The organism is Candidatus Symbiopectobacterium sp. NZEC135 (assembly GCF_025962695.1).
Window position 1 is genome coordinate 1 of the sequence record NZ_JAGFPF010000033.1, and the last position, 47,436, is coordinate 47,436.

The following is a 47,436-nucleotide window of genomic DNA, read 5'->3' on the forward strand; positions in this document are numbered from 1 at the left end:
GCCGGGGCAGAAACCAATAAGTGAGCGCTCGCTTACTAAATCAAAGGTGGGGAGTACGGCGTCGATTTCTGCCTGTGCGACCTGTAGTTGCGGCCATAATAGCGGCTGCGGGAGATCTTCAGCCCGGTGCATCTGGTCGCGCGGATAGGCCAGGGCGACATAGCGCTGCACCATCAGAGGAAACGCGGCTTTGTCCAATATCCGCACATCGTTAAGCAAGCCATAACGCATTTCGCCGCGCCAACCGGTACGCGTTGGCACCTTGGCAAAGAAAGGCACCAGCGCGGATTTAAACGAGTTCGGTAGCACATAGGCACGATCGTAGCCTTGCTCGCGCAGCGACACCCCTAAACGCCGACGTTCGCCCAACGCCAGCGCCCCGTGCCCGAGTGGCATCGCCAGCGCCTGACGCACTTCCGGCATGCGGTCCAACAGTGGGCGGCACCAGGCCGGTGCCATGACATCAATCTGTGCATCCGGGTATTGTGCTTTGAGCGAACGATACAGGCTGTGGGACATCATCATGTCACCCACCCACGATGGACCAATCACCAGGATTTTCATAGCGTTTATCTTTTATGTTCTGTTGCTTGGCGGCCAGAAAAATGCCATTGAAGGAGGCCATCCGGTGCCTGCTGCTTACCGGGAACGTGCGGCCATACCTGTGTGCGGCCGCACATTGTCGTGGCATTTACGCGGAGCGGTTTAGCCAGGTCAGGTAGTCGCTGACACCTTCAGCCACCGTTTTGAACGGCTTGTCATAGCCCGCCGCGCGCAGTTTGGTCAAATCGGCCTGCGTGAAAGCCTGGTAACGGCCTTTCAGTTTTTCAGGGAAAGGAATGTATTCCACCTGGCCTTTCTGGTGGAAATCCAACACGGCATCGGCCACGGCCTGGAACGACTCGGCACGGCCTGTGCCACAGTTGAAAATACCGGAAACACCGTGCTGCCAGAACCACAGGTTAACCGCAGCCACATCACCAACGTAAATGAAGTCACGTTGGAAATTTTCGCTGCCGGAGAACAGTTTCGGATTTTCGCCCTGATTGATCTGATTATTCAGATGAAACGCGACGCTCGCCATACTGCCTTTGTGCCCTTCGCGCGGGCCGTAGACGTTGAAGTAGCGGAAGCCGCAAATCTGCGAATCTGCCTGCGGCAGAATATCGCGCACGTACTGGTCGAACAGGAATTTGGAATAGCCGTAAACGTTCAGCGGCTGTTCGTATTGACGTTCTTCAATAAAATCGCTGGTGCGCCCGCCGTACGTGGCCGCGGAAGAGGCATACAAGAACGGGATGCTACGTTCCAGACAGTAGTGCAGCACGTCTTTCGAGTACTGATAGTTATTGTCCATCATGTACTTGCCGTCCCACTCCGTGGTGGAAGAGCATGCACCTTCATGGAAGATGGCATCAATATCGCCCAGATCGTCGCCTGCAACGATACTGGCGATGAAGTCTTCCTTGTCCATGTAATCGGTAATGTCCAGATCGACCAGATTGACAAACTTGGTGCCGTCTTTCAGGTTATCCACCACCAAAATGTCTCGATAACCGATGTCATTCAATGATTTAACAATGTTGCTGCCGATAAAACCGGCTCCGCCTGTGACGATGATCATGGGAGTAACCCTTGTAAATCTCGTGGGTGAAGCACCACGCTCCACACTATTTATGACTGCTATCATAACATTTCGTTGCACGACAGACAGTACACCATTTTGCGCTGCCGCAAGGTTTTACCGAGGCGGTGTGGCGGCATGTCGTGACCGCGCCAGCATTTTTTAGATTCTGTGGCGTTATCTTGTCACCGCGCTAAACAGGATTGATTAAGCTGAATACGGGCTTATACCAAGGAGTGACACCATGCCTGCATCGTTTTATCAGCGTCTGTCCGCTCAACTGATGGCGGCGCGAACCGACGGTCTGTTTAAAGAAGAAAGGATTATCACCACGGCGCAACGTGCGGATATCGAGGTGGCCGACAGCGGCCCTTTGCTGAATTTCTGCGCCAACAACTATCTCGGGCTGGCTGATCACCCAACCCTGATTGCGGCAGCGAAAGCGGGGTTGGACAGCCACGGGTTTGGCATGGCGTCCGTGCGTTTTATTTGCGGTACGCAAGACATCCATAAAACGCTGGAGAATAAGCTGGCGGATTTCCTCGGCATGGAAGATGCCATCCTCTATTCCTCTTGTTTCGACGCGAACGGCGGCCTGTTCGAAACCCTGCTGGGCGACGACGATGCCATCATCTCTGATGCGCTGAATCATGCCTCGATCATTGATGGCATCCGGTTGTGTAAAGCGCGTCGCTATCGCTATGACAATAACGATATGCAGCAGTTGGAAGCACAGTTGCAAAAGGCAAAAGCGGAAGGCGCTCGCACGCTGATGGTGGCGACCGACGGCGTCTTTTCAATGGATGGCGTGATTGCCAACCTGAAAGGTATTTGTGATGTAGCAGAGCGTTATGGTGCGCTGGTGATGGTGGATGACTCGCATGCGGTAGGGTTTGTCGGCAAGCAAGGGCGAGGTTCCCATGAATACTGCGATGTCATGGGACGCGTCGATATTCTGACCGGCACGTTGGGCAAAGCGCTGGGCGGCGCGTCTGGTGGCTATGTTGCCGCGCGCAAACCGGTGATTGATTGGCTGCGCCAACGCTCCCGTCCTTACCTGTTTTCCAACTCGCTGGCCCCTGCGATTGTTACGGCCTCCATTGCTGTGTTGGCGTTGCTGGCACAGGGTGATGCACTGCGTGAACAACTGTGGAAAAACGCCGCGCTGTTTCGCAAGCTGATGACAGCCGCTGGATTTACGCTGGCAGGTGCCGATCACGCCATTATCCCGGTGATGCTGGGCGATGCGCGATTGGCGCAAGATTTTGCGTTGGCCATGCAGCGTGAAGGGATATACGTCACCGGTTTCTTCTATCCCGTGGTGCCGCAAGGGCAAGCGCGCATTCGCACACAGATGTCGGCTGCGCACACCACAGAGCAGATAGAGCATGCCGTGGCTGCCTTTATCCGGGTTGGAAAACGCCTTGGGGTCGTCAGCTAATGGAGGGAAACGTATGAAAGCACTCGCCAAACTGAAGTCGGAACCCGGTATCTGGATGATAGATGCACCGTTGCCAGAGGTGGGTCACAACGACATCATGATCAAGATCCGCAAAACCGCGATTTGCGGTACTGATGTGCATATATACAACTGGGATAGCTGGTCGCAGAGGACCATTCCGGTTCCCATGATCGTCGGGCATGAATATGTGGGTGAAATCGTTGCCATTGGTCAGGAGGTCAGTGGCTTTCTGATTGGCGATCGCGTGGCGGGTGAGGGGCATATTACCTGCGGTTTTTGCCGTAATTGCCGCGCGGGGCGGCGTCACCTTTGCCGTAACGCCATCGGCGTTGGCGTGAATCGTCCCGGTGCTTTTGCCGAATATCTGGTGATTCCGGCGTTTAATGCATTTCCTATTCCCGATGGCATCCCTGATGAACTGGCCGCTATTTTCGACCCTTTTGGCAATGCCGTGCACACCGCGCTGTCGTTCGATATGGTCGGTGAGGATGTGCTGATTTCTGGCGCGGGCCCGATAGGCATTATGGCGGCGGCAGTGTGCCGCCACGTTGGGGCACGCCATGTGGTGATCACCGACGTTAATGAATATCGACTGGAACTTGCGCGCAAAATGGGTGTAACGCGTGCGGTGAATGTGGCGCAAGAGACGCTGGCGGATGTCATGTTGTCGCTGGGAATGCGTGAAGGGTTTGATGTAGGACTGGAAATGTCCGGCGCGCCAGCGGCGATGCACGCGTTGTTGCACGCCATGAACCACGGTGGGAGGGTGTCGCTGCTTGGTATCCCGCCAGAGCCGATGATGGTTGATTGGAATGAGGTGATTTTCAAGGGGCTGACGATCAAGGGAATCTACGGGCGGGAGATGTTCGAGACCTGGTACAAAATGGCGTCATTAATCCAATCTGGCCTCGATTTAACGCCGATTATCACGCATCACTTCCCAATAGATGACTTTCAGCAGGGCTTTGATGTGATGCGCTCAGGGCAATCTGGCAAAGTGATTTTGCACTGGGATTAACGGTATCGTAGCGCGCCCGAGGCCAAGGCGCGCTACGCCTTTATTTTTCCCCGGATGTTACCCAAGTGCGCCAGCGCTGCTCAATAAAATGAACGGGCGCACTGTCACGTAAGCTTTCCCCGATCAGCCTAAAGAAGACGTCGTTACCCACCGGCGCTAGTAGCTGCTTGATGGTACACAGTTGCGGTTTGCGGAACGGTTTGCGTGTCGGCTGCACAGGGCGAGGTTCATAAGGCAGCGTCTGGTAGTGCACCGGCTCATTCAGCAACTGACTGGGGCGCACCAGAACGATATCGGCATCCAACGTGGGCAACATCTGTTGCAGCACTTTGATAGTCGTGGGGTGCGGGTGACCGATGGCAATGGCAGAGCCGGTACGGCGCGCCAGTTGCACCGCACGATTGAACTGGGTACGAATATCCGCCTCATTCTGCGTATCGTCTAAAAAGACCTTACGTTTGATCACCTTGACGTGTGTGCCCGCCGCCGCCGGAATGGATTGGCTGCTGCCGATAGTCATGCTGTCGAGAAAGTAGAGCTGGTAAGCATTGAGAGCCTGCATCACCTTTTGCATACCGGATAGGCTGGAGGTCATAGCGCTGCCCATATGGTTATTTAACCCGACCGCGTAAGGGACGTTATTTACCGCCTGACGGATAATGCGTTCGATCTCTTCACTGCTCATCTCCGGGCGCAGTGTGTCTTTCTCGAGAGGCTGTTTTCCCATCGGCGCCATCGGCAGGTGGATCAATATCTCACGCCCTTGCTGGTGGGCCTTTACTGCCATGTCACGGGCATAGGGCGCGTTAGGCAACACGGCAATAGAGATGGCGGTTGGCATCGCCAGTATCTGATTTTCGTTGTGGGGCCGATAGCCGAAATCATCAATCACGATCGACAGCTTTCCCGCCATCGCCCATGAACTACATGCCAATAACAAGGTGAAGAGAAGCGGACGGCGTACTTTCCGTAACATCGGTATCAGCAAAATAGTTTCCCTGTTATTTCCCTAACCAAGGTTGTGGGTTGACGGCCTGACCTTGACGGCGGATTTCAAAATAGAGTGCAGGCTGACTTTGACCACCGCTGGTGCCTACCAGTGCGATCGGTTGTCCGGCTTTCACCTGTGCGCCGACCGACACCAGTGCGCTCTGGTTATAGCCATACAGGCTCATGTCGCCCTTGCCGTGCTGCAACACCACAACCAATCCATAGCCTTGCAGCCAATCCGCCATCAGCACGGTGCCATCGGCAATGGCTTTAACATCGGTGCCTTCTGGTGCCGCGATCACCAATCCCTTCCAGCGCAATTCGCCCTGCAATGGCTCGCCAAAACGGTGTTCAACCCGCCCTCTCACTGGCCAGATAGCCTGACCCGCGGGTTGACCCAACCCACCAGTGCGCGCCATAAGTGAACGCTCACTTTCTGAGGGTTGGTAACGGTTGCCGCTGCGCTTGGCTTGTTCTTCACGTTCACGCACCTTGGCCGCCTCACGCGCTTCGCGTTCGGCTCGCGCTTTGGCTTCGCGCTCAGCGCGGGCAATCTGGTCGCGCAGGCGTACTTCATTCTGTCGTAATTCTGTCAGTTGCTGCTGATCTTTTTCCAGCGAACTTTCCAGCGTGGAGAGGGTTTGTTTACGTTCACCCCGCGCTTGCTCCAACGCCTTTTGCTGCGTTTGCTGCTCGCCGAGCAGCGTTTTTTGCGTGGCTTGTTTCTGCTCTACCTGCCGTTTCTGCGCGGCGAGTTCGGTGCGGGTGTGTTGCAACTCAGCGATGTTTTGCTGGCGGGCTTCATTCAGATAACCAAAGTAGGCCAAAATGCGCTCGCTGCGCTGGCTCTCTTCTCCGCTGAGAATCAGTTGCAAGCCGTTGTGTTGGCCCTGACGAAAGGCGGCGTCTAATTGGCGTGCCAGCAACGCTTCCTGCTGCTTTCTTTGGTTTTCGAGTTTGGTGATGGAGGTTGCCAACGCTTTAAGCTCTTCGCTAAGTGTGGCAAGCGTTCCTGTGGTGTCACGCAGTTGGCGACTGGCCCGGGCGATGGATTGCTCTTGCTGTTGCAACTGGTTGAGCAGCGTGCTGCGTTGTTGTTTCTGCTCTTGAACGCGTTTTTCCTTTTCCGCGATATCCTGTTGCAGTGTCTTGAGCTGTTGCTGATTATCGGCAGCGAGCCCGAGCGTCGGCCACGCAAAAGCCCCAACGCAAACCGCGCTGATACCTATCGCGAGCAGCGCATGCAGCGGCGATTTGCCGAAGCGTGAACCCTGAGCAGGCACACTGCATGGTACTTGTGGCGAGACCACTGACGCTTTCTTATTCATAACGTGGGATTATTTCACGATGGGCAGCCCCTGACCAGTCATCCTACCGCGCTTTTCTCGCTCCGATAATGAAAGAGCATGTTGCAGAGGTGCGCATCTTGGGTAAGGTTTACACAGGATGAACTGCATCAAGCATAGATAAAAAGGGTGCAATACGCATAAAATGGCACAACCGTTAGCGGCGGTCGCTACGATTTTTCTGATTCATGCCACAGATAGAGTTACAGTTTAGCGGCTTACTGGTTGTTACAGGCTGTAATTACTGTACCGCATAGGTATACTCAGAAACCTTGATTTTTGTTGATTAACTGATTCGGGAGCTGTTACCCCCCATGCAAGAAATTATGTCGTTCGTAAGCAGGCATCCGATTATGAGTATCGGCTGGGTTGCACTGTTGGTTGCCGTTATTGTCATGACCGTGAAAAGTAAGCTTTCCAAGGTGAAAGAGATCGCGCGTGGCGAAGCCATTCAACTTATCAATAAAGAAGAAGCGGTTATCGTTGATTTGCGCAACCGTGATGATTTCCGTCGTGGCCACATTGCCAACGCCATCAACCTGCTGCCTAACGACATTAAGAATGGCAGTCTGGGCGAGTTGGAGAAACACAAAGCACGCCCTGTGATTGTCGTTTGCGTGAACGGTATCAGCTCGCGTGAATCCGCTGACAACTTGATGAAAGCCGGTTTTGAACGCGTGTCTGTTCTGAAAGATGGCCTGTCTGGCTGGAGCGGTGAGAATCTTCCGCTGGTGCAGGGCAAGTAAGCGCGATGGCGTAAGCCGAATGTCTTTAAAGCATGCCGTAAAGGTATGCTAGGTTGTAACCAGGCGCAGGTTCCCTGCGCGCATTGTTCGATTTTAAATGCACACATTGGCGTCCGCAGCCACACGATGAATGCGGCGCATTAAAAACGTTAACATTAAAGGTATTAGCCAACATGTCCGAACAAAACTCCGCCGAAATGACTTTTCAGATTCAACGTATTTACACCAAGGATGTCTCCTTTGAAGCGCCGAATGCTCCTCAGGTGTTTCAACAGGATTGGCAACCGGAAGTTAAACTGGATCTGGATACGGCGTCCAGCCAACTGGCGGAAGACGTGTATGAAGTTGTGCTGCGCGTAACGGTAACCTCGACGCTGGGCGAAAATACCGCGTTCCTGTGTGAAGTACAGCAAGCGGGTATTTTCACCGTTGGCGGCCTGGAAGGCACGCAACTGGCACATTGCCTGGGCGCTTACTGCCCGAACATTCTGTTCCCGTATGCGCGTGAATGTGTGACCAGCATGGTGACACGCGGTACATTCCCGCAGTTGAATCTGGCGCCGGTGAACTTCGATGCGCTGTTCATGAACTATCTGCAACAGCAAACGGAAGGGCAGCCCGCAGAAGGTGAAAACGGTGCTCAGCACCTGGATGCCTGATGAGCACTGCTAATGCTTCCATGACAGTGATCGGTGCCGGTTCATACGGCACCGCTCTGGCGATTACGCTGGCCCGCAATGGTCATTCCGTGGTGTTGTGGGGACACGATCCCGCGCACATACAGACGTTGCAGGCAGCCCGGTGTAACCAGGCGTTCCTGCCGGATGTGCCTTTCCCCGATACGCTGCACCTCGAGTCTGATTTAGCGCAGGCGCTGGCGGCGAGCCGCGATATTTTGGTGGTGGTGCCGAGCCATGTGTTTGGCGACGTGCTGCGTCAGCTAAAACCGCTGCTGCGTGCCGATGCACGCTTGGTGTGGGCGACAAAAGGGCTGGAGGCAGAAACCGGACGTTTGCTGCAGGATGTGGCGCGGGAAGCATTAGGTGAAGAGATTCCTCTGGCGGTGATTTCTGGCCCGACGTTCGCAAAAGAACTCGCGGCGGGATTACCCACCGCTATCGCGCTGGCTGCGACAGACAAAACGTTTTCAGACGATCTGCAAACGTTACTGCACTGTGGTAAGAGTTTTCGTGTCTACAGCAACCCCGATCTTATCGGCGTTCAGCTTGGCGGCGCGGTAAAAAATGTGATTGCTATTGGCGCTGGCATGTCCGATGGCATTGGCTTTGGTGCCAATGCGCGCACGGCGCTTATCACGCGTGGGCTGGCGGAAATGACGCGGCTTGGCGTGGCGCTTGGGGCCGATCCCGCTACGTTTATGGGGATGGCAGGGCTGGGCGATCTGGTGCTGACCTGTACCGATAACCAATCCCGTAACCGCCGCTTTGGCATGATGCTGGGCCAGGGGCTGGATGTACAAAGCGCTCAGGACCAGATTGGTCAGGTGGTGGAAGGTTATCGCAACACCAAAGAGGTGCTGGCGTTAGCGCAGCGTCATGGGGTAGAAATGCCCATCAGTGAACAACTGTGGCAGGTTTTATACTGTGGCAAGGCCGCGCGCGAAGCGGCGCTTACCCTGCTTGGTAGAACGCGCAAAGACGAAAGCGAGCGCGAATAATATAACGTTGTCCTTGAGGCCAACGGCGACGCTGGTCTTCTGGCGTTTTTTGGCTTTTATATCGTATGCTGGCGGCTACGCGCGTCTTTGGCGAGCGTGGCGGGCGATAACAATAAATGCAACGTGTCAGCGCATCGCAATGAACGGTGCGGCAGGGGAGTGAAGGCAATGTCGACTGATGAATTGGAATTGGTGTGGGCAAATATCAAAGCAGAAGGCCGGTCGCTGGCTGACTGCGAACCGATGTTGGCCAGCTTTTTTCATGCCACATTGCTGAAACATGAAAACCTGGGCAGCGCATTGAGTTATATGCTGGCAAACAAGTTGGCAAATTCCATCATGCCAGCGATCGCCATTCGCGAAGTGGTGGAAGAGGCTTACCGTGCTGACCCGCAGATGATTCTGTCGGCCGCGTGCGATATTCGCGCAGTGTGTCAGCGTGACCCGGCAGTAGATAAATACTCTACGCCGCTGCTTTATCTAAAAGGCTTTCATGCGCTTCAGGCCTACCGAATTGGTCATTGGCTCTGGTATCAGGGGCGTAAAGCGCTGGCCATTTATTTCCAGAACCAGATTTCGGTGTCGTTTGGCGTCGATATTCACCCGGCTGCGACCATCGGCTGTGGGATCATGCTCGATCATGCTACCGGGATCGTGATCGGCGAGACGGCGGTGGTGGAAAATGACGTGTCTATCCTGCAATCTGTCACCTTGGGCGGGACCGGGAAAACCAGTGGTGATCGCCATCCCAAGATTCGTGAAGGGGTCATGATCGGCGCGGGTGCCAAGATCCTCGGTAATATTGAAGTTGGGCGCGGCGCAAAAATTGGCGCCGGTTCCGTGGTGTTGCAGCCGGTTCCAGCACATACCACAGCGGCGGGTGTGCCAGCACGCATTGTGGGGCGTCCGGAAAGCGACAAACCCGCGATGGACATGGATCAATACTTCAACGGGATCAATCGGGGATTTGAATACGGCGATGGGATTTGAGTTTTTCCTATTGTAAGCCATTTTTTAAACGATTTTCCCGACTTATAGCGCATGCTATCGGAATATTCAGCTGGGCTAGGATATTTTCTTATAAGAAATATCTCAAATGCTGCCGCTTCACCGACAATTACACGCAATATGACGTGTGAATCCGTCATAATACCGCTTTGGACAGGCTTTCCCCATGGCCTGTTTTCCTAAACCAGACTTTCCCTGTCATGTGACAGTTCAGGTCTCGCAGCAACATTGATGGTTTACGAGAAGCAAAGATGTATCTGATGCGTGTGATGTTTATCCTTTTCCCTTTTCTGTTCTCGCTTCCTTCCCTCGCAGCCTCAACGGATTCCGCCGTGGACATGTCGAAGGAGGCTGTGCAGAGCAATGGGCAGGGCAGTTGGTGGCAAAAAGCCAAATTTAATCTGTCAGAAACCTGGTCGAACTCGTCAAGTCAGGAACTCTATATCCCGGCTATCACCTGGCATAACCGCTGGACTTACGACAAAGAGAAAACCGACAAGTACAATGAACGCCCTTGGGGGGCTGGCTATGGCGTGTCGCGTCTGGATGCCGACGGTGATTGGCACGGCCTATACCTGATGGCGTTTAAGGACTCCTTCAACAAATGGGAGCCGATCGGCGGTTACGGTTTTGAGAAACGCTGGACGCCTACCACGAATCCGGATTTCCAATTGGGTGCGGGCTTCACCGCTGGCGTTACTATGCGGGATAACTGGCACTATATCCCGATTCCGGTGCTATTGCCGCTGGTCTCGGTGAACTATCAGCGCCTTTCCTTTCAGGCAACCTACATCCCCGGTACCTACAACAACGGTAACGTCTTTTTTGCCTGGTTGCGCTGGCAAATCTGATTGTTTGTATATAAACCAAATGTAAACCGCATTGGTCGAGGATTATGCAGCCAATGCGGTACAATGGCCCCTTATCGTTTTTTGCTAGGGTGTCAGCGTGTTATTACTGGTCATTACCACCATTCTGTGGGCATTTTCATTTAGCCTGATTGGCGAATATTTGGCGGGACAGGTTGATAGCTGGTTCTCTGCCATGTTTCGTTTAGTGCTGGCCGCCGTGGTTTTTCTGCCATTTCTGCGCTGGCGAGGTTATTCAGCCAAAGTATTGGGTCTGTATCTGCTGATCGGCGTGATCCAACTGGGCGTGATGTACCTGCTGCTGTTCCGTAGTTATCTCTATCTCGATGTGCCGACCCTGCTGCTGTTTTCCGTAATGACGCCGCTGTACGTTACGTTGATTTACGATGTGATCAGCGGGCGGCACTTGCGTTGGGGCTATGCCTGTAGCGCGTTGCTGGCAGTATTAGGGGCCGTCGTCATCCACTATCATGGCGTCAGTGCGCATTTTTGGCATGGTTTTCTGCTGATTCAAGCTGCCAATATTTGCTTCGCTGCAGGGCAAGTGGGCTATAAGCGCCTGATGGAACTGCACCCGATGCCGCAGCACAGTGCGTTTTCCTGGTTTTATCTGGGGGCGGGATTGGTGACGCTGGTAGCGTGGGGACTGTTTGGCAACGTCACCAAGCTACCCACTGCGCCGATACAGTGGGGCGTGTTGGTTTTTCTGGGGGCGATTGTCTCCGGCCTGGGCTACTTCATGTGGAACTATGGTGCGACCAAGGTGGATGCGGGCACGCTGAGTATCATGAACAACTTTCACGTCCCTGCCGGACTACTGGTTAACTTCCTCTTCTGGCAGAAAACGCCCGACTGGGGGCGTTTTGCGCTGGGTTCGCTGATTATCCTTGCGGCCTTGTGGGTACACCAGCGCTGGGTCGTTCAGCATCCCGCACGAACGGCAGATGCGAACACGCGTGCTGGCGGGCAGAACGGATAAAGGCTTCAAGTACCGGCTGGCGCTGCTCTCCATCGCGTACCGCAGCGTACAGTCGGCTCCACAATCCCTCACCCAGCGTTTTGGTCACCACCAAGCCCTGACGTTCAAAGCTTTCAACCACCCAGTGCGGCAGTGCAGCAATACCCATGCGTGCCGCCACCATCTGAATCAGCAATAGGGTGTTATCCACGCTCTTTAGCGTTGGGCTGATGCCTGCCGGTTGCAGGAAATGACGCCAGATGTCCAGGCGCTGGCGCTGAACCGGATAGATCATCAGGATCTCATCGGCGAGATCCTCCGGTGAAATCGTCTCTTTGCTCGCTAATGCATGATCTGGCGCCAGCACTAGTCTCACTTCAAAATCAAACATCGGTGAATAGTGCAATCCACTGCGCGGCAAAATGTCCGATGTCATCACCAAATCCAATTCCCCCTGTTGCAGTGCCGGTTGGGGATCAAAGGTGACACCGGATTTGAAATCCATGTTCACCTGCGGCCACTGGCTGTGGAAATGCTCCAGAGCGGGCGTCAGCCACTGAATACAGCTATGGCACTCAATCGCCAGACGCAGCGTGGTCTGATGCGGCTCGTTGCAGGCCTGCAACGCCTGTTGAATCTGCGGCAACACCTGATCGGCCAATTGCAGCAGGATTTCCCCCTGAGGAGTAAAGCGCAGCGGTTGGCTCTTACGTACAAACAGCCGAAAACCAAGACGCTGCTCCAGCTCACTGAACTGGTGGGAAAGCGCCGATTGCGTCTGGTGAAGCTGCGCGGCGGCGGCGGCTAGCGAACCTGTGCCGCGCAGTGCTTGCAGTGTCCGTAAGTGTTTCAGTTCGATCATGAGAGTCCTTCACAATGACAGTGAATAATTTGCGCTTGTGCATTATACAGTACCTGTTGATTATGGATGTGTAAACATCTGGACGGCTAAATGAGGATCAACGATGGCAATTTTAAATCACACACTGGGTTTTCCGCGCGTCGGACTGCGCCGTGAACTGAAAAAAGCGCAAGAAGGCTATTGGGCAGGCAACCTGACTCAGGCTGAACTGTTGGAAGTGGGCAAATCGCTGCGTGCACGTCACTGGCAACAGCAGAAAGAGGCGGGCGTTGACCTGCTGCCGGTGGGTGATTTTGCTTGGTACGATCACGTTCTGACCACCAGCCTGCTGCTGGGTAACGTGCCTGCGCGCCACCAAAATGCCGATGGCAAGGTTGATATCGACACGCTGTTCCGCATTGGCCGTGGCCGTGCGCCGACGGGCGAACCGGCGGCCGCCGCAGAGATGACCAAATGGTTTAACACCAACTACCACTACATGGTGCCTGAATTCACCCAAGGACAGCATTTTTCCCTGACCTGGACGCAACTGCTGGATGAAGTGGACGAAGCGTTGGCGCTGGGCCACAAGGTCAAACCTGTGCTGCTGGGGCCGGTAACTTACCTGTGGCTGGGCAAAGTGAAGGGTGACGCGTTTGATCGCCTGTCCTTGCTGAAAGACATTCTGCCGGTGTATCAACAGGTGCTGGCAGAGCTGGCAAAACGCGGTATCGAGTGGGTACAGATTGATGAGCCGGCGCTGGTGTTGGAACTGCCTCAAGCGTGGCTGGATGCCTTTAAACCGGCTTACGATGCGTTGCAGGGCTCGGTCAAACTGCTGCTGACCACCTACTTTGACAGCATTGGTCATAACCTGGACACCCTTCGCGCTCTGCCGGTACAAGGGCTGCATGTGGATCTGGTGCACGGCAAAGATGATGCCGCTGCGCTGCTGGCACAACTGCCGCCTGATTGGCTGGTATCACTGGGTGTGATTAACGGTCGTAACGTGTGGCGTGCGGATCTCAGCACCTGGTTTGAACGCCTGCAACCGCTGGTGGGGCAGCGTCAGCTGTGGATCGGCTCTTCCTGTTCTCTGCTGCACAGCCCGATCGATCTGAGCGTGGAAACGCGTCTGGATGACGAAGTGAAAAGCTGGTTCGCCTTCGCATTGCAGAAGTGTGCTGAACTGTCGCTGCTGACGGCGGCACTGAACAGCGGTGAGGGCGCTGCACTGGTGGAATACAGCGCACCGATTCGTGCGCGCAGCACCTCAACGCGCGTTAACAATGCGGCAGTGACACAGCGCTTGGCTGCGATCACCGCACAGGATAGCCAACGTCAACATGCTTATCCGGTACGCGCCGAGGCACAGCGTGCACGTTTCAATCTGCCCGACTGGCCGACCACTACCATTGGTTCCTTCCCGCAAACCACGGAAATTCGTGGCCTGCGTCTGGACTTTAAGCAAGGCCGCCTTGATGGCAACAACTACCGTACCGGCATCGCTGAACACATCAAACAGGCGATTGTTGAACAGGAGCGTCTGGGTCTGGACGTACTGGTGCACGGTGAAGCCGAACGTAACGACATGGTCGAATACTTTGGTGAACACCTGGACGGCTTTATTTTCACTCAAAACGGGTGGGTGCAGAGCTACGGTTCACGTTGCGTGAAGCCGCCCGTGATCATCGGTGATATCAGCCGCCCAGAACCGATCACGGTCGAGTGGGCCAAGTATGCCCAATCCCTGACCGATAAGCCGGTAAAAGGCATGTTGACCGGGCCGGTGACCATCCTGTGCTGGTCGTTCCCACGCGAAGATGTCAGCCGTGAAACCATCGCCAAGCAGATCGCGCTGGCACTGCGTGATGAAGTGGCGGATTTGGAAAGTGCAGGCATCGGTATCATCCAGATTGATGAACCGGCACTGCGTGAAGGGCTGCCGCTGCACCGTTCTGACTGGCAGGCTTATCTGGCATGGGGCGTGGAAGCCTTCCGTCTTAATGCGGCTGTGGTACGGGATGACACCCAGATTCATACCCACATGTGTTACTGCGAGTTTAACGACATCATGGACTCCATTGCAGCACTGGATGCGGATGTGATCACCATCGAAACCTCGCGTTCTGACATGGAGCTGTTGGAGTCGTTCGAAGTGTTCGAATACCCGAATGAAATTGGGCCGGGCGTGTACGATATCCACTCACCGAACGTACCGAGCGTGGAATGGATTGAAGCGCTGTTGCGTAAAGCGGCGCAGCGTATTCCCGCCGAGCGCCTGTGGGTCAACCCAGATTGCGGCCTGAAAACGCGCGGCTGGCCGGAAACGCGCCAATCGCTGGCTAACATGGTTGAAGCGGCGCAGCGCTTACGCACAACCGAAGCTTAACCGCACGAGGTTGGTACCAAACGCAGGGCGTTTCTCCCTGCGTTTTTTTTGCTTATTTCACGCCGTACTGTGCAAACCACGCCAGCATACGCTGCCAGCCATCCTCAGCGGACGCTTGATGGTAGCTGGGGCGATAATCCGCATGGAAAGCGTGTCCCGCCTCGGGATACACCACAATCTCCGCCGTGGCGTTGGCGGCGCGTAGCGCCTGTCGCATCAGCTCTACCTGATCGAGTGGAATACTGCCATCTTCTGCACCGTACAAACCGAGCACCGGCGCACTGAGATCGGCGGCAATATCCACCGGATGTTTCGGCGTGGTCAGCGTTTTGTTGCCGGAAAATTTACCGTACCAGGCAACGGCGGCTTTCAACTGTGGATTGTGCGCCGCATATAGCCAACTTATTCGCCCGCCCCAACAGAAGCCGGTAATGCCTATTTTGTTGGCATCGCCGCCCTGCCGCACGGCCCAGTTGGTCGCGCGATCGAGATCCAGCAGCACCTGTGCATCCGGCACTTTACTGACCAATCCGCTTAACAATGTCGGAATATCATCATACTGATGTGGATCGCCCTGACGGAAATACAGTTCTGGCGCGATGGCGAGATAGCCCTGTTTCGCCAGCCGACGGCAGACATCCTGAATATGCTGATGCACCCCAAAAATTTCCTGCACCACCAGAATGATGGGGTAAGGTCCGTCACCTGATGCTGGTTTGGCGAGGTAGGCGGGAAGTTGCTCACCTTGGGACGGAATGGTGGTCTCACCCGCGATAATCCCTTGGCTATCAGTGAGGATTGTTGACTCGGCATGGGGCGTAACGGCACGGGTCATCGCCCGATCGGTCTGTCGGAGTTCTAGCGGTTCGGCCACTTTCATGGTGATTTTTCTCCTCTTGAGCATAAAAGGGATCATTGGTGTGACAACGCGCAATTTATAAGTGTATACCACTGTATTGGTTTCTTTTGGTAGTGAGATATATCACTGCTGTTAGGGTACCGATGCGCTAGGATAATAAACGGTACTATTTTGCCCACGATGAGGAGACGAGTATGTCTGAATCTGATGTGTTTCACCTAGGGTTAACCAAACAGGATCTGCAAGGGGCGACGTTAGCCATTGTGCCCGGCGATCCGGCGCGGGTCGAAAAAATCGCGCGGGAGATGGATAATCCTGTGTTTCTGGCCGCGCACCGCGAATTTACCACTTGGCGTGCGACGCTTGCCGGGCAACCGGTGATTGTCTGCTCTACGGGTATTGGTGGCCCTTCCACCTCTATTGCGGTGGAGGAGTTGGCGCAATTAGGCGTCAGAACCTTCCTGCGCGTGGGAACCACCGGGGCAATTCAGCCCGGTATGAATGTGGGTGATGTGTTGGTCACTACTGCTGCCGTGCGTTTGGACGGTGCCAGCCTGCACTTTGCGCCGCTGGAGTACCCGGCCGTGGCCGATTTTTCCTGCACCGCCGCGCTGGTGGATGCCGCGAAGGCCTCTGGTTTCCCACTGCATATTGGCGTGACCGCCTCTTCGGATACGTTTTATCCGGGGCAAGAGCGCTACGATACCTACTCTGGGCGCGTGGTACGGCGTTTTCAGGGCTCGATGCAAGAGTGGCAAAGTATGGGCGTGCTGAACTATGAAATGGAGTCCGCCACGTTGCTTACCATGTGTTCCAGCCAAGGGCTGCGGGCGGGCATGGTCGCAGGCGTCATCGTCAACCGCACCCAGCAGGAAACGCCGGATGTTGCGACGATGAAACTGGCGGAAACCGCTGCTGTTACGGTGGTGCTGGATGCCGCTCGCCGCTTATTGAGTGCCTGAGTTTTTCGCCACGAATTGCAAGGAGTTGTATGACATCATCAGCACCACGCCATCCCTCTCTGGTTGCGCTAGAGGGCGGCATCAATTTCCGTGATTTAGGGGGGTTGCATACCGCAGATGGGCAACGTATTCGCCCGCACAAACTGTTCCGTGCCGGCTCGCTGGATCAACTCAGTGCCGCTGATTGCGAGCACCTGGCCGGTGTCCCCGTATCGCATGTCGTTGATTATCGTGATCCTGATGAAGTAACGGCCAAGCCCGATATTCTGTGGGAAGGCGCGCATTATCACACGTGCCCCGCCAACCCGATTCGCCATGAGGTCACCGCCAGTCTAGAGTCGTTAGGTTCAGAGCGGCTCTCTGCATTTGACTCACAGGCCTTCATGCTGGAACTCTATCGGCGTTTACCGTTCAACAATCCCGCCTATCGTCAACTGGTTGCCCTGTTACAGAGGCCTGAAGAGGGTGCACTGGTACAGCACTGTGCTGTCGGCAAAGATCGTACTGGCATCGGCTCCGCTCTGGTGTTGTTTGCGCTTGGGGTGGATGAAAAAACGGTGATGGAAGATTATCTGGTTACGGACATCACCCTTGCGCCTTTTCGCCAACAACTGCTGACATCGCTTGCCGATACGCTGAATGAGAAAGCGCTGTCACAATTTTCCTTTGTGCTCTCGGTTCAGGAAGCGTTTTTGGCCACTGCGCTAAAGAGCATTAAGGAACAGTACGGTTCGATAAACCGCTGGTTGGCAACGGACTACGGGTTGGATGATGCTGCGCGCTACCAGTTGCAGCGTAAGTATCTGGTTGATTAAGCAGGTAAAACGAAGCTGATATCCCGCCTCAGTGTGAGGCGGGAAGAGAGGACCGTTGCGGTTAGCCTGTGTTACGCATACCGGCCGCCACGCCAGCAATGGTCACCATCAGCGCCAGTTCGACTTCCGGGCTGGGGTTCTCATGCTCACGCGAGCGGTGTAACAGCTCGGCTTGCAGCACGTTCAACGGGTCGGTATAAACGTTACGCAGCGCAATAGACTCGGCAATCCACGGCAAATCAGCCATCAGATGGTCATCGTTGGAAATCCGCAGCACCACGTTGATATCTGCCGCCAACTGGTCGCGCAGCTCTTTGCCCAACGGCCATAGCTTTTCGTCGACCAAACGCTGATCGTAGTATTCCGCCAACCACAGATCCGCTTTGGCGAACACCATTTCCAGCATCCCGATACGCGTGGAGAAGAACGGCCAGTCGCGGCACATGGTTTCCAGCGCTTTCTGCTGACCATTTTCCACGATTTTTTGCAACGCAGCGCCTGCACCCAACCAGGCTGGCAGCATCAGGCGGTTTTGCGTCCAGGCAAAAATCCACGGAATGGCGCGCAGGCTTTCTACACCACCGTTGGGGCGGCGCTTGGCCGGGCGTGAACCGAGCGGCAGTTTACCGAGTTCCAGCTCCGGCGTTGCGGCGCGGAAGTAGGGCACAAAGTCCTTATTTTCACGCACATAACCGCGATACATATCGCAGGATACGCGAGAAAGCTCATCCATGATGTCGTGCCATTCCGGTTTCGGTTCTGGCGGCGGCAGCAGGTTGGCCTCAAGGATCGCGCCGGTATAGAGCGACAAACTGCTGATGGTCACTTCCGGTAAGCCGAACTTGAAGCGGATCATTTCGCCCTGTTCGGTGACGCGCAGGCCGCCTTTCAGGCTGCCCGGCGGTTGTGACAGCAGGGCGGCGTGAGCCGGTGCGCCGCCGCGACCGATGGAGCCGCCGCGTCCGTGGAACAGCGTAAGTGCAATGCCTGCTTTCTCGCAGGTTTTGATCAGCGCGTCCTGCGCGCGGTATTGTGCCCAGGAAGCCGCCATCACGCCCGCATCTTTGGCGGAGTCGGAATAGCCGATCATCACCATCTGCTTGCCCTGGATAAAGCCGCGATACCAGTCGATACCCAGCAGTTGCTTCATCACATCGTCTGCATTATTCAGGTCATCCAGCGTTTCAAACAGCGGAGCGACCGGCAAGGCGAAGGGGCAACCCGCTTCTTTTAACAGCAGGTGCACGGCCAGCACGTCGGACGGCGTGCGCGCCATGGAGATCACGTAAGCGGCGATAGAACCCTGCGGTGCTTCGGCGATCACCTGGCAAGTATCCAGCACTTCTTTGGTGTCTGCGCTCGGTTCCCACTGGCGGGGTAACAGCGGACGTTTGGAACTTAATTCTCGAATCAGGAATGCCTGCTTGTCGGATTCAGACCAGCTTTCGTAGTCGCCCAGCCCCAGGTAGCGGGTGATTTCCGCCAGCGCTTCGGTGTGACGGGTGCTTTCCTGACGTGCATCGATACGTACCAACGGCACGCCGAAGCAGCGCACGCGGCGCAGGGTATCGAGCAGTTGGCCGTCGGCGATAATGCCCATGCCACAGGCATGCAGCGATTGGTAACACGCGTACAGCGGTTCCCACAGCTGTTCGTTGTGTTCCAGCAGATCGTGCGGACGCAGCGTGCGCTCGCCTTTCAGGCTGCCCTCAAGGTAAGTCAGGGTCGCGTTGAGCTGCGCACGCAGCGATTTCATAATGACGCGGTAGGGTTCCTGAACCTCTTCCCCTTCTGCGATACCGGCGCGCTCACGCAGCTCCGGTGTGCATTCCGACATGGAAAGCTCGGACACCAGCACCTGAATGTCGCGTAAAAACAGGTCAGCGGCTTTCCAACGGCTCAGCAGCAGGACGTGACGGGTGATTTTGGCGGTCACGTTCGGGTTGCCGTCGCGGTCTCCGCCCATCCAGGAGGTAAAACGTACGGGGACAGAATCTACCGGCAGGCGGAAACCAAAGGATTTTTCCAATTGCTCATCCAGCTCACGCAGGAAGGCTGGCACCCCTTCCCACAGGCTGTTTTCCACCACGGCGAAGCCCCATTTGGCTTCGTCTACGGGGGTTGGTCGGATCTTACGGATCTCATCCGTATGCCATGACTGGGCGATCAACTGACGCAGACGGCGCATGATCTGATTGCGCTCATAGTCGGCCAGATCGTTGTGATCGAGCTGTTTCAGGCAAGTGTTTACCTCAACCAGCTTATGAATCAGCGTGCGACGGGTAATTTCTGTCGGGTGTGCGGTCAGCACCAACTCAATGGAGAGTGTCTCCACGGCGTCACGAATATCACGTTCGCTTAAGTGTGCCTGCGCTTTCAGACGATCGAACGCCTGAGATAAAATTTCCGGGTTGCTGGCCGCTTCACCGTGTGGCGAAATAGAGTGATATTGCTCTGCGGTGTTGGTCAGATTAAGAAACTGGCTGAAGGCGCGTGCGACCGGGAGTAACTCCTCATTGGAGAGATTTTGCAGCGTGTTCAACAGCTCCTGACGATGCTTCTCATTGCCTGCGCGGGACGACTTTGACAGCTTACGGATCGTCTCGACCTTATCAAGAATACTCTCTCCTAATGCATCCTTGATGGTGTCACCAAGAAGTTTACCCAGCATGCTCACATTACTTCGCATCGCGGAATATTGTTCGTTCATATTTACCCTGACCCATCTCTATTTTTTGTAAGTTTGTTTCATAGAAAGACGCAAAACGCTACCTTCATCTAGCCACGCCCGGCGGGATTCGTCAATTGACGATTGGTTGTTTTATCACCCTGCCCGTTTTACCCCCCTGTTGTTGTACCTGCTTTTGTGTGGGATTGGCAATCGGTGAAATTTAATTACATCCGTGCGCAGATTAGGGGCGCTTATTACGCCCCTGGTTTCGCGTTTACCGGCAGAAATGTTGCACCATCTGGGTGATCAATTTATGCGTCGGAGCAATGAAGGCGGTGTCGATGTATTCATCCGGCTGATGGGCCTGTTCAATCGAACCGGGGCCGAGCACCAGCGTCGGGCACAGCGTCTGGATAAACGGTGCTTCGGTGCAGTAGTTCACCACGTCCGTTGGCACGCCCAGCAATTTCTCAATCACACCCACCAACGCGTGATCCACCGGGCACTCATAGCCGGGGATCGGCGGATGCAGCTCGCTGACGCTGACGCGTCCCGGCCAGCGCTCACTGACCGGTGCCAACGCTTCCGTCACCAGACCGTTCAAATCGTTTAACGTCAATCCCGGAAGCGGGCGGATATCCATATGCAACTCACAGCAGGCACAAATGCGGTTGGCCGCATCGCCACCGTGGATATGGCCGAAGTTCATGGTCGGATAGGGGATATGGAACGCGGCGTTGTGATAACGGGTTTGCAGCGTATTGCGCAACACCATCAGGTGGGAGATGGCATCGTGCATCAGTTCGATGGCGTTTACGCCGCGCGACGGATCGCTCGAATGGCCGGATTGTCCCTGAATTCGCACGGCGTTTGACATATGGCCTTTGTGGGCGCGAATCGGTTGCAGTGACGTTGGTTCGCCGATGATGGCGCAGTCCGGGCGTATCTGCGTGGATTCAGAGAAATATTTGGCACCCGCCATGGTGGTCTCTTCATCGGCGGTCGCTAGCACGTAAATCGGTTTGGCTAGCGTTGCCGGGTCGATATCGCGCAGTGCATCCAGAATAAAGGCGAAGAAGCCTTTCATATCCGCAGTGCCCAGCCCGTAAAGCTTGTTATCGTGTTCTGTCAGGGTAAAGGGGTCGCGCGTCCAACGGCCATCATCAAACGGCACCGTATCGGTATGCCCGGCCAACAGCAAGCCACCCTGACCTTGGCCGATGCGTGCCAGCAGATTGAATTTATGCCGCGTACCGGGCACGGGCTGTACCTCAACGTGAAAGCCTAAATCGGCAAACCACCCGGCGAGCAGATTGATTAATGCTTCATTGCTCTGATCGAGCGCCTGATCGGTGGCGCTGATGGAAGGCGTCGCGATCAACGCCCGATACAGCTCAATAAATGGGGGTAAATTCATCTTCACTGTTGACAGCCTTATGTTAGGATAGTATCAATATTCATGCATTTATTTTGAATAAAAATACAATAACGCGTAGCGAAAGGAAACTGTTTCTAACCCTTGAATGAGACATTACCTGATAGTCTACACCTGCAACGGTCGAATACCGTTAGCGGGTTTGGCGTTTTGTAGATACCCTGTTTTAACGACACTGTTTGTTTACATCATTTTAGTGGAAGGTATGCAGATCCCATGCTGAATACGTTGATTGTTGGCGCAAGTGGTTATACTGGCGCTGAACTTGCACTCTATCTGAATCGTCACCCTCAGATGAACCTTACCGCACTTGCGGTATCCGCGCAGAGCGTTGATGCGGGCAAACGCATTTCTGACCTGCACCCTCAACTGAAAGGCATCATCGATTTGCCGGTACAGGCGCTGACGGATGCCGCCGAAGCCGCCAAAGGCATCGATGTGGTGTTTCTGGCGACCGACCACAAAGTGAGCCACGATCTTGCGCCGGTGTTTCTGGCTGCGGGCTGCGTGGTGTTCGATCTCTCCGGCGCGTTTCGCGTGCAGGATGCTGAATTTTATCGCCGTTACTACGGTTTCGAGCATCAACATGCTGACTGGCTGGCGCAGGCAGTTTATGGCTTGGCCGAGTTTCAGGCGGAGCGCGTCAAGCACGCGCAGCTGATTGCCGTCCCCGGTTGTTACCCGACGGCGTCACAGCTGGCACTGAAGCCCTTGGTGGATGCACAATTACTCAACACCGACCAATGGCCGGTTATCAATGCGGTCAGCGGCGTGAGCGGCGCCGGACGTAAAGCGTCACTCACCAGCAGCTTCTGTGAAGTGAGCCTGCAACCCTATGGCGTGTTCAATCACCGTCACCAACCTGAAATTGCGACCCATCTGGGCATCCCCGTGATCTTCACGCCGCATCTGGGAAATTTCGCGCGTGGGATTCTGGCGACCATTACCTGCCGCCTGAAACCGGGTGTCAGCGCGCAGGATGTGGCGGAAGCCTACCACAATGCCTATCACGACAAACCGCTGGTGCGCCTCTACGATAAAGGCGTTCCGGCGTTAAAATCGGTTGTCGGCTTGCCGTTTTGCGATATCGGTTTCTCCGTACAGGATGAGCACCTGATTGTGGTCGCCACGGAAGACAACCTGCTTAAAGGCGCGGCGGCTCAAGCTGTACAGTGCCTGAATATTCGTTTTGGTTTCCCTGAAACCCAATCTTTGCTCTGACATAATCCTGAGGCACGAAAGCGATGAATCCGTTAATTATCAAACTGGGCGGTGTGTTACTGGACAGCGAAGAAGCGCTGGAGCGTCTGTTTACGGCGCTGGTTGCCTATCGTGAGCAATACCAGCGTCCGCTGGTCATTGTGCACGGCGGCGGCTGCCTGGTGGATGACCTGATGAAAAAACTGGCGTTACCCGTGGTGAAGAAAAACGGGCTGCGCGTGACACCGGCCGATCAGATCGACATCATCACCGGTGCGCTGGCGGGTTCAGCCAATAAAACGCTGCTGGCTTGGGCGAAGAAACACGCCATCAACGCGGTGGGGCTGTGCCTGGCCGATGGCGGCATGACCATAGTAACGCAGTTGGATGAATCCCTGGGCTACGTGGGCAAAGCCCAGGCGGGTTCTGCCGATCTGCCCAATGCGCTGCTGAGCGCCGGGTATCTGCCAATCGTCAGTTCTATCGGCATCACCGAACAAGGCGATTTGATGAACGTAAACGCCGATCAGGCTGCAACCGCACTCGCAGAGACGCTGGGTGCTGATTTGATCCTGCTGTCGGACGTGAGCGGTATCCTCGATGGCAAAGGCCAACGTATTGCGGAAATGACCGCGCAGAAAGCAGAGCAACTGATTGCGCAAGGCATTATTACCGACGGCATGATCGTTAAAGTCAACGCAGCGCTGGATGCGGCTCGCGCGTTGGGGCGCCCGGTAGACATCGCGAGCTGGCGTCATGCGGATCAACTGCCCGCGCTGTTTAACGGTACGCCGATTGGCACGCGGATTTTGGCGTAAATCTGTTAATCTGTAAGGCATTTCCGTTGGCCGTAAGGTAACGGACGCGAGCATGCGGGCCCGCCCGCATGGTTACAAGACATTGAAGCACATTGTGGGAGTATCGGTTATGGCGTTGTGGGGCGGTCGTTTCAGTCAGGCGGCAGATCAGCGGTTCAAACAATTTAATGACTCGCTGCGGTTTGATTACCGTCTGGCGGAGCAAGATATCGTCGGCTCTATCGGCTGGTCAAAAGCGCTGGTGACGGTCAATGTACTCAGCGAACAGGAACAGCAGCAGCTAGAGCAGGCGCTGAACGCACTGCTGGCTGAGGTGCAAGCCAACCCAGAACAGATTCTGCAAAGCGATGCCGAAGATATTCATAGCTGGGTAGAGCAGAAGCTGATCGACAAAGTGGGCGATTTGGGTAAAAAGCTCCACACCGGTCGCAGCCGTAACGATCAGGTTGCCACCGATCTTAAGCTCTGGTGTAAAGCACAAATCAGCGAACTGCAACTGGCGGTGCGCCAACTGCGTGTTGCGTTAGTGGCTACCGCTGAGGTGAGCCAGGATGCGGTGATGCCGGGTTACACCCATTTGCAGCGTGCCCAGCCGGTGACCTTTGCCCATTGGTGTCTGGCTTACCATGAAATGCTGGCTCGTGATGAAAGCCGCCTGGAAGATACGTTAAAACGTCTTGATGTCAGCCCATTGGGCTGCGGCGCGTTGGCCGGGACGGCCTATCCTATCGATCGTGAGCAACTGGCAGGCTGGCTGGGTTTTGCATCTGCTACGCGTAACAGTCTGGATACGGTGTCAGACCGCGATCACGTACTGGAACTGCTCTCTAATGCCTCGATCGGCATGGTGCACCTGTCGCGCTTTGCTGAAGATCTGATCTTCTTCAACAGTGGTGAATCCGGGTTTGTTGAGCTGTCCGATCGTGTGACCTCCGGTTCCTCCCTGATGCCGCAAAAGAAAAACCCGGATGCGCTGGAGCTTATTCGTGGTAAATCGGGTCGGGTGCAAGGCGCGCTGACTGGCATGATGATGACGCTCAAAGGCTTGCCGCTGGCGTACAACAAAGACATGCAGGAAGACAAAGAAGGGCTGTTCGACGCACTCGATACCTGGCATGACTGCCTGATGATGGCGGCACTGGTGCTGGAAGGTATTCAGGTCCGTCGTCCACGCTGCCAGGAAGCGGCGCAGCAGGGTTACGCCAATGCGACCGAACTGGCAGACTATCTGGTGGCAAAAGGCGTTCCGTTCCGCGAAGCGCACCACATCGTTGGTGAGGCCGTGGTGGAAGCCATTCGACAAGGTAAACCGCTGGAAGCATTGCCGTTGGCGGATTTGCAGAAATTCAGTGCCACCATTGGCGATGACGTGTATCCCATCCTGTCGCTGCAATCCTGTCTGGAAAAACGCGCGGCGAAAGGTGGCGTGTCACCACAGCAGGTCGCACAGGCGATTGCCGATGCCAAAGGGCGTCTGTAATAGCGATAGCGCTCTGTCACCTGTATCAGGGCCGGATTTCCGGCCCTTTTTTATTCAGCCAATGACCATAAGTTATAACGCAAGACGTCTCGCATTTTAACCATTTCACCGCCGACAACGATGCCGCTTTACGTTGGCCTGCGTTATTCTTTCTGGACATGCATACAGTATCAATTTACCTTGACGGACAGTGGCGATAACGAAAGGAATGCGACGTGGATATCACCCTCTTTTACGGTGTAGGCGGCGGGGCGGTCGGGGTGCTGGTGGGATGGCTGGTTGCCAGCCTGCGTTACCAGCAACGCCGCGCTCGGCAAGAAACGGAACAACGTATACAAGAGCAAGCGTTACAGCAGGCGCAAAGCGCGGTACGTGAACTTCAGCTCGCGCGTGATAAGGACGAACAGCGTCTGCGTCAGGATGATATGGAGCTGCGTCTGATGCACGGTAAACTTACTGCCCATCAGGAAAAGCTGCTGGTTATGGCTCGGTTGCAAGAAGAGTGCAACCAACTCAACCAGGAGCTGCGCGCACTGCGTGAAGCAAACGGTGCGCAGGAAGCAGAACTGCGTGAAGTCACCATCCGTCTGGAAGAGACGCGCCTCGCCGCTGAGGAAAAACAGCGTTTGTTAATCAACAGCGAGCAACGCTTGACGACACAGTTTGAAAATCTGGCTAACCGGATTTTTGAGCACAGCGGTCGCCGGGCGGATGAGCAAAATCAACAGAGCCTCGATAAACTGCTGACGCCGCTGCGGGAACAACTGGACGGTTTTCGTCGTCAGGTTCAGGAGGGGTTCGGCAGCGAAGCGCGTGAACGCCACACGCTGGCGCATGAAATTCGTCAGTTGCAGCAACTTAACGTGCAAATGGCGCGAGAGGCGGTCAACCTGACGAAAGCCCTGAAAGGCGATAATAAAACCCAGGGGAACTGGGGCGAAGTGGTGCTGGGACGCGTACTTGAGGCTTCCGGCTTGCGTGAAGGCCATGAATACCAAACGCAAGTCAGTATCCAGACGGGCGCAAACGGGCGCATGCAGCCCGATGTGATCGTTCGTCTCCCACAGGGCAAAGATGTGGTGATTGATGCCAAGATGTCGTTGGTGGCCTATGAGCGCTACTTTAACAGTGAGGACGACGAGGAACGCGCCAGCGCACTCAGCGAGCATATCGCCTCCGTGCGCGGGCATATCCGCCTGCTGAGTAATAAGGACTACCAACAGTTGCCGGGGTTGCGCTCGTTGGACTATGTGTTGATGTTTATCCCTGTCGAGCCTGCCTTTCTGGTTGCTATCGACCGCCATCCTGAATTGATCAGCGAAGCCCTGCAACACAACATCATGCTGGTGAGCCCTACCACGCTGCTTGTCGCGTTACGTACTATCACCAATCTGTGGCGTTATGAACAACAAAGCCGCAATGCGCAGCAGATCGCCGATCGTGCCTCTCGGCTGTACGATAAACTGCGTCTCTTTGTCGAAGACATGGCATCGTTGGGGCAAAGTCTGGATAAATCACAGGCCAGCTACCGGCAGGCCATGAATAAACTGACTTCCGGGCGTGGCAATCTGATAGCCCAGGTTGAAGGTTTCCGTTCCCTTGGCGTTGAGGTTAAGCGTACCATAAATCCCAACGTGGCAGAGCAAGCGGTGCTTTCTGCTGAAGCTGACGGTCTGGAAACGCTGTCTGAAACGATTCAAACAGATACCTCGCCTATGGGGGAACACGTGCAAGGCACGGATACAGAAATCTCGAATCGTCTGTGATGCGTCGCGTATGTTCACGTTTTACAACTTTATTCAGTGCATCAGAGCGGTGGGTTTTTGGGCCTGGTCTGTTACACTCTCCCCATTAAGGGGTAGTTTCAAAATTCGATGTTCCTCTTCGATTGTTGATGCGAAACGCGCACAGACACGCCAAGCTCGTGTTGCGCTAATGCTCGACAGCGCAATATGAGCGGCGAGTCCAGCCGATAGCGCGCAAAGGGGATTGACCACAATTCTGATTTGGAAAAGTAGGGCGAAGAACATGACTAACGATCCGGAGAAAACCACGCATTTTGGTTTTCGTACTGTCGATAAAAACGATAAAGAGGCCATGGTAGCGGGCGTATTTCACTCAGTAGCGGGAAAATATGACCTGATGAACGATTTGATGTCCTTCGGGATTCATCGTGCCTGGAAACGGTTTACTATTGAGTGCAGCGGTGTCCGTCGCGACCAGCGCGTGCTGGATCTGGCGGGCGGAACGGGGGATTTAACCGCTAAGTTCTCACGTCTGGTCGGTGAATCAGGGGAAGTGGTGCTGGCCGATATCAATGCTTCCATGCTGAAAGTGGGACGCGAAAAGCTCCGCAATTTGGGGATTATTGATAACGTCAGCTATGTTCAGGCCAATGCGGAGGCGCTGCCCTTCCCAGAAAACTATTTCGACTGCATCACGATTTCTTTCGGTTTACGCAACGTGACGGATAAAGACAAGGCGCTGCGCTCCATGTTCCGCGTTTTGAAACCGGGCGGCCGCTTGCTGGTGCTGGAGTTTTCCAAACCGATGTTGAAACCGCTCAGCAAAGTCTATGATTTCTATTCATTCCATGTCTTGCCACGTATTGGCGATATGGTGACCAAAGATGCGGGCAGCTACCGTTATTTGGCGGAATCGATACGTATGCATCCGGACCAGGAAACGCTGAAGGGCATGATGGTGGATGCAGGCTTTGACAGTGTAAACTACTTCAACCTCACGGGAGGCATTGTCGCGTTACACCGTGGGTTCAAATTTTAAGTTGTTTTATAGTGGGAAACGCTGATGCTGATAACGTCTGTGCTGACTGCCGCGCTGGAAACGGCGTTAAATAGCCTGCTTTTTCGCGAAAGTAGCTTGAAAGCGGCGCGCCAGCGACTACAGGGAAAAACGCTAAAAATTGTGTTAGCAGAACTGCCTGTGCCGCTGGTATTGGTCTTTGGTGAACACCGCGTTGATGTGGTAAGCCAGTGGGCTGACACGGCAGATTGTCAGTTGGAAACCCGGATACCCGTATTGCTCACGTTGCGCGATCGCCAGCAGCTTTCATCGCTGATGCGTCGTGGTGAACTGGTGATTGAAGGGGATATACAAGTTGTCCAACACCTTGTCAATCTGTTGGATTTGGCGGAGTGCGATCCCGCAGAATGGCTTGCGCCTTATACGGGCGACGTTGTCGCGCAAGGCATTGGTCAGACGGTGCAAGGTGCGTTTCGCGGTGCCGCCCGTTTGTTCGATCGCCAGCGGCGTTATTTGGCAGAAACCGTAACGGAAGAGTGGCGGCTTGCGCCGGGGCGTTTAGAAGCGGCCTGGTGGTATGATGAAGTGGCCGCGTTAAGTGATGACGTCGATACGCTGGCGGCGCGCCTGGCGAAACTGGAGTCCGCCGCATGACGCCAAGTGAACTGCTGCGCCTTTACCACATTATTCGCGTCATGTTGAGCTATGGGCTCGATGAACTGATCCCGCATTTGCGCATCACCTTACCGCTGCGGATCTGGCGTAAATTCCTGTTCTGGATGCCAAACCGCCATAAGGACAAACCGCTTGGTGAACGTTTGCGTTTGGCGTTGCAGGAACTGGGCCCGGTATGGATCAAATTCGGTCAGATGATGTCTACTCGGCGCGATCTTTTTCCGCCGGAGATTGCCGATCAGCTCGCTATCCTTCAGGATCGCGTCGATCCTTTTGACGGCAAACTGGCCCGCGAACAGATCGAACTTTCGATGGGGGGTATCCCACTCGAAAGCTGGTTTGATGATTTTGAAATAGTGCCACTGGCCTCTGCATCTATCGCACAGGTGCATACTGCTCGGCTCAAAACAAACGGTCAGGAAGTGGTTATCAAGGTGATTCGTCCTGATATCCTCCCTGTCATCAAGGCTGATATGCGGCTGATGAACCGTTTGGCGGGCTGGCTGCCGATGTTGCTGCCTGATGGGCGGCGTTTGCGCCCGCGTGAAGTGGTGCACGAGTACGAAAAAACCCTGCTTGATGAATTAAACCTGCTGCGTGAAGCGGCAAATGCCATTCAGTTGCGCCGTAACTTTGAGAGCAGCCCGATGCTCTATATTCCGGAAATCTATTCGGACTATTGCAGTGAGAACATGCTGGTTATGGAGCGTATCTTCGGTATCCCGGTCTCAGACGTTGAGGCGCTGAAAGCCAACGGCACTAATATGCCGTTGCTTGCAGAACGCGGCGTACAGGTGTTCTTTACACAAGTGTTTCGCGACAGCTTCTTCCATGCCGATATGCATCCGGGCAATATCTTTATCAGCTATGAACACCCTGAAAACCCGCAATATATCGGTATTGATTGCGGCATCGTCGGGTCGCTGAACAAAGAAGATAAGCGCTATTTGGCAGAAAACTTCATTGCCTTTTTCAATCGCGATTATCGTCGTGTTGCTGAACTGCATGTGGATTCCGGCTGGGTGCCCGCTGATACCAATGTTGAAGAGTTTGAATTTGCGATTCGTACCGTGTGCGAACCCATTTTCGAAAAGCCATTGGCAGAGATCTCCTTTGGGCATGTGTTGTTAAACTTGTTCAATACGGCACGCCGTTTCAACATGGAAGTGCAGCCACAGTTGGTCTTGTTGCAAAAGACGCTGCTCTACGTTGAAGGTGTAGGCCGTCAGCTTTACCCGCAGTTGGATTTATGGAAAACAGCCAAGCCTTTTTTAGAGTCGTGGCTGAAAGATCAGATGGGGGTTGCCGCTCTGATTCGCGGGTTAAAAGAAAAGGCCCCCTTCTGGGCGGAAAAATTGCCGGAAATTCCCGAGTTGATTTACGATGGTTTGCGGCAACACCGGCTGCTGCGCCACAGTGTGACACAACTGACAGATGAACTGCGCATGCAGCGAGCGCGCCAAAGCCAGTCGCATTATTTACTTGGCGTTGGCGCGACGTTGCTGCTGGCTGGGTTGCTCATGTTGGTGGGGCGTCAGGATCTCCCGGAAGTGATTTCGGCGGGGTTAATGGCAGCTGGTGTTGTGAGCTGGGTCATTGGTTGGCGTCGTACACGTTGAAGCAGATCATGACAGGCGCTATTAATAGCCGTATATAATAGTTACGGCTTTGACCTTATATGCCTTTCCGCCGTAGGAAAAAGGCGTTGCAGGAAACGTAAACCGAGCGCATCCTCTGGGCATGCATTCTCTAAGTAAGAATAATGCGCGGTGACTCGTTTTTGGACAAAATGCACATGCGAATGTTTGCGGTGTGAAAGATGATAGATAACTCCCCTTTGTAGAAAAGAGGTAATGGTATGGGTGGTATTAGTATTTGGCAGTTGCTGATCATTGCGGTGATAGTTGTGTTGTTGTTTGGTACTAACAAATTAAGAACGCTAGGTTCTGATTTGGGCGCATCGATTAAAGGCTTTAAAAAGGCCATCAGTGATGAGCAACCTTCGTCCGCTGACAGCGCATCTGCAAACCAGAATGAAAAAACACAGCAGGATGCCGATTTTGCGACGAAGTCCATCACGGAACAACAGGCTGACGTAAAATCAGAAGAAACGAAGAGCCAGCACAAAGAGCAGGTATAATCGGTGTTTGATATCGGATTTGGTGAGCTGATGCTCGTTATGGTGATCGGCCTGGTAGTACTCGGGCCTGAACGCCTGCCCGTTGCGGTTAAAACGATTGCTGGTTGGGTGAGAACGCTGCGCTCGCTGGCGTCTACGGTGCAAAATGAGCTGACCCAAGAGTTGAAGTTGCAAGAGTTGCAAGACAGTTTGAAGAAGGTGGAGCAGGCTAGCCTGAAAAACCTTTCTCCAGAGCTGAAAGCCTCTATGGACGAACTCAAAGAAGCGGCGGATGCGATGCGACGTGGTTATACGAAACCCGGTGACAGCGCCATCGCGCAGTTGGGTGAGGTTCCACATAAGCCGTTGGCGGATGCTGAGGCAGCGCATGATGGGGTTATCAGCGCCGAGCAGGCGTCTTCCCCAGCAGCGTTACCGTTTGTCGATCAGCCTGCCGCTGCACCCTCCTCATCCCCTATCGATGTGGCACCGCCTGCAGCAGTGCATCGCTCACCAGAAGTGCCTTCTGCAACGGCCGTGCCTGACAATGCGCCAGCCGCCGCTGCCGTGGCACCGACCGATGATGTACCCAATAAGCGCGCAGCATCTGCCCCGGCTGTCGCGCCTTCCCAACCCTCTGCTGATGAACGCTAGTCTATGGCCGTTGAAGATACACAACCGTTAATCAGTCACCTGATTGAGCTTCGTAAGCGCCTGTTATACAGCATTCTTAGTGTGCTGGGCGTATTTGTCGTGCTGGTTTTCTTTGCTAACGACATCTATCAAATCGTCTCGGCACCGCTTATTGAGCAACTGCCTGCCGGGGCCAGTATGATTGCCACCGACGTGGCCTCCCCGTTCTTTACGCCGATTAAACTCACGATGATCGTGTCGGTGTTTGTCGCCGCACCGTTGGTGTTGTATCAAGTCTGGGCATTTATCGCGCCAGCGCTGTATAAACACGAACGTCGCCTGATGATGCCCTTGCTGTTCTCCAGCAGCCTGCTGTTCTATGCGGGTATGGCATTTGCCTACTTTGTGGTGTTCCCACTGGCGTTTAGTTTTTTTGCCAAGACCGCACCGCAGGGTGTGCAAATCGCCACCGATATCAATAACTACCTCGATTTTGTGATGGCGCTGTTTATGGCGTTTGGCGTCTCTTTCCAGGTCCCTATTGCTATTGTACTGCTGTGCTGGAGCGGTGTGACCAACACGGAAGATTTGAAGAAGAAACGGCCTTATGTGCTGGTTGGTGCTTTCGTTGTCGGTATGCTGCTGACGCCGCCGGACGTGTTCTCGCAGACGTTGTTAGCGATTCCGATGTACCTGCTGTTTGAAGTCGGCCTGTTCTGCTCGCGTTTTTACGTGGGGAAAGGACGCCGTCAGTATGAGGCAGAAGAGCGCGAGGCAGAAGAAAGCAACGAAGGCCCATCGTCCTAAATCTTGTTGTTATCCCCGCTTAGGCGGGGATTTCCTCCAATCTGCATCTGCTTCCCTTCGGGATACGCTCTTCGGAGCGGGAGTGTCATTACCCTTCAGGAATGTCCATGTTTGATATCGGTGTCAATCTGACCAATAGCCAATTTGCTCACGATCGTGCTCGGGTCATTGAGCGTGCTCAAGCACTTGCGGTGAGCGGAATGATCATCACCGGAACCAACCTGCATGAAAGTGAGCAGGCTCTGGCACTGGCTCAGGAATACCCAGACTATTGCTGGTCGACGGCGGGCGTGCACCCCCATGATGCCAGCAGTTGGTCGACGGCGGTGGCGGAGCGAATTTCGCAGTTGGCGCAACAGCCTGCCGTTGTGGCGCTGGGCGAGTGTGGGCTGGACTTTAATCGCAATTTTTCCACGCCTGATGAGCAGGAACTCGCCTTTTCCGCGCAGTTAGCGTTGGCCGCAGAGCTGGCGTTACCCGTCTTCTTGCATTGCCGTGACGCCCATGAGCGCTTTATCGCGCTACTCTCTCCCTGGCTGGATAAGCTGCCGGGAGCGGTGCTGCACTGCTTCACGGGGACCGAACAAGAGCTGGATGAATGCTTGCGTCTTGGGCTTTCGATTGGCATCACCGGTTGGGTGTGCGATGAGCGACGCGGAATTGCACTTCGCCATCTGCTAAAACAGATTCCCATTGAGCGCCTGTTGTTGGAAACCGATGCGCCCTATTTGTTACCCCGGGATTTATCACCAAAACCTGCATCCCGGCGTAATGAACCCTGCTTTTTGCCGCATATCGTGCAGCAGGTTGCTGTCTGGCGCGATGAAGACGCCACTATGTTGGGGCAAAAAGTAGATGAAAACGCACGCCGGATTTTCCGGCTGCCATGATTCTGGAGAATAATTATGAGCAATGTTTTTCCCGGCGCTTTTCCCGGCCGTCGCCTGCGCCGTTTACGCCGTCATGATTTCAGCCGTCGCCTTGTTGCTGAAAATCAGTTGACGGTCAATGACCTGATTTATCCTGTGTTTGTGATGGAAGGTAAAAATCAACGTCAGGAAGTGCCTTCGATGCCGGGCGTATATCGCATGACGCTGGATCTGCTGGTGAAAGAGGCGGAAGAACTCGCCAAGCTGGGTATCCCGGTACTCTCACTGTTCCCGGTGATCGATACCGATAAGAAGTCGCTGAATGCCGAAGAGGCTTACAACCCCGAAGGGCTAGTGCCGCGTGTGATTCGCACGCTCAAAGATGCCGTGCCGGAGTTAGGGTTGCTGACAGACGTTGCCCTGGATCCTTATACCACGCATGGGCAAGACGGCATTATTGATGAAGACGGCTATGTGATCAATGACATCACCAAATCCGTTCTGGTGCGTCAGGCGCTGTGTCATGCACAAGCGGGTGCGGAAATCATTGCGCCAAGCGACATGATGGATGGGCGCATTGGTGCCATTCGCGCCGAGCTGGAAGCGCAGCATCTGGTGAATACCCAGATCATGGCGTATTCGGCAAAATATGCCTCTTGCTACTATGGGCCCTTCCGCGATGCGGTCGGCTCGGCAAGCAATCTGAAGGGGGGTAACAAAAAAACCTATCAGATGGACCCGGCCAACGGGGATGAAGCCTTGCAGGAAGTCGCTCAGGATTTGCAGGAAGGCGCAGACATGGTGATGGTGAAACCCGGTATGCCCTATTTGGATGTGCTGCATCGTGTGAAAGAAACGTTTGGCGTGCCGACCTTTGCCTATCAGGTCTCCGGTGAGTATGCCATGCACATGGCAGCCATTCGCAACGGCTGGCTTCAAGAGCAGCCGCTGGTGATGGAATCACTGCTGTGTTTCAAGCGTGCAGGAGCAGACGGCGTGCTGACCTATTTCGCCAAGCAGGTCGCACAATGGCTGCGTGACGAACAGCTCTCCCGCTAATCGTCCAATCCGCTCAGACCTACCCGTTCGCCGCTTGTGAGTGTTCTCACCGGCGGCGTTCTTTTTATCGGGTATGCCCGACTACAGCTTTTTGAACTGGCGATTATCGAGGCTTTGCGGCACCTGCTTGTTGAGAAAATTGAGCAGCAGCATGGAGCGCGCTTCACCGTCAGGTTCACTGTAAATTGCCTGTAACCCAGTAAACACCCCTTCGGTAATCAGCACGGTGTCTCCAGGATAGGGCGTTTGTGGATCGTGAATCATCTGCACCGGGTGTTGTGTCAGTTCGGTGATAACGTTCACAGGGATGACGGCCGGCAGCGCGCCGAAACGGATAAAATGGCTGACGCCTCGTGTTGCGGCAACCGTAGTGGTATGGATGCGTTCGGGATCGAATTCAATAAACAGGTAGTTGGGGAACAGTGGCTCACTGACTTCCGCGCGTTTTCCCCGCACGATCTTTTCCATTTTGATCATCGGGCTCAGGCAGTTAACGGCCTGGCGTTCAAGGTGTTCCTTGGCGCGCAGCAACTGCCCACGTTTGCAATACAATAAATACCAGGCTTCCATAATGTGTTGTGTCGATGATCTGTCAGTCGATGAGCATTGCCGGGAAGCATAACAAAACCCTGTGCGGATAAATAGCGGCATGAAGAAGCGACAGAATTGGCAAGAAACCTTATAATGTCGTTTTCACAGACTGCATTGACAATCAGCATGAAATATCGTGATTTACGTGAATTTCTCGCGCTTCTTGAACAGAAGGGAGAACTGAAACGCATTCGCCAGCCTGTCAGCCCCCATTTGGAAATGACGGAGATTGCCGACAGAACGCTGCGTGCGGGCGGTCCGGCGTTGCTGTTTGAAAATCCCACCGGTTATACCATGCCTGTGCTGTGCAACCTGTTCGGCACCCCGGAACGGGTGGCAATGGGCATGGGGCAGGATAGCGTAACGGCGTTGCGTGATGTCGGCAAGCTGCTGGCCTTTTTGAAAGAGCCTGAGCCGCCCAAAGGATTCCGAGACCTGATGGAGAACATGCCCAAATTCCGTCAGGTGCTCAATATGCCCACCAAACGGCTGTCATCTGCGCCTTGTCAGGAGCAGGTCTGGTCTGGAGACGACGTCGATCTGACCCGTATTCCGGTGATGCAGTGCTGGCCGGAAGATGCTGCGCCCTTGATCACTTGGGGCTTAACGGTTACGCGCGGGCCGCACAAGGCGCGTCAGAATATCGGTATTTATCGCCAGCAGGTGCTGGGTAAAAACAAACTGATCATGCGGTGGTTATCCCATCGCGGCGGCGCGTTGGATTTCCAGGAGTGGTGTCAGGAAAATCCCGGTCAACGTTTCCCGGTGTCCGTCGCGCTCGGTGCCGATCCGGCGACTATCCTTGGTGCGGTAACCCCAGTGCCCGATACGCTTTCCGAATACGCCTTTGCCGGGCTACTGCGCGGTTATAAAACCGAAGTGGTGAAATGCCTCTCCAATGATTTGGAAGTGCCCGCCAGCGCGGAAATTGTGCTGGAAGGGTACATCGAACCGGGAGAAATGGCGGCGGAAGGGCCGTATGGCGATCACACCGGCTATTACAATGAGGTGGATAACTTCCCGGTGTTTACCGTTACGCATGTGACGCAGCGTCAGGACGCCATTTACCACTCCACCTATACCGGACGCCCACCCGATGAACCTGCCGTCTTAGGGGTGGCGCTGAATGAAGTGTTCGTGCCGATTTTGCAAAAACAGTTCCCGGAAATTGTCGATTTTTACCTGCCGCCGGAAGGGTGCTCCTATCGCCTGGCCGTCGTCACCATGAAAAAACAGTACGCGGGTCATGCCAAACGGGTGATGATGGGCGTATGGTCTTTCCTGCGCCAGTTTATGTATACCAAGTTTGTGATTGTCTGCGATGACGACATCAATGCGCGTGACTGGAAAGACGTTATCTGGGCGATTACTACTCGCATGGACCCGGCTCGAGATACGGTATTGATGGAAAATACGCCGATAGACTATCTGGATTTTGCGTCGCCGGTGTCGGGGCTGGGTTCCAAAATGGGACTGGATGCCACCAACAAATGGCCCGGTGAAACGCAACGCGAGTGGGGGCATCCCATCAAGAAAGATCCTGATGTGTGTGCCCGTATCGATGCCATATGGGATGAGCTTGCCATTTTTAACGACAGCCCGCCACGTGCTTGATGAAGGGTGTGCCGCTGTTACTCGTTTTGCTTTTATCACCCTTAGAGGGAATGCATGACAACATTGAGCTGTAAAGTGACATCCGTAGAGGCGATAACGGATACGGTTTATCGGGTACGTTTGTTGCCGGAAGCCCCTTTCTCTTTCCGTGCCGGTCAGTATTTGATGGTGGTGATGGATGAGCGTGATAAGCGCCCGTTCTCGATGGCCTCAACGCCAATGGAACAGCAGTTTATCGAACTGCACGTGGGGGCCTCAGAGCTGAACTTGTATGCGATGGCGGTGATGGATCGTATTCTGAAAGAGCGCGCTCTGACGGTGGATATCCCCCATGGAGAGGCTTGGTTGCGCGAAGAGAGCGATCGTCCGCTGATCCTGATTGCTGGCGGTACGGGGTTCTCCTATGCGCGTTCTATCCTGCTGACGGTGCTGGCACATCAACCCGAGCGCGAAATTGCGATCTACTGGGGTGGGAGGGAGATCAAGCACCTGTATGATCTGACTGAGCTACAGGCTCTGGCGAGCCAACACGCGAATTTGCAGGTTATTCCTGTGGTTGAACAACCGGAGCAGGCGTGGCATGGCAGAACGGGTACGGTGCTCAGCGCGGTATTGCAGGATTACGGCACACTGTCAGGCCACGATATCTACATTGCAGGCCGCTTTGAAATGGCAAAAATTGCCCGCGAGCGCTTCTGTAACGAGCGTGGTGCGTTGATTGACCACCTCTACAGCGACGCCTTCTCTTTCATTTGAGTGCCTTGAAAAATAAGCGCCTTAAAAAACGTGCTGTTTCCGATGGAGTTCATCAACGGAGGGGAACAGCACGTGTGCTAAAGGTGCACCAAAGCATCTTACGTTGTGACCAGGCAGACCCGCACCAGCCGCAACGGGATGCGCTACCGATTACTTGAATTCGCAGGTTTGCACCGTCCAGCGCCGCGCCTGCTCGCTGATGGTGAAGCCTAGCCCCGAACGGTCAGAGACCCACATCCGGCCATCGCGCAGTTCCAGCTGTTCGTTAAACAGCGGGTTCAGCCATTCAAAGTGTTCCAGCCAGGGTTCGATGGGGTAGGCTGCGGCGAGGTGCAGGTGCACTTCCATCGCGAAATGCGGTGCCAGTTTCTTACCGTGTTTGGCCGCCAGATCCATGATTTTCAAAAACGGCGTCACGCCGCCCACGCGCGGAGCATCTGGCTGAACGAAATCGCAGGCGTTACCGAGGATCAACTGTTCGTGTTCCCGGAAACTGGTCAGCATTTCACCGGTGGCAATCGGGGTGTCCAGTGCCATTGCCAGGGCTGCATGGCCCTCGACGTCATAGGCATCCAGCGGTTCCTCAATCCACACCAGATTGAACGCCTCCATTTTTCTGCCCATACGGATAGCGGTTTCACGATCCCATTGCTGGTTGGCATCGACCATTAACGGGAAGTCATCGCCCAACGCTTGGCGCACGGCGGTGAGGCGGCGAATATCTTCTGCGGTATTCGGTTGGCCCACTTTGATTTTAATGCCGCCAATGCCATTTTCGCGGGAAATCACCACGTTTTTCAGCACCTGCTCGAGCGGCGTATGCAGGAAGCCACCAGAGGTGTTATAGCACTGCACCGAGTCGCGGTGTGCGCCCAGTAGCTTGGCCAGCGGTAATTTGGCGCGTTTGGCTTTCATGTCCCACAGCGCAATATCAATCGGGGAAATCGCTTGTACGGCCATTCCGCTGCGCCCGACGGAAGCACCCGCCCACAGCAGTTTGGTATAAATCTTGCCGATATCGTTAGGGTCTTCGCCGAGCAGATTATCGGCAATCTCTTTGGCGTGTGCGTAAATACCCTGGCCCCCCGCGCGTTTGGAGTAGCTGAACCCTACGCCCTCAAAGCCATCCCGGGTGCGGATTTCAGCGAATATGATCGCAACTTCCGTCAATGGCTTTTGGCGTCCCGTTAACACCTTGGCGTCACTCACGGGCGTTGCCAGGGGTAAAAAGGCTAAGGAGATCTTCACCTGTTCAATACGATCTCCGGTCTCTGCTGCGGTCGGGGTGTGTGCAGTTTTGGCGTAGCTTACGGCATCTGAATTGGCGTGTAGGGTCATGATGGCATCCTAAAATAAAATGATTGCGCTAACATTTTTAGATCGAACCTATTGTTAGCGCTATTATCACGCGTTGTTTTTGTATAATGGATCACAAATTAAGCAGCGTTGCTGTGTAATCAGCTGTGGCGGGTGAGGGCGTTATTGGTAATGGTATTAATGATATTATTTATATGTTAGCGCAATCATTTTGTGGTAAAGATCGTGCCAGTCGGGCTGGTGGGTGGAAAACCGTGCCACTATTCAGGATAATGCCAACGCCGGAAATCTGACCGTTGATAAGGAAACACGTCATTGAAAAGCGATAAGCGCACCAAGGGTAGCCAACCGCGTACGCCCACACTTGAGGATGTCGCCAGAGCATCTGGGCTGTCGCCAATGACGGTAAGCCGGGCGTTGAACACGCCCAAGCTGGTAAAGGCGGCGACCATCGACAAGGTGATGGAGGCCGTGCGCATTACCGGCTACATCCCCAACCTGCTGGCCGGTGGGCTAGCCTCTCGCCGCAGCAAGCTGATTGCCGTGGTGGTGCCTCAGATCAACAACGCCATGTTTGTCGATACCATTCAGGCCATCAGCGATGAGCTGGACGCTCGCGGCTATCATATGTTGCTCTGTGTGGCGGGGTATTCCGATGAAACAGAAGCGGAAATTGTGGCCACGTTATTATCACGCCGCCCTGACGGGGTGGTGCTGACGGGCATTCATCACACGCCGGAATTGCGCAAAATTATCCTCAATGCGCAGATTCCAGTGGTCGAAATTTGGGATTTGACGCCAACGCCGCTGGACATGCTGATTGGCTTTTCCCATGAGAAGATTGGTTTTGCCGCAGGAGACTATCTGCTGGGTAAAGGCCATCGGCGTTTTGGGTTGATTTGGGCTGCGGATCGGCGTGCTGCGCAGCGAAAAAACGGTTTATACGATGCTTTGGCGCACCATGCCGACTGCGCGCTGAGTGAAGTCATTGTGCCGTTACCCGCCTCGATGGCGGCGGGGCGTATCGGGTTACGCCAGCTATTAGCGCAAGGTGAGCCATTGGATGCGATAGTCTGTAGCTCTGATACCCTGGCACAGGGTGCGATCATGGAAGCGACGACACAAGGCATAGCGGTGCCGCAGCAACTGGCCGTGATGGGATTTGGTGATTTGGCGTTTGCTGCGCATAACGTGCCGTCGATTTCGACGTTGGGCGTCGACAGTTGGAAGATGGGCAAAGAGGCTGCCACGCTGTTGGCTGACAAGATTGAAGGAAAAAGCACGGAAAGTCCGATTATCGATATCGGTTTTACCCTGATTGAGCGCGATTCCGCGTAGCGAACCCGCTCAGCGCCACGCCGGAGAGATAACCGCTCCGACGTGCGCTTTGGCACATTATACCCGTTCAAACACCGTGGCAATGCCCTGGCCGAGGCCGATACACATGGTCGCTACGCCAAACTGCACGTCGCGCTGTTCCATCAGGTTGATCAGCGTGCCGGAAATGCGCGCGCCGGAGCAGCCGAGGGGATGACCGAGCGCGATAGCACCACCGTTCAGGTTCACCTTGTCATCGATGACTTCCAACAGCCCTAAATCTTTCAGGCAGGGCAGTGTTTGTGCCGCAAAGGCTTCGTTGAGTTCAAACACCCCGATATCCGTCAGTGCCAATCCTGCGCGCTTTAACGCCAACTGTACGGCAGGCACGGGACCGTAGCCCATAATGGACGCATCGCAGCCGACCACCGCCATCGCCTTGATGCGCGCGCGCGCGGTCAGGCCCCGCTCCCGTGCGCGTGATTCGCTCATGACGAGCATGGCGGCTGCGCCGTCAGAGAGGGCGGAGGCATTGCCTGCTGTCACTGTGCCATGCGCCGGATCGAAGGCAGGCTTCAGACTGCTCAGGCTTTCTACCGTGGTGTCGGCACGAATCACCTCATCATCGTGAAACGCATGCAGTACGCCATCAGCATCGTGGCCGACCGTGGGGACAATTTCATGTCGGAAGGCACCGCGTTGGGTTGCCTGCCAGGCGCGTTGATGAGAGCGAGCCGCGAACTGATCCTGCATGTCACGGCTGATGTGATGAATGCGTGCCAGCATCTCTGCCGTTAGCCCCATCATGGCGGCCGCTTTCGCCACGGTGCGGCTCAGGCCCGGATGAAAATCGACGCCGTGGTTCATCGGCACATGCCCCATGTGCTCCACACCGCCGATCAGGCACGTGCTGGCATCCCCCACCATAATGGCGCGAGCGGCATCGTGCAGTGCCTGCATCGAGGAACCACACAGGCGGTTAACCGTGACGGCGGGCACGGTCGGCGGAATCTCCGCCAGCAGCGCTGCGTTGCGGCCGATATTAAAACCTTGCTCCAGCGTTTGTTGTACGCAGCCCCAATAGATATCGTCTATCTCATGGGCGTCCAGCACCGGGTTACGGCTCAGTAAGCTGCGCATCATGTGGGCGGAAAGATCTTCGGCGCGCACCTGACGGAATGCACCCCCTTTTGAGCGTCCCATCGGGGTGCGGATGGTGTCGACAATAACAACGTTTTCCATATTCTGTGACCTCATGCCGATTAACCGAGAGAGATACCCGCGTGCGGTGCCGCTGGGGGATAGTAGCTGTCGTTACGCTCTGCAAGCTGTCGCAGGCCATCGGGGATCTGATATATCGCCCCAAGGGATTCCAGTGCATTAGCCTGGCGCGCATAGTCGCGGCTGCCCAGCGTATCGAGGTAGCGGCAGGCACCGCCGTGGAACGGCGGGAACCCCAGCCCATACACCAACGCCATATCGGCTTCTGCGGGGCTGGCGACAATGCCTTCTTCCAGACAGCGCGCGACCTCGTTAACCATCGGGATCATCATGCGGGTGATAATCTCTTGTGCGCTAAAGGTGCGACTGCCGTTGGCGACTTCTGACAGCAGCGCATCGACGTTTTTATCCTGCTCTTTTACCGGTTTGCCTTTTTTATCGGGCGTATAACGATAAAACCCTTGTCCGTTTTTCTGGCCGTAGCGCTGCTGTTCGAACAGCACATCAATTGCGTCACGTTCGGTTTTCTGCATACGTTGCGGGAAACCTTGTGCCATAACGGCTTGAGCATGGTGTGCGGTATCGATACCGACCACGTCCAGTAAGTAGGCCGGTCCCATCGGCCAGCCGAATTGCTTCTCCATCACGCTGTCTATCTGGCGGAAGTCAGCGCCATCGCGCAGTAACAAGCTGAAAGCGGCAAAGTAGGGGAACAGCACGCGGTTGACGAAAAAACCGGGGCAATCGTTAACCACGACGGGGGTTTTGCCCATCTTGCTGGCGTAGGCCACCACGCGTGCGATGGTATCGTCGCTGGTTTGTGGTCCACGGATGATTTCCACCAATGGCATACGGTGCACCGGATTAAAGAAGTGCATGCCGCAGAAACGCTCAGGATGTTGCAAGGCGTTTGCCAGCAAGGCGATGGGGATCGTTGACGTATTGGAGGCCAGGATGGCGTTTTCACCAAGGTGGGTTTCCGTTTGCGCCAGCACTTCCCCCTTCACTTTGGGGTTTTCCACCACCGCTTCCACCACGATATCGATATCCGCAAAGCGGCCATAATCAAGCGTTGGCTGAATGTGGCTCAGGATCTCCGCCATTTTCAAACCGTCCAGTTTGCCGCGCGTCAACTGGCCGTTGAGCAATTTCGCAGCCTCCTTCATGCCCACTGATAGCGCTTTGTCGTTGATGTCTTTCATCACAATCGGCACGCCCTTGTAGGCAGACTGATAAGCAATGCCGCCACCCATAATGCCCGCGCCCAGCACGGCGGCCTGCTTCGGTACGGATACTGCACCTGACAGTTTCTTGGCCTTCCCCTTAACATACTGATCGTTGAGGAAAATACCGACCAGAGCACGTGCCGCTGACGTTGCCGTGAGCGTCACAAAATTCTGTGTCTCGATGCGCAATGCATCATCGCGCGTCATTCCCGCCGCGGCTTCAACGGTTTTGACTGCGGTCAAGGGGGCGGGATAATGTTTACCGGCGGTTTGTGCCACCACCGCTTTGGCCATGGTAAAGCTCATTGCTGCTTCTATCGCATTGAGCTTGAGTGGTTCCCGCTTCGGCTTGCGGTAGGACAACCAGTTAATCTGACCGGAAATGGCCTGACGCAGAACGTCTGCTCCCGCTGCCGCCAATTTTTCATCAGGCACCACCGCCTGAACCAGGCCGATTTTCAACGCTTCTGACGCATCGATGTCTTTTCCTGCGGCAATGATTTCCAGCGCGCTGTCAGCACCCAGCAGGCGCGGCAGGCGTACGGAGCCGCCAAAGCCGGGCATGATACCGAGTTTGACTTCTGGCAGACCGATGCGCGTGGACGGTGTGACGATACGGATATCCACCGCCAGAGCACATTCACAGCCGCCGCCAAGGGCATAGCCGTTAATGGCCGCAACCGTCGGCACTGGCAGATCTTCAAGACGATTGAAGATACGGTTGGCCTGTTCTAACCAGGTTTGAAGATGCTCGCGTGGGGCCGCGAACAGCGACAAGAATTCGGTAATATCAGCACCGACGATAAACGCCGGTTTGTCCGAGCGCAGTAGCAAGCCTTGCAGGCCTTCCAACTGCTCAAGCACGGTCAACGCGTTGCCCAGGCTGGCAACGGTTTTGGTATCCAGGGTATTCACCGAACCGGGAGAGGCAAAGACCAGCTCCGCGATCCCTTCCTCTAACCAGCGCACGTAGAGCGTTTCACTTTGATAAAGCATAGCGATCTCCAGAAACCGTATAATGATCTGGTACGACCAGATGAATGGATTGTGGTCGAATGTTAAATAAATGCAAATAAAAGATTAATTATTTGCCATTTCGATCACAAAGCGCTCGTCGCTACCCTCCGGCGATCACTGTGATACACTGAGCGTATCTTGCTGTGGTTAATGAGGATCTTCATGGAAAAGCTGGCATCTTTGTTCCACCAGCATCTGGCGACGATGCAACAGCACGCGCAAAACGTACTGACGCAGCATCAGCTTGATGCGGTGTTAATTCATTCCGGGGAGCCCCTGACGCGTTTTTTAGACGATCGGGAATATCCCTTCAGCGTTAACCCTCAGTTCAAAGCCTGGGTTCCAGTGACCCACGTGCCCCATTGCTGGCTGTGGGTAGATGGGGTTAACAAACCCCGACTGTGGTTCTATTCTCCGGTCGATTATTGGCATAACGTTGCGCCATTGCCGGAGAGTTTTTGGACCAAAGACATCGACGTGAATGTGTTGCGTAACGCGGACGAGATTGGTGCGCTGTTGCCAGCGGCACGCGAGCGTGTGGCTTATCTTGGTTATGTGCCCGAACGTGCGCTGTCTCTGGGTATTGCCCCGCAGCATATCAACCCGAAAGCCGTACTGGATTATCTGCACTACCATCGGGCCTATAAAACTGACTACGAACTGTTCTGTATGCGTGAAGCGCAGAAAACGGCGGTGGTCGGGCACCGTGCCGCGCATGAAGCGTTTCTGTCCGGCATGAGTGAATTTGATATCAATCAGGCCTATCTGACCGCAACCGGTCATCGGGATACCGATGTGCCGTATGACAATATCGTCGCGCTCAATGAGCACGCCGCGGTGCTGCACTATACCCAGCTTGAACAGCGGGTGCCGTCAGAGGTCCGCAGTTTCCTGATTGACGCCGGTGCGGAATATCATGGCTATGCCGCCGATTTGACCCGCACCTACGCCGCGCAAAGCGATCACTTGTTTGCACAGCTCATCAAGGATTTGAATCAGGAGCAGCAGGCGCTGATTGAGTCAATGCGGGTCGGCGTGCGCTATACCGACTACCATATTCAGATGCATCAACGCGTGGCAAAACTGCTGCACCGCCATCATCTGGTGCAAGGCATGAGCGAAGAGGCGATGGTGGAAAGCGGATTGACCGGGGTCTTTTTGCCCCACGGGCTGGGCCATCCGCTGGGTTTGCAGGTGCACGATGTGGGCGGTTTCATGCAGGACGAGCGCGGCACGCATCTGGCGGCGCCAGATGCGCATCCGTACCTGCGTTGCACGCGTGTTATGCAGCCGCGTATGGTGCTGACCATTGAGCCGGGTATCTATTTTATCGAATCATTGCTGGCACCGTGGCGCAGTGGGCCATACAGCCAGCATATTGATTGGAAAAAGATCGACATGTTGAAACCGTTTGGTGGGATCCGTATTGAAGACAATATCGTGTTCCATGAGAAACGCGTTGAAAACATGACGCGGGATTTGAACCTCGCCTGATGCAACGTTATAAGATTCCAGCGAGTGAAGTCAGCGTCAGCGAAGAGATAAAGAAGAGCCGTTTTATCACGCTGTTGGCACCGACTGACGGCGTGGCGGCGGCCAAGGCTTATGTGCAGCAGGTGCGCGAACGGTATTCCGATGCCGGGCACCACTGCTGGGCCTTTGTTGCCGGGGCACCGGATGATTCGCAACAGCTCGGCTTTTCGGATGATGGTGAGCCTTCAGGAACGGCGGGAAAACCCATGCTGGCGCAGCTGATGGGGAGCGGAATCGGTGAGATAACCGCTGTTTCGGTGCGTTACTATGGTGGCATTCCGTTAGGTACTGGCGGATTGGTCAAGGCGTATGGCGGCGGTGTCCAGCAAGCTCTGAAGCAGGTAGAAACGCTGGAAAAAGTGCTGCGCACGGCGTATCGGTTACAATGCGACTATACCTTACATGCGCCCGTTAGCGCGTTGATTCGGCAAATGGGCGGTGAAGTGAATCACTGCGATTATGGTGCAGAAGTGACGTTGCAGGTGGCGATCCCTGACAGTGCTTATCAGGAAACGGTGCGCCGTTTGCGCGATATAAGCAGGGGAACGTTGCAAATATCCATTATATGATAATAATTCAGCGCTGTTTGATGACTCGTTAAGGATGTTTCTCCATGCACCTGCGCGCCATTACCCGCATTGTAGGGTTACTGGTTATTCTGTTTTCCGGGACCATGTTTATCCCTGGTCTGGTTGCTCTGATCTATCGTGACGGCGCAGGACGGGCATTCACGCAAACCTTTCTGGTTGCCCTGTTTATCGGCAGCGCGCTCTGGTTTCCCAATCGTAAACACAAGCATGAGCTGGCCTCGCGAGAAGGCTTCTTGATTGTGGTGCTGTTTTGGACCGTGCTGGGTAGCGTAGGGGCATTGCCTTTTATCTTCTCTGAACATCCAAACCTCAGTGTGACCGATGCCTTTTTTGAATCGTTCTCCGGTTTAACCACCACGGGCGCGACCACGCTGGTCGGGTTGGATTCTTTGCCAAAGGCCATTCTGTTTTACCGGCAGATGTTGCAGTGGTTCGGCGGGATGGGGATCATCGTATTGGCGGTGGCGATTCTGCCTATCCTCGGCGTTGGGGGCATGCAGCTCTACCGCGCTGAGATGCCGGGGCCGTTGAAAGACAATAAAATGCGGCCTCGCATCGCGGAAACCGCGAAAACCTTATGGATGATCTATGTGCTGCTGACCGTGGCCTGTGCGGTAGCGCTGTGGCTGGCGGGGATGTCACTGTTTGATGCTATTGGGCACAGCTTTTCCACCATTGCCATCGGCGGCTTTTCAACCCATGACGCCAGCATCGGCTATTTCAACAGCCCCACCATCAATACCATCATCGCGGTGTTTCTGCTGATTTCCGGCTGTAATTACGGTTTGCACTTTGCCATGCTGAGTGGCAGAAGCCTCAAAGTGTACGGGCGCGACCCGGAATTTCGCATGTTCATCTTTGTTCAACTGTCGCTGGTGGCGGTGTGCACGCTGGTGCTGTGGTTCCATAATGTTTACGACAGCGGTATCCAGACGCTGAATCAGGCGTTTTTCCAAGTGGTATCGATGGCGACTACTGCGGGGTTTACCACCAGCAGCTTTGCCGCCTGGCCGCTATTCCTGCCCGTTTTGCTGTTGTGCTCTGCTTTTATCGGTGGATGCGCGGGCTCGACGGGCGGTGGCTTAAAAGTGATTCGTATCCTGCTGTTGTTCTTGCAAGGACACCGCGAGCTCAAACGATTGGTGCACCCTAATGCGGTCTATACTATCAAGCTTGGACGTCGTGCGTTGCCGGAGCGGATCCTCGAAGCGGTATGGGGCTTTTTCTCCGCTTATGCGTTGGTGTTTATTGTCAGCATGCTGGCGGTTATCGCCACCGGCGTAGATGATTTTTCTGCTTTCGCCGCTGTCACGGCGACGTTAAACAATCTGGGGCCAGGATTAGGGGTAGTGGCCGATAACTTCACCACCATGAACGACGCAGCGAAATGGATTCTGATTTCAACCATGCTGTTCGGGCGTCTTGAGGTGTTTACCTTACTGGTGTTGTTTACGCCTACGTTCTGGCGCGCATAACCTAAAACAAAAAGCCAAAGAGCAATGTCCTATGAAAGCGTTGATACTTTTTTCCAGTAAGGATGGTCAAACCAAGGCTATCGCCTCTTATATCGCGACGGCGCTAAAGGGTAAGGTCGAGTGCGATGTGGTGAACATCACGGCCTCTGACACTATCGAACCCGCGCATTACGATCGCATCCTGATCGGGGCTTCGGTACGTTATGGTCATTTCCAGCCCGAGGTTTATGCGTTTATCAAACAACACTTGGGGGAATTGCAGCGTCTGCCAAATGCGTTCTTCTCTGTGAACCTGACTGCACGTAAGCCAGAAAAGCGCACGGCACAAACCAACCCTTATACCCGGAAATTTTTGCTGCGCTCTCCGTGGCAGCCAGCACTGTGCGGTGTGTTTGCCGGTGCACTGCGCTACCCACGCTATGGTTGGCTCGACCGGGTGATGATTCAGCTTATTATGCGAATGACCGGTGGTGAGACGGACAGCAGTAAAGAGATTGAATACACCGATTGGCAACAGGTTGAGCATTTCGCACATGAATTTGCTCAGCTTGGTGCAAAAAAACGCGTTTAATGCTGATGTTTAGTGCGCTCCGCCGAAAAAACACGCACTCAGAAATAAAATTGAAATTAGCCCTTGTCAGGGCGCGAGAAGTGTCTATACTGCGCCTCCACTGACACGGCA

At 54.8% G+C, this 47,436-nt stretch carries 42 protein-coding genes; 30 read left to right on the plus strand and 12 right to left on the minus strand.

Features of this window, described 5'->3' with window-relative positions; all coding sequences use genetic code 11:
- Both waaF and rfaD read right to left on the minus strand, forming a co-directional pair.
- A partial coding sequence (gene waaF / locus J5224_RS15725; protein WP_264626268.1) for a lipopolysaccharide heptosyltransferase II occupies positions 1–564 on the minus strand: 564 nt, incomplete at its 3' end.
- A gap of 127 nt (positions 565–691) precedes the next feature.
- Complete coding sequence (rfaD, locus tag J5224_RS15730) at positions 692–1,624, minus strand: ADP-glyceromanno-heptose 6-epimerase (RefSeq protein WP_264626269.1); 933 nt, start codon at positions 1,622–1,624, stop codon at positions 692–694.
- Between the two features lie 244 nt (positions 1,625–1,868).
- Here rfaD and J5224_RS15735 point away from each other — a divergent pair, with 244 nt between their 5' ends.
- Both J5224_RS15735 and tdh read left to right on the plus strand, forming a co-directional pair.
- Positions 1,869–3,065: a glycine C-acetyltransferase gene (locus J5224_RS15735; RefSeq protein WP_264626270.1), complete on the plus strand. Its 1,197-nt coding sequence runs from the start codon at positions 1,869–1,871 to the stop codon at positions 3,063–3,065.
- A 13-nt stretch (positions 3,066–3,078) separates the two neighbouring features.
- Complete coding sequence (gene tdh, locus J5224_RS15740) at positions 3,079–4,104, plus strand: L-threonine 3-dehydrogenase (RefSeq protein ID WP_264626271.1); 1,026 nt, start codon at positions 3,079–3,081, stop codon at positions 4,102–4,104.
- A gap of 40 nt (positions 4,105–4,144) precedes the next feature.
- On the opposite strand, the gene J5224_RS15745 is transcribed toward tdh, so the two are convergent.
- Positions 4,145–5,080, minus strand: a complete 936-nt coding sequence (locus tag J5224_RS15745) for a divergent polysaccharide deacetylase family protein (protein WP_413544683.1) — start codon at positions 5,078–5,080, stop codon at positions 4,145–4,147.
- Between the two features lie 25 nt (positions 5,081–5,105).
- On the minus strand, positions 5,106–6,422 hold the full coding sequence (gene envC / locus J5224_RS15750) for a murein hydrolase activator EnvC (protein WP_264626272.1): 1,317 nt from the start codon (positions 6,420–6,422) through the stop codon (positions 5,106–5,108).
- Between the two features lie 332 nt (positions 6,423–6,754).
- On the opposite strand from envC, the gene J5224_RS15755 reads away from it, so the two are divergent.
- The 6 genes from J5224_RS15755 (at position 6,755) to J5224_RS15780 (ending at position 11,720) form a co-directional block, all read left to right on the plus strand.
- Positions 6,755–7,186 carry a rhodanese-like domain-containing protein gene (locus J5224_RS15755; RefSeq protein WP_264626273.1) on the plus strand — a complete coding sequence of 144 codons (432 nt, stop codon included), beginning with the start codon at positions 6,755–6,757 and terminating at the stop codon, positions 7,184–7,186.
- 173 nt (positions 7,187–7,359) lie between these two features.
- Positions 7,360–7,845 (plus strand): protein-export chaperone SecB, encoded by a 486-nt coding sequence (gene secB / locus J5224_RS15760; protein WP_264626274.1) that lies wholly within the window; start codon positions 7,360–7,362, stop codon positions 7,843–7,845.
- Positions 7,845–8,864 (plus strand): NAD(P)H-dependent glycerol-3-phosphate dehydrogenase, encoded by a 1,020-nt coding sequence (gene gpsA, locus J5224_RS15765; protein WP_264626275.1) that lies wholly within the window; start codon positions 7,845–7,847, stop codon positions 8,862–8,864. Before secB ends, gpsA begins: the two co-directional genes overlap by 1 nt.
- Before the next feature lie 168 nt (positions 8,865–9,032).
- Entirely contained in the window at positions 9,033–9,854 is an 822-nt protein-coding gene (gene cysE, locus J5224_RS15770) for a serine O-acetyltransferase (protein WP_264626276.1), read from the plus strand.
- A gap of 356 nt (positions 9,855–10,210) precedes the next feature.
- Positions 10,211–10,723, plus strand: coding sequence for a lipid IV(A) palmitoyltransferase PagP (gene pagP, locus J5224_RS15775; protein WP_264626308.1), 513 nt, complete (start codon positions 10,211–10,213; stop codon positions 10,721–10,723).
- Positions 10,724–10,820: 97 nt separating this feature from the next.
- A complete protein-coding gene (locus J5224_RS15780; RefSeq protein WP_264626277.1) occupies positions 10,821–11,720 on the plus strand; it encodes a carboxylate/amino acid/amine transporter in 900 nt (299 codons plus the stop codon).
- Here the strand turns inward: J5224_RS15780 and metR are convergent.
- Positions 11,623–12,561, minus strand: coding sequence for an HTH-type transcriptional regulator MetR (gene metR / locus J5224_RS15785; protein WP_264626278.1), 939 nt, complete (start codon positions 12,559–12,561; stop codon positions 11,623–11,625). The two genes, J5224_RS15780 and metR, sit on opposite strands and share 98 nt — an antisense overlap.
- Before the next feature lie 103 nt (positions 12,562–12,664).
- Between metR and metE the strand changes: the two genes are divergently transcribed.
- Complete coding sequence (metE, locus tag J5224_RS15790; RefSeq protein WP_264626279.1) at positions 12,665–14,932, plus strand: 5-methyltetrahydropteroyltriglutamate--homocysteine S-methyltransferase; 2,268 nt, start codon at positions 12,665–12,667, stop codon at positions 14,930–14,932.
- A 52-nt stretch (positions 14,933–14,984) separates the two neighbouring features.
- Here the strand turns inward: metE and J5224_RS15795 are convergent, their stop codons facing one another.
- Positions 14,985–15,812, minus strand: coding sequence for a dienelactone hydrolase family protein (locus J5224_RS15795; protein WP_264626280.1), 828 nt, complete (start codon positions 15,810–15,812; stop codon positions 14,985–14,987).
- Positions 15,813–15,985: 173 nt separating this feature from the next.
- Between J5224_RS15795 and udp the strand changes: the two genes are divergently transcribed.
- Positions 15,986–16,753, plus strand: coding sequence for a uridine phosphorylase (gene udp, locus J5224_RS15800; RefSeq protein WP_264626281.1), 768 nt, complete (start codon positions 15,986–15,988; stop codon positions 16,751–16,753).
- A 29-nt stretch (positions 16,754–16,782) separates the two neighbouring features.
- Positions 16,783–17,568 carry a tyrosine-protein phosphatase gene (locus tag J5224_RS15805; protein WP_264626282.1) on the plus strand — a complete coding sequence of 262 codons (786 nt, stop codon included), beginning with the start codon at positions 16,783–16,785 and terminating at the stop codon, positions 17,566–17,568.
- 61 nt (positions 17,569–17,629) lie between these two features.
- Here J5224_RS15805 and ppc read toward each other — a convergent pair whose 3' ends face one another.
- Positions 17,630–20,278, minus strand: coding sequence for a phosphoenolpyruvate carboxylase (gene ppc / locus J5224_RS15810; protein WP_264626284.1), 2,649 nt, complete (start codon positions 20,276–20,278; stop codon positions 17,630–17,632).
- Positions 20,279–20,513: 235 nt separating this feature from the next.
- A complete protein-coding gene (gene argE, locus J5224_RS15815; RefSeq protein WP_264626285.1) occupies positions 20,514–21,662 on the minus strand; it encodes an acetylornithine deacetylase in 1,149 nt (382 codons plus the stop codon).
- Between the two features lie 228 nt (positions 21,663–21,890).
- Here argE and argC point away from each other — a divergent pair, with 228 nt between their 5' ends.
- From argC to hemB, 12 genes are all read left to right on the plus strand, one after another.
- A complete protein-coding gene (argC, locus tag J5224_RS15820) occupies positions 21,891–22,895 on the plus strand; it encodes an N-acetyl-gamma-glutamyl-phosphate reductase (RefSeq protein ID WP_264626286.1) in 1,005 nt (334 codons plus the stop codon).
- Between the two features lie 23 nt (positions 22,896–22,918).
- Complete coding sequence (gene argB, locus J5224_RS15825; protein ID WP_264626287.1) at positions 22,919–23,692, plus strand: acetylglutamate kinase; 774 nt, start codon at positions 22,919–22,921, stop codon at positions 23,690–23,692.
- 109 nt (positions 23,693–23,801) lie between these two features.
- Positions 23,802–25,172, plus strand: coding sequence for an argininosuccinate lyase (gene argH, locus J5224_RS15830; RefSeq protein WP_264626288.1), 1,371 nt, complete (start codon positions 23,802–23,804; stop codon positions 25,170–25,172).
- Between the two features lie 215 nt (positions 25,173–25,387).
- Positions 25,388–26,938, plus strand: coding sequence for a DNA recombination protein RmuC (gene rmuC / locus J5224_RS15835; RefSeq protein ID WP_319802446.1), 1,551 nt, complete (start codon positions 25,388–25,390; stop codon positions 26,936–26,938).
- A gap of 262 nt (positions 26,939–27,200) precedes the next feature.
- On the plus strand, positions 27,201–27,956 hold the full coding sequence (gene ubiE / locus J5224_RS15840; protein WP_264626289.1) for a bifunctional demethylmenaquinone methyltransferase/2-methoxy-6-polyprenyl-1,4-benzoquinol methylase UbiE: 756 nt from the start codon (positions 27,201–27,203) through the stop codon (positions 27,954–27,956).
- Between the two features lie 24 nt (positions 27,957–27,980).
- Positions 27,981–28,589 carry a ubiquinone biosynthesis protein UbiJ gene (ubiJ, locus tag J5224_RS15845; protein ID WP_264626290.1) on the plus strand — a complete coding sequence of 203 codons (609 nt, stop codon included), beginning with the start codon at positions 27,981–27,983 and terminating at the stop codon, positions 28,587–28,589.
- Positions 28,586–30,229, plus strand: a complete 1,644-nt coding sequence (gene ubiB, locus J5224_RS15850; RefSeq protein ID WP_264626291.1) for a ubiquinone biosynthesis regulatory protein kinase UbiB — start codon at positions 28,586–28,588, stop codon at positions 30,227–30,229. The genes ubiJ and ubiB overlap by 4 nt, the downstream gene beginning before the upstream one ends.
- A gap of 239 nt (positions 30,230–30,468) precedes the next feature.
- Positions 30,469–30,750: a Sec-independent protein translocase subunit TatA gene (gene tatA / locus J5224_RS15855; RefSeq protein ID WP_264626292.1), complete on the plus strand. Its 282-nt coding sequence runs from the start codon at positions 30,469–30,471 to the stop codon at positions 30,748–30,750.
- Between the two features lie 3 nt (positions 30,751–30,753).
- Positions 30,754–31,383, plus strand: coding sequence for a Sec-independent protein translocase protein TatB (tatB, locus tag J5224_RS15860; protein ID WP_264626293.1), 630 nt, complete (start codon positions 30,754–30,756; stop codon positions 31,381–31,383).
- Positions 31,384–31,386: 3 nt separating this feature from the next.
- Positions 31,387–32,169: a Sec-independent protein translocase subunit TatC gene (gene tatC / locus J5224_RS15865; RefSeq protein WP_264626294.1), complete on the plus strand. Its 783-nt coding sequence runs from the start codon at positions 31,387–31,389 to the stop codon at positions 32,167–32,169.
- A 107-nt stretch (positions 32,170–32,276) separates the two neighbouring features.
- Positions 32,277–33,059 (plus strand): 3'-5' ssDNA/RNA exonuclease TatD, encoded by a 783-nt coding sequence (tatD, locus tag J5224_RS15870; protein WP_264626295.1) that lies wholly within the window; start codon positions 32,277–32,279, stop codon positions 33,057–33,059.
- Between the two features lie 15 nt (positions 33,060–33,074).
- Complete coding sequence (gene hemB, locus J5224_RS15875) at positions 33,075–34,097, plus strand: porphobilinogen synthase (protein WP_264626296.1); 1,023 nt, start codon at positions 33,075–33,077, stop codon at positions 34,095–34,097.
- A gap of 81 nt (positions 34,098–34,178) precedes the next feature.
- Here hemB and rfaH read toward each other — a convergent pair whose 3' ends face one another.
- The gene (gene rfaH, locus J5224_RS15880; RefSeq protein WP_264626297.1) at positions 34,179–34,667 is read right to left on the minus strand and encodes a transcription/translation regulatory transformer protein RfaH; all 489 of its coding nucleotides are present in this window, start codon (positions 34,665–34,667) and stop codon (positions 34,179–34,181) included.
- Positions 34,668–34,814: 147 nt separating this feature from the next.
- Between rfaH and ubiD the strand changes: the two genes are divergently transcribed.
- Positions 34,815–36,302 carry a 4-hydroxy-3-polyprenylbenzoate decarboxylase gene (gene ubiD, locus J5224_RS15885; protein ID WP_264626309.1) on the plus strand — a complete coding sequence of 496 codons (1,488 nt, stop codon included), beginning with the start codon at positions 34,815–34,817 and terminating at the stop codon, positions 36,300–36,302.
- Between the two features lie 54 nt (positions 36,303–36,356).
- A complete protein-coding gene (gene fre / locus J5224_RS15890; RefSeq protein WP_264626298.1) occupies positions 36,357–37,058 on the plus strand; it encodes an NAD(P)H-flavin reductase in 702 nt (233 codons plus the stop codon).
- A gap of 150 nt (positions 37,059–37,208) precedes the next feature.
- Here fre and J5224_RS15895 read toward each other — a convergent pair whose 3' ends face one another.
- A complete protein-coding gene (locus J5224_RS15895; RefSeq protein WP_264626299.1) occupies positions 37,209–38,396 on the minus strand; it encodes an L-talarate/galactarate dehydratase in 1,188 nt (395 codons plus the stop codon).
- Between the two features lie 294 nt (positions 38,397–38,690).
- On the opposite strand from J5224_RS15895, the gene J5224_RS15900 reads away from it, so the two are divergent.
- Positions 38,691–39,713 (plus strand): LacI family DNA-binding transcriptional regulator, encoded by a 1,023-nt coding sequence (locus J5224_RS15900; RefSeq protein WP_264626300.1) that lies wholly within the window; start codon positions 38,691–38,693, stop codon positions 39,711–39,713.
- A 57-nt stretch (positions 39,714–39,770) separates the two neighbouring features.
- Here the strand turns inward: J5224_RS15900 and fadA are convergent, their stop codons facing one another.
- Positions 39,771–40,934 (minus strand): acetyl-CoA C-acyltransferase FadA, encoded by a 1,164-nt coding sequence (gene fadA, locus J5224_RS15905; RefSeq protein WP_264626301.1) that lies wholly within the window; start codon positions 40,932–40,934, stop codon positions 39,771–39,773.
- A gap of 20 nt (positions 40,935–40,954) precedes the next feature.
- A complete protein-coding gene (gene fadB, locus J5224_RS15910; protein ID WP_264626302.1) occupies positions 40,955–43,135 on the minus strand; it encodes a fatty acid oxidation complex subunit alpha FadB in 2,181 nt (726 codons plus the stop codon).
- Positions 43,136–43,318: 183 nt separating this feature from the next.
- Here fadB and pepQ point away from each other — a divergent pair, with 183 nt between their 5' ends.
- From pepQ to hemG, 4 genes are read left to right on the plus strand one after another with little or no spacing between them, the layout of a single operon-like run.
- Positions 43,319–44,650, plus strand: a complete 1,332-nt coding sequence (gene pepQ / locus J5224_RS15915; RefSeq protein WP_264626303.1) for a Xaa-Pro dipeptidase — start codon at positions 43,319–43,321, stop codon at positions 44,648–44,650.
- Entirely contained in the window at positions 44,650–45,258 is a 609-nt protein-coding gene (locus J5224_RS15920) for an IMPACT family protein (protein ID WP_264626304.1), read from the plus strand. Before pepQ ends, J5224_RS15920 begins: the two co-directional genes overlap by 1 nt.
- 44 nt (positions 45,259–45,302) lie before the next feature.
- A complete protein-coding gene (trkH, locus tag J5224_RS15925; RefSeq protein WP_264626305.1) occupies positions 45,303–46,754 on the plus strand; it encodes a Trk system potassium transporter TrkH in 1,452 nt (483 codons plus the stop codon).
- A 31-nt stretch (positions 46,755–46,785) separates the two neighbouring features.
- The gene (gene hemG / locus J5224_RS15930; protein WP_264626306.1) at positions 46,786–47,325 is read left to right on the plus strand and encodes a menaquinone-dependent protoporphyrinogen IX dehydrogenase; all 540 of its coding nucleotides are present in this window, start codon (positions 46,786–46,788) and stop codon (positions 47,323–47,325) included.
- Positions 47,326–47,436: the final 111 nt, after the last annotated feature.

Coding starts and splice junctions, on each gene's coding strand:
- tatC (WP_264626294.1), top strand. CDS start 31,387: ATGGCCGTTGAAGATACACAACCGTTAATCAGTCACCTGATTGAGCTT.
- tatA (WP_264626292.1), top strand. CDS start 30,469: ATGGGTGGTATTAGTATTTGGCAGTTGCTGATCATTGCGGTGATAGTT.
- hemB (WP_264626296.1), top strand. CDS start 33,075: ATGAGCAATGTTTTTCCCGGCGCTTTTCCCGGCCGTCGCCTGCGCCGT.
- ubiJ (WP_264626290.1), top strand. CDS start 27,981: ATGCTGATAACGTCTGTGCTGACTGCCGCGCTGGAAACGGCGTTAAAT.
- J5224_RS15795 (WP_264626280.1), bottom strand. CDS start 15,812: ATGAAAGTGGCCGAACCGCTAGAACTCCGACAGACCGATCGGGCGATG.
- metR (WP_264626278.1), bottom strand. CDS start 12,561: ATGATCGAACTGAAACACTTACGGACACTGCAAGCACTGCGCGGCACA.
- gpsA (WP_264626275.1), top strand. CDS start 7,845: ATGAGCACTGCTAATGCTTCCATGACAGTGATCGGTGCCGGTTCATAC.
- tatD (WP_264626295.1), top strand. CDS start 32,277: ATGTTTGATATCGGTGTCAATCTGACCAATAGCCAATTTGCTCACGAT.
- envC (WP_264626272.1), bottom strand. CDS start 6,422: ATGAATAAGAAAGCGTCAGTGGTCTCGCCACAAGTACCATGCAGTGTG.
- pepQ (WP_264626303.1), top strand. CDS start 43,319: ATGGAAAAGCTGGCATCTTTGTTCCACCAGCATCTGGCGACGATGCAA.
- J5224_RS15735 (WP_264626270.1), top strand. CDS start 1,869: ATGCCTGCATCGTTTTATCAGCGTCTGTCCGCTCAACTGATGGCGGCG.
- fadA (WP_264626301.1), bottom strand. CDS start 40,934: ATGGAAAACGTTGTTATTGTCGACACCATCCGCACCCCGATGGGACGC.
- pagP (WP_264626308.1), top strand. CDS start 10,211: ATGTCGAAGGAGGCTGTGCAGAGCAATGGGCAGGGCAGTTGGTGGCAA.
- udp (WP_264626281.1), top strand. CDS start 15,986: ATGTCTGAATCTGATGTGTTTCACCTAGGGTTAACCAAACAGGATCTG.
- secB (WP_264626274.1), top strand. CDS start 7,360: ATGTCCGAACAAAACTCCGCCGAAATGACTTTTCAGATTCAACGTATT.
- fadB (WP_264626302.1), bottom strand. CDS start 43,135: ATGCTTTATCAAAGTGAAACGCTCTACGTGCGCTGGTTAGAGGAAGGG.
- rfaH (WP_264626297.1), bottom strand. CDS start 34,667: ATGGAAGCCTGGTATTTATTGTATTGCAAACGTGGGCAGTTGCTGCGC.
- J5224_RS15805 (WP_264626282.1), top strand. CDS start 16,783: ATGACATCATCAGCACCACGCCATCCCTCTCTGGTTGCGCTAGAGGGC.
- ubiB (WP_264626291.1), top strand. CDS start 28,586: ATGACGCCAAGTGAACTGCTGCGCCTTTACCACATTATTCGCGTCATG.
- hemG (WP_264626306.1), top strand. CDS start 46,786: ATGAAAGCGTTGATACTTTTTTCCAGTAAGGATGGTCAAACCAAGGCT.
- tdh (WP_264626271.1), top strand. CDS start 3,079: ATGAAAGCACTCGCCAAACTGAAGTCGGAACCCGGTATCTGGATGATA.
- J5224_RS15920 (WP_264626304.1), top strand. CDS start 44,650: ATGCAACGTTATAAGATTCCAGCGAGTGAAGTCAGCGTCAGCGAAGAG.
- J5224_RS15745 (WP_413544683.1), bottom strand. CDS start 5,080: ATGTTACGGAAAGTACGCCGTCCGCTTCTCTTCACCTTGTTATTGGCA.
- cysE (WP_264626276.1), top strand. CDS start 9,033: ATGTCGACTGATGAATTGGAATTGGTGTGGGCAAATATCAAAGCAGAA.
- J5224_RS15755 (WP_264626273.1), top strand. CDS start 6,755: ATGCAAGAAATTATGTCGTTCGTAAGCAGGCATCCGATTATGAGTATC.
- rfaD (WP_264626269.1), bottom strand. CDS start 1,624: ATGATCATCGTCACAGGCGGAGCCGGTTTTATCGGCAGCAACATTGTT.
- ppc (WP_264626284.1), bottom strand. CDS start 20,278: ATGAACGAACAATATTCCGCGATGCGAAGTAATGTGAGCATGCTGGGT.
- fre (WP_264626298.1), top strand. CDS start 36,357: ATGACAACATTGAGCTGTAAAGTGACATCCGTAGAGGCGATAACGGAT.
- metE (WP_264626279.1), top strand. CDS start 12,665: ATGGCAATTTTAAATCACACACTGGGTTTTCCGCGCGTCGGACTGCGC.
- argC (WP_264626286.1), top strand. CDS start 21,891: ATGCTGAATACGTTGATTGTTGGCGCAAGTGGTTATACTGGCGCTGAA.
- J5224_RS15895 (WP_264626299.1), bottom strand. CDS start 38,396: ATGACCCTACACGCCAATTCAGATGCCGTAAGCTACGCCAAAACTGCA.
- ubiD (WP_264626309.1), top strand. CDS start 34,815: ATGAAATATCGTGATTTACGTGAATTTCTCGCGCTTCTTGAACAGAAG.
- ubiE (WP_264626289.1), top strand. CDS start 27,201: ATGACTAACGATCCGGAGAAAACCACGCATTTTGGTTTTCGTACTGTC.
- argH (WP_264626288.1), top strand. CDS start 23,802: ATGGCGTTGTGGGGCGGTCGTTTCAGTCAGGCGGCAGATCAGCGGTTC.
- trkH (WP_264626305.1), top strand. CDS start 45,303: ATGCACCTGCGCGCCATTACCCGCATTGTAGGGTTACTGGTTATTCTG.
- argB (WP_264626287.1), top strand. CDS start 22,919: ATGAATCCGTTAATTATCAAACTGGGCGGTGTGTTACTGGACAGCGAA.